Below are 55,374 nucleotides of genomic sequence, written 5' to 3' on the forward strand. Positions count from 1 at the left end.
CCCCCCCCCCCCCCCCCGGCTCCCCCACGCCCCGGCCGTCGCCCCCCACCCCGCCCTCCCCCCCCCCGGCGCCCCCGCCGGCGGAGGGAATGCCGGGGTCGACGGCATCGGCCGCGGCATGGGCAAAACGCCTTGCGGCGCGGCGGCGATGATCGAACCCACGATCGTTCCGTGCGCATCACAATCCGACAGGCCGTCCTCGCCCATGATGTAGTCACCGCCAGGCACGGCCGGCAGCCGGGGGTTGGGCGAGATGCCGGTGTCGATGACGGCCACCGGCACACCGTTGCCGGTGCTGTACTGCCACGCCTTGCTGATGTTGAGCAGATTGAAGCCCGGCGCGAGCTGTGCCACGTCGGGGTTTCGCACCGTGATGGGCGTCGAACAGCTGTTGGCGCGCCGCATCGGTTGCTCGGATCGGGGTGGGCCGTCCGGTGGCACCATTCCCGGGTCGACCTGCGGTGGCGTGATCGCTTGGGCGGCAGGGATATTCGCGGACAGCGCGACCAGGGTGACGGCGGCAGCCGCCGCCGCGGCCCTCTTCAGTGGCGAATCCACGTAAACAGCCCTCCCAGGGCCGCCGCCGCCGGCAGCAGGACGATGAACGCCAGCACTTCCACCCACTCCACGGTCAGCCGGATGAACGGCCGGAAGCGCACCGTGGGCACCAACAGCGCCGCCGCCAGGCCGCACGCCGCGAAGGCGGCCACCGCCACTGCGGGCCAAAGCAATCCGCTCACAACGTCTTTCGGCTCGGCGACGGCGTACTTGACCACGCCGGCACACACCGCGGCGGCCGCCCCGCAGGCGAGCGCGACGGCCTGGTACTTCGCGGCGAACCCGCGGCCCTGGGTGATGAAGATGCCCACCACCAGGCCGGCGACCACCAGCGCCAGCCATGCCCACGGCCGCCCCGGTGTGAGCACCCCCCACACGGCCGCGGGCAGGACGGTCGACACCCCCACGCAGACACCGACCTGGACGGCGTTGACCAACCGGGCCGAGGCCGCGATCGCGGCGCCGCGCGCGGTGATGTCGGTCAATTCGTTGTCCTCGTCCTCGGAGTCGTCCTCACTGACCGGGGCGACCGTGTCGACGGGCATGCCCTCGCGACGCGCGAACAGGTCACGCCCGGTGATCGACCCGAAGTGCGGCGGGCGCACCCGCGCCACCCACAGCGCGATCAGCGGGGCCATCCGGACCAGGATCAGCAATCCGACCAGCACGCAGATGGCCAGCACCTGCGCCGAGGCGGGCCGGAACATCCGGACCGCGGCAACCGCGGCGAGGATCCCGCCCACCGTCACCACCGCGGTCACGACCGCGGTCTGCCACCGCTTCCGCGTCATCACCCCGATGGCGATGGCGCCGAGGATCACGATCACGAGGCCGATCAGCCCGTGGGCCGCTCCCAGGGTGCCGGGCGGCGCGCATGCGCCCGCGACGGCCAGCAACACCACGGCCAGCCAACCGAACCCACTGAACAGGTCGCGCCGCTCGCGCCAGCCCCACCAGACGACGGAGGTCGCGACCACCAGCAGGACGCCGACCGCGCCCGCCACCGCGGCCGGGACGGGATTGTCGGTGAACGTCCGCGCCCGCAGCGTCAGGGCCACCACGACCCCGGCCGCCATCGCAATGATCGCGACGGCGGTGTGCGCGGCCGTCAGCGGCGTCACCGGCGCGAACATCCGGTCTCCGCCTTCGCGGCCCAGCCATTTGCCCATGGCCGCGAGGCCGCTCGACAGCGACTCGTACTGCGGTTCAAAGGATTCGCCGGCCACCCGCGGCACCAGCACCAGGGTGTCGCCGTCCTGCACGCCGAGCTCGTCCAGGCTCTTGTTGATGTCGAGCCGAACCCCATTGATCTTGTGCAGTTCGTAGCTGCCCGCCGGCAGCGTAATGCCTTCAAAGCCTTTGCGTTTGAGATCCGCGTCGAACAGTTCGACCATTCCCTCAAAGAATCCCTCCACCGGAATTCCGGCGGGGAACACTTGGGAGCAAAGATGCTTCTCGTAGGAAATGTTGACCGCACAGCGCGCCGGGAAAGCGACCTTATGCGCTGACGTCACGGTGCCGTCCGCTCCGCATCCGGAATGTATTTGTCGGCCAAGCCGGCGGTAATTTCAAAAAGCCGCAACCGCGTCTTCTTCTTCAATTCATGAACAGTGTCGATCAGCCCGCCCTTGGCCAGGTGGGGATCGAACGGCATCTCTTCGACGGTCGCGCCCACCTTGCTGAACCGCTCGGTGAGGTAAGCCAGCGCATCCTTGTCGGTGATCTGGTCTGTGTGGTTGATGATCACGGTGCTGCGCGAGACCAGCTCGTGGTAACCCTGCGATCGCAGGTAGTCCACCGCCCGCAGCACCGGGCGGGACCGGTCCGCGGTGATGCCGGAGACGAACACCAGGGTGTCGGTGTTCTCCAGGACCGGCTTCATCACCTCGTGTTCCAAATCCGGAGAGGTGTCGACGATCATCACCGTGTGGGTTCGCCGCAGCCGCGACAGGACACCGGAGAACATCGCCGGCACCAGCGGCCGGGGCTGGTCTGACGTCCGGTTTCCGGCCAGGACGTCGAGGCCGATCGGGTTCTGTCCCAAGTGTTCACGGATGTCCGCGTAGCCCTGGACGTCGGTGTCGTTGATGATCGCGGTGTAGTCACCCGGCGGGGACTCGTCGATGCGGTCGGCCAGCGTGCCGAAGCCCGGGACCGCGTCGATCGCAATCACGTTCTGCGGGCGGCATTCTCGGAACACGCCACCGATGCACGCGACCATCGTCGAGACCCCGACGCCGCCCTTGCCGGAGACCACCGTGATGACGTACTGCCTCCGGATGTGCCGCCGGATACGGTTCTGCAAATCCCGGTAGTGTCGCTCGGCCGGCGATTCGCCGGGGTTTATTTTTTTAAATGAGATGACGTAGATGAATTTCCGCCAACCCGAGCCCGGAGGAATCTTTCGCGGCGCGGCCAGATCGGTAATGCGCATGGTGTCCGACACCGAATCCGGGAAGTTGCGGCCCCCTGACGGATCCCCCCGTCTGAGCGCCCCGTCGTCCGACATATTCGGGTCATTCCAAGGGCTCGTCACGTCGCGATGCTAACACGCTCGGCGATACCGCGTTTACCGATCAAGAAACCCCTTCAAGTGCGTAAGGCATTGCTATTCCACGGCATTGGTTAACCGACTTATCTTGCGTCAGTTGAGAAGCCGGTCGCTCAGACCACCCGTCGATACGAATACCAGTCCTCGCCCGCAGGCAGCCGGCGGATCAGTCGCTGCACCGCCCCACTGATGTCGCTGCGTGAGCCGGGCGACAGGATCTGGTAGCGGCGCTGGCCCGAGATGACGTTCTCCACGCAGACGCGGCCCGCCGGGGTGTCGATGAGGGAGACGGTCGAATCCCCGACGGCGATCCGCGCCATCTCGTCCGGCCCGACCCCGGCCTGCAACCCGACGATTGCCGCGTGCGCCGACCGCGCGGGGTCGGCGGCCATCGTGACGATCTGCAGCTGGTCGACGTCGAGGTTCTGGCTGAGCAGGAAGGTCCTCAGGCTGGCGGCGTCGCGCACCGAGGCGAGCAACTGTTCGGTATCGAGAGTGACCGGCTTGAGCGGCGCCACCTCCGCCACCCCGCACAGCCGCTCGACCTGACCCACCACCAGGTCGCTGGCCCCGCTCTCGTTGCTGGCGGTGCCGGCGGGATAGAGGCGTACCAGGTCACCGTGGCGCTCCAGAACGACCCACCAGGAAGCGAATCGGGAGATGGCCGCGCGGGTCGCCTCGCGGCCGGGGACGGTGATGGTCACCAGCAGCCCCAGGTCGCGCCGCAACAGCACCGTGAGCCACTCGCGGATCATCGGGTCGACGTTGCCGGCGTCGTCCAGCGCACCCGCCGCCTTCAGCTCCGCCACCACCGGGTGGCGCAGCGCGCGCTCGGGGGTGTCCAGGCGCGGCAGCAGCGGGCGCAAGCCAAGCTCGGGGCAGGTCTGCTCCACCCCGGTCACCGCCTGCAGCACCCACAGGCCGTCGACCGTCGTTGTCAGCATTTTGTTTTCCTCAGCGGGCAAGACACCAGAGGTGGGGCACACACGCCCGGCGCGCCTGCCCCACCTTCACCTGCCTGGGTCAGAACAAGCCGGCGATGTGCTGGTCGGTGCTGAGGGCGCCGTCGAGCACGTGCGACGTGGTCTGCCCGTGCTGGCGGATGGTGTCGATGAGCCCCTGCAGCCCCGACAGCATCTGCGCCTGCGCCTCGAAGAATCCCGACGCGCCATGGCCGGCGAAGAATTCCTGCAGCGCGTTCGTCCGGTTCGAGGTGTCATCGAAAATGCCCTGCAGCTGACCGGCGCGAGATGCGACATCCGTGGCGAAGTCGGCCACGGCTCCCGGGTTGTAAGTGATCGGATCCGACATTGTTATTTCCTTTCAGAAAACTGTTTATGGATTGAGGAATGAGTGGGCGGGAGTTAGGATCCGCCGTGGCCGAACAGGGCGCTGAAAGCGTGCGACGAGTCCGCCTCGTGACCTTCCATCAGGGCGGCCGCCTGCTTGAGGCCCTCGGCCAGCCGGGTGCCGCCGTTGAGCACCTTGTTCAGGTCGTTTTGGACCTCGATGGCGGTCGCGTGCGACGCGACCACCGCGTCACCGGACCAGGTCGACGGGTTCATCACGTTTTCCTGATTTGCGACATACCCCTGGCCGATCCCAATCGCGTGTTCCATGTTCGCCTGTATCGCATTGGAAGTGTCCCGAAGCATTTGCGGTGTCACTTTGATCGTCACTGAATTTTCCTCCTCCGGTTGGCCGCCCCCCGTAATGCCTGGGGCATGGAGCGAAGTGTATGGCGGCTATTTATAACTGTCGATTCACCCTCAGCCGGGCCGGCTTCACACTCGATCGTCGACGACCCGCACCGTCGCGGGCTGTTCGGATTTGTCTCGGGATCCGCGCTCTCCTCCCGCCCCATGCCCCACCGGCATGCCGCCCATCGGTGTACCGCCGCCGACCGTGGTGGTCTGCGGTCGGATGGCCTCAGCGCCCAACGCACCGCTCGGGCGCAGCCCCACCGGCCGGCCACTGCCGCCCGGTTCGAAGGCGCTGACCGGGCGGGTGAAGCTGGTCGCGGGCATGCCCGCACCGCCCAGGGACGCCGCCCCGCCGCCGCCCGACGCGCCGACGGCCGATACCTCGGTCGCGGAGACCGCCGAGACCCCGGGCGCCGCCCCGCCCATGGCGCCGGGGTTGGCGAACATGCCCATCATCGACTGCAGTGGCTGCATCATCTGCATCGGCGCCTGCATCATCTGCATCGGCGCCTGCATCGCCTGCGGCACCGCCCCCATCATCGACTGCACCGGCTCCATGAACGAGCCGGCCTGACTCATGAAGTCCTGTCCGCCCGAGGCGGCCTGGCCGGCGCTCGATGTCCCCTGCTGCACCCCTTGAAAAGCGGAGCGCATGCCGTCGCCGGCACCGACCTGCGCGGCCGCCTCGCCCACCGCGGAAGCCGCCTGCGCCGGTGCCGCCGGCGACGCGCCCAGGCCCGCGACCGGTGGCGGGATAGCGAGGCTTTGGGTCAGCGACGTGAGAATCGCCCCGTAACTTGCCCCGACGGCGGAGTTGTTGGGCCACATCACCCCGAAATACTGGACGTCGAGTGACACGATCCGAGGGGTCAGCGCCCCGAGCACCAAGGGATTGATGCCGTTGTCGACTCCCCATTCGTCCCTGTTGGCGATGCATTCGGGCGCGGGACGCATCGCGCCGTTCGCCGTCTGATACGCGGAGATCGCAGTGGCAACTACCGGCCCCTTGACGTCCACCCACCCGGCCAGCCCGTGCAGCGAGGCGTTGAGCATGGTGACATTCGCGACGGAGGCCACCGAACCGGCACCCAGCCAACTCGCCGACGTTGTGGCGGTGTTGATCGCCGAGGCGACGCCTGAGGCGTGGTGGGTGGCTGCCAGAGCCATCCAGGCGGCCTGGTTGGCCAGGTGAGTGCCCACCCCGACGCCGCCCTTGAGCAGCAGATCGTTTTCCTCAGGCGTACGCGCAGCCCAACCCGGATCGGCCATGCGTACTTCCCCCTTTAGACGATCGGGCCCCTGTTAGACGATCGAGCTCAGCAGCATCGCGGCCTGGCGAGCGGCTTCCGTCGCGGCGGTCGTGCCCGCCGCGAGCCCTTGGGCCCCGGCGAACAACCCGCGCTGCGCGGAGTGCTCGGACACCACGCCCAGATAGCTGGCGCCGCAGGCGTTCAGCGCCGCGGCGAACATCGCCGAGTCGGGGTCGCTGCCCATCGGCAGCGTCCCCAGCAGGGCCGGCGCCGCGGCCGAGGCGGCAGCCTGGGTCTCAGCGCTGATGGCCGATTCCGCGCCTGACGATGCCAGGACCGCCTCTGGCTGCATCGACATAGTCATGGTGTTCCCTCCGATTGCTCAACGTCCTAAGACGGGCCTTGGCGCATCAGTCTAGTGCGGTTGGACCATTCGTGTATTCACTCGCTTTCCTCCCGGTCCGCCGGCGGAAATTATGCGATTGGATCTGCCCGGCCGTATTCCCGTTATGAGTCATCCGTCAAACAACCTCGTATGTCACTGCAGGCCCAATGGTCACGGCGGCGGCGCCGAAACCCCCGGTCCGGCTTTGTCATGCAAATGGATGGCGGCAATGAGAGGAAGTCAGCCCCTGATTGTTTCGCGGCCCTTAACGGCGAATTGCCCTGGCGCCGCAGAAGTTTTTCGCGCCCGCGATCAAAAGCGGCCGACGTTACGCGGGACCGCGCCCGTCGCCGGCGAGGTTCAGCAGCAGCCGGGTGCCGCCGAGCGGGCTGGTCTGCAAGGCCGCGGTGCCACCGTGCAGTTCGGCCTGTTGGGCGACCACCGCCAACCCCAACCCGGATCCCGACCGCGACGCGGTCGATCCCCGCGCGAAGCGCTCGAAGACGGTGGCGCGCTCGGATTCCGGGACCCCGGTGCCGTCGTCGTCGATCGCGATCTGGACGCCCTCGCTGGAGCTGCCCACGGTGAGCAGGATCTTGCCGGCGTTGCCGTGCTTGACGGCGTTGGCGATCGCGTTGTCGATCACCAGCCGCAGCCCGGTGGGCAACCCCACCATCAACACGGTCGGCGATGGCACCAGCGACACCTCCACCTCGGGATAGATCCGCAGCGCGTCGTGCGCGGCGCGGTCCAGGAGTTCGGTGATGTCGAACGGGACGAAGTCGTCGACGGTGGTCAGCTCGCCCTGCGCCAGCCGTTCCAGCGCCGTCAGCGTCCCCTCGATGCGGCTCTGGGTGCGGATCACGTCGCCGATGACCTCCTGGCGCTGCTCGCGCGGCAGGTCCAGGGTGGACAGCACCTCGAGGTTGGTGCGCATCGCGGTCAACGGGGTGCGCAGCTCGTGCGAAGCGACCGCGGCGAAGTCGCGGGCCGACTCGAGAGCGGCCTTGGTGCGCTGCTGCTCCTTGCCGATGCGCGCGAGCATGCCCTCGACGGCTTCGGCGATCTCCACGGCCTCCCGCACCCCGCGCACCTGGACCTCGTCGGGGCTGGACTGCGCGTTGATGGCGCGGGCCTGCTGGGCGAGCAGCAGGAACGGGTTCACCATGATCAACGAAATCACCCAGCCGACGACCACCGTGCCGCCGATGACGCTGGCGCAGATCAACAGCACCCGCAGGTGCAGTTCGTTGATGCGGTGTTGGGCCTCGGCCAGCGGGGCGGCCAGCGCGATCGAGGCGGGCCCCGCCGAGAAGGTGCGGACGCGGTATTGCACCCCGTCGATGGTGGTGTTGGCGTATCCGTTGGGCAGCTTGGGCAGCTTGATATTGCTGGGCACCGACACCGTCACGTCGCCGATCCGCGCGGTGCGCACCAGGTTGCCGTCGGGCATGGGCTGGTCGGGGCTGGCATGCTCCACGTTGTTGAGCAATGAGTTGATGTCGCCCAGGCTGCTCACCGAATCGAGCCGGCGGTCGAGCTGGCTGTATTGATCGTTGGTGACACCCACCCACACCCAGGTCCCCAGCAGCACGACGAGGGTGATCACCGACAGCGCCGCGACGACGACGATGGTGCGCAGCGACAACACCCGCATCGGCAGCTGGACGTGCGGTAACACGGGAATGTCAGGCTCCTCTGTACGGCTCGCGGCGCCGGGCGGGCGACGGCGTCGACCAGTCATCACAACCCTCACACCGATGCCGATTCGCCGCGTTCAGGCGTCATGGCGTTTCGCAGAGAATCTAACGCGGATCTTCGGCCCGGCGTCCCGCGCCGGTGATCTACGGTCAACATTTTGCCGGCAGTCCGGTGAGTGAGTACTCTCTCACCATGCTCGCCTCCGGACGCGACCGGCTGCTGGCCGCGGCGCTGAAGCTCTTCGCCGAGAAGGGCTACGCGGCGACGTCGGTGGCCGACATCCAGCGGGCATCGGGTCTGGCACCGGGATCGGGCGCGCTCTACAAGCACTTCGGCTCCAAGCGCGAGCTGCTCGAGGCCGCGGTCGCGTACCGGATCGACAGCATCGTGGCGGCGCGCGAGCAATACGACGCGGGGCAGCCCGGCAGCGTCGAGCAGGCGGTGCGCACCGCCGGCCAGCTGATCTGGAGCAACCTCAAACAGAGCGAGGACCTGCTCAAGGTCATGCTGCGGGAGCCCGACGAACTCGGCGACCTCGACGAGAAGACGTGGCAGGTCATCACCGACAACGCCTACCAACGGTTCGCCGACGAGCTCACCGCGTCGAATCGTTCCGGCCGCACCCGGATTCCCGATCCGGAGGCGGCCGCCGCCGTCGCGATCGGCTCGCTGTCCTACGCCGCGACGCTGCAGGCGCTCACCGGCCGGCTGCCCGGCAACATCGACGAAGAGCGGTACTTCGAGGCGTGGGTCAGCCAGACCGTCAGCGTCCTCGCCCAATTCGGAACCCAAAAACCGTTGAACAACACAACATCTCAGGAGTAGAGCCGTGACTTTCTCACTGCAACTGACCGACGACGTGATCGAGGTGCGCGACTGGGTGCACAAGTTCGCGGCCGACGTCATCCGGCCCGCCGCGTCCGAGTGGGACGAGCGGGAGGAGACCCCGTGGCCGGTGATCGCCGAGGCCGCGAAGGTGGGGCTGTACTCCCCCGACTTCTTCGCGCAGCAGGCGGCCGAGCCCACCGGCCTGGGCATGCTCACCGCGTTCGAGGAGATGTTCTGGGGCGACGCGGGCATCGCGCTGTCCATCATGGGCACCGGACTGGCCGCGGCGGCCCTGGCGGGCAACGGAACTCCCGAACAACTGGGCCGCTGGCTGCCCGAGATGTTCGGCACGGCCGACGAGCCGAAGCTGGGCGCGTTCTGCTCGTCGGAGCCCGACGCCGGCTCCGACGTCGGAGCGATCCGCACCCGGGCGCGCTACGACGAGGCCTCCAACGAGTGGGTCCTCAACGGCACCAAGACCTGGGCGACCAACGGCGGCATCGCCAACGTGCACATCGTGGTGGCGTCGGTCTACCCCGAGCTCGGGACCCGCGGCCAGGCCACCTTCGTCGTCCCGGCGGGCGTCGCCGGGTTGGCCCAGGGGCAGAAGTTCAAGAAGCACGGGATCCGCGCGTCACACACCGCCGAGGTGGTGCTGGACAACGTCCGGCTGCCCGAAGACCACATCCTCGGCGGGCGGGAGAAGTTCGAGGCGCGGATCGCCCGGGTGAAGTCGGGCGCCTCGGCGCGCAGTCAGGCGGCGATGAAGACGTTCGAGCGCACCCGGCCGACGGTCGGGGCGATGGCCGTCGGCGTGGCCCGGGCCGCCTACGAGTACGCCCTCGACTACGCCTGCCAGCGTGAGCAATTCGGCCGCAAGATCGGCGAATTCCAGGCGGTCGCGTTCAAGCTGGCGGACATGAAGAGCCGCATCGACGCCGCCCGCCTGCTGGTGTGGCGTGCCGGCTGGATGGCCCGCAACAACCAGTCCTTCGACGCCGCCGAGGGGTCGATGGCCAAACTGGTGGCCAGCGAAACGGCCGTCTACGTCACCGACGAGGCGATCCAGATCCTCGGCGGCAACGGCTACACCCGCGACTACCCGGTGGAGCGGATGCACCGCGACGCCAAGATCTTCACCATCTTCGAGGGGACCAGCGAGATCCAGCGCCTGGTGATCTCGCGGGCGCTGACCGGCTTGCAGATCCGTTGAGCGCGGGGGTCAGCCGCCGCGCAGCGCGCCGATCCCTTCGTCCAGGGCGGCCTCCAGGAAGGACAGGTCGCCGGTTGCCAGCATGATGCCGACGCCGCCCTGGATGCCGGCGAGCAGCGCCGCGCCGGCCCGCTCGGCATCGATCGCCGCGGTGGTCTTCCCTTGCTGCTGCATTGAGCGGATGCCGGCCGCAATCGCACTCCATCCTGAGCGTCGACGGAGGCTGGTCGGCGGTGTGACTACGCGCTGACGGCGCCCTGGAGACGGTAGACATGATGGCGGTATGAGCACCGAGATCCGCGTTCTCGACAGCGAGGACGACCTGCTGGCGGCGGCCAACGTCTTCCGCGCCGCCATGGTCGGCTTCCCGCCCCTGACCGGGCTGGCACCCGGCCAGATCACCGAGCTGCTCGAACCGGGCCGCACCATCGGGGCCTTCGTCGGGGGGCAGCTCGTGGGCACCGCCGACGCCGTGACGAGCCGGCTGACGCTCCCCGGCGGGACGCTGGTGGGCCACGCCGCCGTCACGCACATCGGGGTGTTGCCGTCTTACACCCGAAAAGGCCTCGCCACCAGCCTGATTCGCCACCAGTTGGACGACGTCGCCGCGCGCGGCGAGGTGGTGGCGTCGTTGCGGGCGTCGGAGGCGACGATCTACGAACGCTACGGGTACGGGGTGGCCAGCTCCTCGCAGACGGTCGAGGTGCGGACCGCCCGGGCTGCGCTGCGCCGCGACGTGGGCGACGGGGGTTTCGTTCGGCTCCTCGACACCGCGGCGGCGTGGGACGTGCTGCCCCGCATCTACGACGCGCATCGCCCTTCGCGCCCGGGAACCCTTGACAGGCCAGCGGTTTGGTGGCAGGGCGTGCGGATGCGCAGCGAGTCGTCCCAGGGCGCCTCCTACGTCGCGGTGCACGGCGAACCCGGATCCGAGTCGGGCTTCGCCCGCTACCGGCCCGTCGACACCGAGCGCTGGTTCGTCGCCGACGAGCGGACCATCGTCGTGGAGGACTTCTTCGCGCCCACCACCGAGGCCTATCTCGGGCTGATGCGCTTCCTGCTGGGCCTCGACCTGGTCGATCGGGTGGTGTTCTGGATGCTGCCGATGGACGACCCGCTGCCCTGGCTGCTGGCCGATCGGCGGGCCGCTCGCGTCACCGCGGTGCACGACGAAACATGGCTGCGCGTGATCGACGTGCCGCGTGCGCTCGGGGCGCGCCGCTACGCCGGCGACGCTGCCGTGACGCTCGAAGTCAACGACTCTGTGTTGCAGGAGAATTCGGCGCGCTTCGTGGTGACCGGGGACGGCGCCGAACGCACCGGGCGGCGGGCGCAACTCTCGGTCGGCGTCGAGGGGCTGGCCGCCGTCCTGCTCGGGGGCACGACCTGGCGTGACCTCGCGGTCGCGGGGCTGGTGCGGGCCGACGACCCGTCGGCGATTGCCGTGGCCGACCGGCTGTTCGCGGTGCCGCAGGCACCACACGCCGGATTCTTCTTCTAGCCGCGCGGGTATGCGGTCCGCGTGATCGTCATCGTCGGCGCCGGGGTGTGTGGGTTGGCCGCGGCCTACGAGCTGGCGCGGCGCGGCGAGCCCGCGATCGTGCTCGAACGTGGGCGGCCATTCGGCGAGCAGTCCGCCGGGTCGGCCCGTATCTTCCGGACCGCGCACCGCCGGCCGGCGTTGTGCCACCTCGCGCTGCGGGCCCGCGCCGGCTGGCTGCGTTGGGAGGGCGAGCTGGGCGCGGGCCGGCTGCTGGGTCCGGAGGGGTTCATCACGGCCGGCGCCTGCGACGAGACCGCGGCGGCCATGACGGCGGCCGGCGCGGAGTTTCGCTGGGTGGATCGGGCAGAGATCGCCGCCCGGATCCCGTTCGCCGCGCCGCCGTGGGAGGCGGGTGTGCTGGACCCGCTCGGCGGCAGCCTGCGCATCCGCCGGGCGCTGTCAGCGCTGGCGCGGCGGGTCGATGTCCGGCGCGGCGATGTTGTGACGGTCGCCGACCACGGCGAGGCGACGCTCGCCGACGGCACCGTGCTGCGGGGCGACCGCGTGCTGATCTGCGCCGGGGTGCGAACGCCTGCGCTCTTCGGTTCGCTCGGCGCCGAATTCGCCCCGCACACCCGGTTCGCGTACGCGGGCGCCGACGCGACGGGCGCGGCCTGCCTGTCGGCACCGGAGGGTTACGGGCTGCCCCTCGGCAGCACGGGCCGGTGGGCGTTCGGGCAGGAGGTGCCGAACCCCGCGACGGTGCGCGCGCTCTTCCCGGCGCTCTCGCCGGTGGGGCGGGTGGACTGCGTGACGATCCGCGCGCCGTGGCTCGACCCGGGGGGTGACGGCTGGACCGTGGCGCGCCGCGGCCGCGTGGTCGCGTTCGTCGGCAGCAACCTGATGAAGTTCGGTCCGTTGCTGGGCGAACTCCTCGCGCGGGCGGCGCTCGAAGACGAGCCGCCCCGCGAGCTGGTCATCGCTTGAGTCGGCCGGAGTTCACCTCAGCGAGTAGCGGATTGGCAGGTGCTTGAGGCCGCCGACGAAGGTCGTGGCCATCAGCTCCGGCGCACCGGCCGGCTCGATCGACTTGATCCGCGGGACGAGCTCGGAGAAGAAGCTGTTGATCTCCATTCGGGCCAGCGCGGCGCCCAGGCAAAAGTGCACCCCGTAGCCGAACGACAGGTGCTTGTTGGGATCGCGCCCGACGTCGAAGCGGAACGGGTCGGTGAACACGTCCTCGTCGCGGTTGGCCGAAACATAGGACAGCAACACCGATTCGCCCTTGGCGATCGGCACCCCCCGCACCTCGGTGTCGGCCTGCGCGGTGCGCATGAACTCCTTGACCGGCACCACCCAGCGGATCATCTCCTCCACCGCGGTACCCATCAGTCCCACGTCGTCCTGCAGCCGCGCCAACTCTCCGGGGTTTTCCAGCAACGCCAGCATGCCACCCGCGATGCCCGCGCTGGTGGTGTCGTGGCCCGCGCTGGCCACGATCACGTAGTACGACGCGGTGTCCATGTCCGACAACGGCTCACCGTCGATCGTGGCGTTGGCGATCGCGGAGGCCAGGTCCTCGGTCGGGTGTTCGCGGCGTGACGCGGTGAGCGCGGCGAAGTAGTTGAAGAAGTCAAGCAGCACGGCGAGCATGTCCTCGGTGGTGGCGCCGCGTCGAAACTCGGTGTCATCGCCACCGAACATCTCCTGCGTGAGCTTGAGCATGCGCGGGAAGTCGGACTCCGGCAGCCCCAGCAGCGACAGGATCACGTACAACGGGTAGTTCACGGCGACCTCCTGGACGAAGTCGCACTCGGGTCCCTTCTCCACCATCTTGTCGACGTAGATCTTGGCCAGCTCGTCGACGCGAGACTTCAAGTCACGCATGACCTTCGGCCGGAACCAGTCGGCGCCGATCTTTCGCATCTCGCGGTGGTGCGGGTCGTCCATGTGGATCAGCGTGCGCAGGCCGATGCCGGCCTCCATCTGGGCGTGCAGCACGTCTTCGCCTTCGGAGACCATCAACAGCGGGCGCGGACTGTTGGTGAACAGGTCGTTCTGCCGTTCGATGTCCATGACGTCGGCGTGCTTGGTGACCGCCCAGAATGGTTTGTAGCCCTCGACTTCGACCCAGGAGACCGGCGCGTGGGCCCGCAGGTAAGTCAGCGCATCGTGCAACCGCTTCTCGTCGGCGTAGGCCGATGGGTCGGCCAGAACCCGCGCGGCCTCGTCCATGATCCGGGTACCCATATGGTTCTCCTCAGGTGCGGTTGCCGATCAGGGCTTCCGCCCCTCCTGGGCCGGCGGTGATCGCCGCGTCGGGTCGATGTTCGTCGCTCGACAGTCACCGGTCAACACCACATTTCACGATCGCGCGAATTCGGCCGCCGGCATTGGAAAGGCTTTCCTTCCTACGGGCACATCGCTTCACGATTCGCCTGGATTTAGGGACGTTCGGCCCTAGGTCGGTGCGACGTCGTCTCGGAATACTTGGGCGGCTTGATGATTACCGGTCCGGCATCCGGACGTGTGGAGGTTACGCATGACCGCTGAGGCGCCGCCCACCCCCGCCCTCGAGGCCCGTCGGCCGTTTCCCGATCGGATCGGACCCAAGGGCAACCTGATCTACAAAGTCATCAGCACGACCGACCACAAGATGATCGGCATCATGTACATGGTCGCGTGCTTCGTCTTCTTCTTCATCGGCGGCCTGATGGCGTTACTGCTGCGCCTCGAGCTGGCCCGGCCCGGGCTGCAGTTCTTGTCGAACGAGCAGTACAACCAGCTGTTCACCATGCACGGCACGGCGATGTTGCTGTTCTATGCGACGCCGGTCGTCTTCGGGTTTGCCAACCTCGTGCTGCCCCTGCAGATCGGCGCACCCGACGTGGCATTTCCACGACTCAATGCGTTGTCGTTCTGGCTGTTCGTCTGCGGAGCGTTGATCGCGTTGGGCGGCTTCATCATTCCCGGCGGCGCGGCCGATTTCGGGTGGACCGCCTATACGCCGCTGTCCGATGCGGTGCACAGCCCCGGCGCGGGCGGGGACCTGTGGATTCTCGGGGTGGGCGTCGGGGGCCTGGGCACCATCCTGGGTGCGGTCAACATGATCACCACCGTGGTGTGCCTGCGCGCGCCGGGCATGACCATGTTCCGGATGCCCATCTTCACCTGGAACATCCTGGTCACCAGTGTGCTGGTCCTGATCGTCTTCCCGCTACTGACCGCCGCGTTGTTCGCCCTGGAGGCCGACCGGCGCCTCGGCGCGCACATCTACGACCCGGCCAACGGCGGGGTGATGCTCTTCCAGCATTTGTTCTGGTTCTTCGGGCACCCCGAGGTGTACGTCATCGCGCTGCCCTTCTTCGGCATCATCTCCGAGATCGTCCCGGTGTTCTCCCGCAAGCCGCTGTTCGGTTACACCACGCTGGTGTATGCGACGCTGGCGATCGCCGCGCTGTCCATAGCCGTTTGGGCCCACCACATGTACGCCACCGGAGCCGTACTGCTGCCGTTCTTTTCGTTCATGACGTTCCTGATCGCAGTGCCGACCGGCATCAAATTCTTCAACTGGATCGGCACCATGTGGAAGGGGCAGTTGACGTTCGAGACGCCGATGCTGTTCGCGATCGGCTTCCTGCTGACGTTTCTGATCGGCGGGCTGACGGGCGTGCTGCTCGCCAGCCCACCGCTCGACTTCCACATCACCGACACCTATTTCGTGGTGGCGCACTTCCACTACACGCTGTTCGGCACGATCGTGTTCGCCACCTATGCGGGCATTTATTTCTGGTTTCCGAAGATGACCGGGCGCCTGCTCGACGAGCGGCTGGGCAAGCTGCACTTCTGGCTGACCTTCGTCGGCTTCCACACCACCTTCCTGGTCCAGCACTGGCTGGGCAACTCCGGGATGCCGCGCCGCTACGCCGACTACCTACCTACCGACGGTTTCCAGACCCTCAACCTCGTCTCCACCATCGGAGCCTTCATCCTCGCCGCCTCCGTGCTGCCGTTCGTGTGGAACGTGTTCAAGAGCTGGCGCTACGGCGAACCCGTCTTGGTGGACGACCCGTGGGGTCACGGCAACTCGCTGGAGTGGGCAACGAGTTGCCCGCCGCCGCGGCACAACTTCACCGAGCTGCCCCGAATCCGTTCGGAGCGCCCGGCATTCGAGTTGCACTACCCGCACATGGTGGAGCGGCTGCGAGCCGAGGCCTACGTCGGCCGCCGTCAAGTCGCGAGCGGGACACCCGACTCGGGCGCAGTCGCACCGCACGCGCGGCGATGAGCTCGCCAGTCCGGTCCATCGGAGACGTGCGCCCGACGCACCGGTCGAGGACCGTCAGCCGTGCGGCGCCTCGGAGATCTTGGTATCGGGCTTGCCCAGTGTCTGGCAGTACGTCAGCGCCGACAGTCGGGTGGCCGAGATCTCGGCATTGGACGGGTCCGTGCCGTTCTTGTCCTTCAACATCTTGCTGACTTCGTCGTTCTGCTTCTTCTCGTCCTGCGAGGTGAAGTCCTTGCACTTGGTGTCGCCGCCGGTGTTGATGACCTGTGAGGCCGAACACGCGCTGGACAGCAGCACGGCGATCGCGAACGTGGCGGCCGCGATTTGCTTCATCGTTTGCCTTCCTGGAGCTTCAGTAGTGGTATCAGTACACCAAATCGGCCGAATTGAAACCCCCCGGCCCGGTTGCCCCCGGCGAACGGGAATAACTGCCCGGTCCGCACGGTCTTCTAGGGGTCGTCGCTCCGAACGCAGCCGAACCCGAAGGGGGAAACGCCGGTGTCCTGGTCCAACGGGTCCACTCAGCCGTCGCCGGTGGCCGCCCGGGACTCGGGTGACCGCCCGGATCCGGACCGGCGCGTGTTCGCCGGTGTGCTGGTGCTGTTGCTGTCGATCGGCTGGGTCGCCAACCACTTCGTCGCGTTGATGCCCTTGCTGAGCGTTCGGCAACATCTCAGCCCGGCCACCCTCGAGGCGATCTTCGGCGTCTACGCGCTCGGACTGCTGCCGGGTCTGCTCGCCGGCGGTCGCGCGTCGGATGCGTTCGGACGCCGCTCGGTGGCGCTGACCGGTTCGGCGACCGCCGTGGTAGGGACGGTGGCCATGCTGTGCTCGCAGCACTACGACGTCCTGCTGCTGGGCCGCCTGATCGTCGGTCTCGGAGTGGGGTTGGCCATGAGTGCCTGCACCGCGTGGGCCTCAGACTTGAAAGGTCCCGCCGGCGCGGCCACCGCCGGGGCCGTGCTGATGGGGGGCTTCGCAATCGGCCCGTTCGCGGGCGGGTTGATCGCCGGCGCCGGCCCATCCGGCATTCGCTTGTCGTTCGGCATCGCGGCCGCCGTCGGGCTGGCGGCGATGGCGGCCGCGGTCGTCGTGGCACGGCGGGTGGCACCCGGAACGCCGGCAACCGCACGGGTTTGGGAGCCGCCGACGGCCGCGGGCCGCGGCGCGGGGCGCGCGTTGACCTGGGCGATGCCGCTGGCGCCGTGGGTGTTCGCCTCGGCGACGCTCGGGTTCATCACGATCCCCGGGCGGGTGCACACCGGGCTGGCGGCTCCGATGGCCGCGGGCGTGGCCACGCTGCTGGTCAACGGCGTCAGCGGGCTGATCCAAGTGCTCGCCCGCGCGCGCCGGTGGGGCCCGCAAGCCGGCACGGCGGGCGCGGTGCTGGCCGCGATCGGCTATGGGGTCACCGCGCTGGCGCCGCCGACCATCTCACCGGCGCTGGGTGTGCCGTTGTTCCTGGTGCTGGGGTGCGCGTCCGGACTGTGTTTGCGTGAGGGCCTGATCGACCTGGAGGCCGCCGCGCCGAAGCGCTTGCGCGGTGCGCTCGTTGGCGCGTTCTACGTGGTGACCTATGTCGGCTTCGGCCTGCCCCTGATCTTGACGACGGTCGGGCCGGCGGTGTCGACGGGCATCCTCGCCGCGCTGGCCGTGATGGCGTTGCTGACGGCCCTCAATCGAGCGGTTCGCCTCCGGGGCGACGCCCACCGCCGCGGCTGACCGTCGCCGACGCGCGCGGGGACGGCGGCGACGGAGGCGTAACCGCCCGGCGCTCAGACCAGTTCGCGCAGGACCTCGATCAGTTTGACGCGCTCGGCGGGCGTGGAGGCGATGGGCGACACGTTGAGGGTGGTGACGCCGGCCTCCCGGAACGCGGCCAGGCGATCCTTGACGAACTCGCGGCTGCCGATCAAGTTCACGTCGCGAACCAGGTCGTCGGGCACCACCTTCGCGGCGCCGTCCTTGTCGCCGGCCAGGTACAGTTCCTGAATCCGGTCGGCCTGCGGGCCGTAGCCGTACTTGGTGGCCAGCGCGTGGTAGAAGTTCTTTCCCTTGGCGCCCATTCCGCCGATGTAGAGGGCCAGGTGGGGTTTGACGAAATCCCTTAGCGGTTCCACGTTTTCGCCGATAGCCAGCACCGGTCCGGCGTAGATGTCGAGCGCACCCAGGGCGGGATCGCGCTTGGCCCGACCGGTGGCCAGCGCCTCGCCCCACACCTGCTGCGCCTTCTCGGGCAGGTAGAAGATGGGCTGCCAGCCCTCGGCGACCTCGGCCGCCAGCTCGACATTTTTGGGGCCCAGTGCTGCCACCAATATCGGGATGCGTTCCCGGACAGGCTTATTGATGAGCTTGAGCGGCTTGCCCAGTCCGGTGCCCCGCCCGGCGGGCAGCGGGATGGTGTAGTACTTGCCCTGGTGTTTGACCGGTTCGCGCCGCCACACCTGGCGGCAGATATCGATCACTTCGCGGGTCCGGGCGATCGGTGCGTCGTAGGGGACGCCATGGAAGCCCTCGATGACCTGCGGACCGGAAGCGCCCAGGCCGAGGGTGAACCGGCCGTCGGAGACGTAGTCGAGGCCGGCGGCGGTCATCGCGGTCAGCGTGGGCGTCCTGGTGTAGAGCTGCAGGATCCCCGAGGCCAGTTCGACCCGGTCGGTGCTGGCGGCCAGGTAGCCCAGCGCGCTCACCGCGTCGAACGAATACGCCTCGGGGACAAAGACGATGTCGAGTCCCGCGCGCTCGAGGTCCGCCACTTCGGCGGCCACGTCCTTGAAGCCGCCCGCGTAGTTGATGCCCAGTCCGATTCGCATGGTCGTCCGCCCCTACGCGGTGGTGAACTCGTCGGCCAGTTCGAGCGCCTCCCGCTGGATGCGGTCGAACTGGGCGCCCATCGCCTCGGACAGCGCCTTGGCGCCCGATAGCGGCCGCACCATCACCATGAAGTCGTCGATGAGACCGTCCTCGTCGAAGTGCAGGAAATCGCACCCGGTGATCTTGAGCCCCGGTGCCCCGGCGATCCCGGTCTCGAACACGAACGCGTGGTCGCGACCGCTGCCGTCGTGGATCTCGCGGACGTAGCGAAAGTCCTCGAAGACGCGCATGACGCCGCGCAGGATCGCCGCGGTGATCGGCTTGCCGACGTAGGGCTTGAACGCCACCGGGCTGGTGAACACCACGCCGTCGGCCAGGAGCGCCTGGATGCCCTTCTCGTCGCGTTCTTCGACCGCCTTGCGGAACGGATGCATCCGACACCTCACCTCGTGGATTCGTTTCAGCAGCGCCGTTGACGCTATGCCGCCAACCCTTGCGTGTCCATAGTGTGATTAATCACTTTGTTGAATACTCACCATGTTGTAGCCTTTTCCGATGTCGCTGCGCGATGCGGTGTTGGCCGCGCTCCTCGAGGGCGAGTCGTCCGGATACGACCTGGCCAAGGAATTCGACGCCTCGGTGGCCAATTTCTGGATGGCCACCCCGCAGCAGCTCTACCGCGAACTCGACCGGCTCGCCGAGCAGGGTCTCATCTCCGCGCGGATCGTGCACCAGCAACGCCGGCCCAACAAGCGCCTGTTCGCGCTGACCGAGGCCGGCCGCGACGCGGTTCGGGAGTTCACCGCACGGGCGCCGAAGCCGTCGGCGATCCGCGACGAACTGCTGGTGAAGGTCCAGGCCGCGGACGCCGGCGACGCGGGCGCCGTGCGCGAGTTCGTCGCCGAGCGCCTGCGCTGGGCGACGGCGAAACTGCAACGCTACGAACGGTTGCGGGCGAGGCTCCTCGACGGACGCGACGAGCAGGACTTTCTGCTGCACGCCGAGCGGATCGGTCCGTACCTGACGCTGCTGCGCGGAATTTTGTTCGAGGAAGAGAACATTCGATGGGCCGAGCGTGCGCTGGCCGTCGTCGACCACCGGCTGTCCGCGCATGTTGAGGAGTAGGCCGGTCATCGCCAGGCGAAGACAGGTTGCTCCAGTTCGTCGACCGGGTCGTGGCGCCCTTCCAGGCACCACCACCGCAGCTGCAGCAGCACGGCGCCGGTGGGTGCGTGAATCAGGTCGTTCCCCAACGGAATCTGCACGACCGGGCGTGGGCTCTCCGGGATGGTGATGAATCGCGGCGAATCGTCGCGCTGCAATTGGTGCAACCCCACTCGGTACACCGCCACCACCTCGTCGGGTGCCGGATGGGGGTCGAGGCGTCCGCCGCCCCAGATGACGACGGGGGTGATGACGTACCCGGACCGGGTCGGGTAGTCGTCCAGGAGGCCGAGCACGGTCGAGCCGGGCAGGGCGATGCCGACCTCTTCGTGCAACTCCCGCAGCGCGGCGTCGACGGCGGTCTCGCCCGGGTCGAGCCGGCCGCCGGGCAACGCCCACTGCGCCGCGTGGGAGCTGAGACGGGATGCTCTGCGGCACAACAGGAAAGCAGCGCCACCGGACACGCCGATCATCCGGCCGTCCAGGCCGGGCTCGGGCATCGGGCGGTCACCGATCCACTCGTCCACCGGCACCGGGTCGACGCGGTCCTCGCCGAGGACCGAATCGACCAGCACCACGGCGACCGCCGCGTGCCGCTTCGTCGGGTCGGTCGCCTCGCGGCGGTCATGGGCCGCCAGATGGTCCCGGATCCGCTCGCGCAGCGCCTCGTCGTACGGCATGGTCACGGGTCGAGACTATGCGGACGCCGCCCGCGCGCCACGATTCGGCGTCCAAAACGGCGCGGCCCGCCGGCAGGGGGTACCCCGGTTGAACGCCCTGCGCGCCGGCCTCGTGGCTGTCCACGGATGGAAGGAGACGGATGAAGGTCATCGGCATCGAAGAGCACTACAAACTTCCGGCCATCGGCGAAGAACACCATAAAGAGGGGCAGGACTCGGCGACCGCGCTGCTGAAGGCGGCCGGTTATGGGTCCCCCGGCGCCGAAGGGGAATGGCCGCCCGGCATCAACGACCTGGGCGAGGGCCGGATCGCTGCGATGGACGCCGCGGGCGTCGACATGCAGATCCTCTCGCACTCGGTCCCGGGCCCCGAGACGCTGGATCCCGCGGCCGCGGTCGAGTTGGCGCGGCGGGCCAACGACGCGGTCGCCGCCGCGATCGGCCAATATCCCGACCGGTTCCGCGGCTTCGCCACCCTCCCGATGCGCGACCCCGCCGCGGCGGCCGCCGAGCTCGAACGCACAGTGCGCGACCACGGCTTCGTGGGCGCCCTGATCAACGGCCACGTCAACGGCCGCTACCTCGATGACACCTTTTTCTGGCCGGTCTTCGAGTCCGCCGAAACACTCGGCGTGCCAATCTTTTTGCATCCCACCATTCCGCCGCGGCCCGTGATCGACGCCTACTACGCCGGCTTCGACCCGAAGGTCTCGGCGCGGTTGGCGGGCGCCGGGGTCGGCTGGCACATCGACACCGGCGTGCACTGCCTGCGGCTGATCCTGGGCGGGGTGTTCGACCGTTTCCCGCGGCTGCAAGTCATCGTGGGCCACCACTTCGAGGCGCTGAGTTGGATGGGCTGGCGGACCGACTACTCGTTTCCAACCGAGCAGACCGGGCTCAAACGCACGGTCAAGGAGTACCTGCGGGAGAACTTCTACGGCGGCATCCTCGCCGGCGACTTCTTCACCCAGGAGCCCGGCACGATGGACCCCAGCTGGAGCCTGTCCTTCAACGCCTACCTGGCGATGGTCAACGTCATCGGCATCGACCGCGTCGTGTTCACCGCCGACTATCCCTATGGCAACATCGGGGCCTGCCGGCAGTTCCTCGATCGGATGCCCATCGGCGAGGACGATCGGGAGAAGATCGCCCACCGCAACGCCGAGCGTCTGCTGAGGCTTTGAGTCGCCTGGTGATTCGTTTGTTCCCGCGGATAGGTGGGTAAATGGGCCGGATGATCGGTGCGCGGCTGCAGCGCCGCGAGGACGCGCGACTCGTGCGCGGCGCCGGCTCGTATGTCGGCGATCTGCGTCTCCCCGGCTGCCTGGACGCCGTCTTCGTCCGCAGCGAGGTCGCGCACGGTGAACTACGCGGCGCCGATTTGGCGTCGGCGCGGGCGCTGCCGGGCGTGGCCGGCGTCTGGTCACACGACCACCTTCCGTCTCTTCCGGACGCTCCCCCGATGCTGGACCCGGACTCCGTTCGGGGCCGGCCCTGGCCGGCCCTGGCCGCGGGACGGGTGCGCTACGTCGGGGAGCCGGTGGCCGTCGTCGTCGCGACCGACCGCTATCTGGCCGAGGACGCCCGTGACGCGGTGCGGGTCGACATCGCGCCGCTGCCCGTCGTGCTGGACCCCACCGAGGCCGCCGCCAGCGCGGTGCAACTGTTCCCGGGCATGACGAATGTGGCCACCGACAAGGAGTTTGGTGATCCCATCGACGACTCGGTGTGGCGAGAAGCGGCCGTGGTGGTCGAGGCCGCATACCGTCAGCAGCGGATCTCGCACATGTTCCTGGAAGCCAGGGCCATTCTGGTGCGGCCGGAGCCGGACGCCGGTCTGACCGTGTGGGTTTCGCACCAGGCACCGCACCGGCTCCGCCGAGACCTGGCCGCTGCGTTCGGGCTGCCGCCCGAGCGAGTCCGCGTCATCGTGCCCGACGTGGGCGGGGCCTTCGGCGGCAAGAGTGAGACCTGGCCCGAGTATCTCGCGGTGGTGGCGGCGGCCCGCCGCCTGAACCGGCCGGTGCGCTGGCTGGAGGACCGCGCCGAGGCGCTGACCGGCCCGCCGCACGGCCGGGGCCAGAACCAGCGCGTGCGCATGGCCGCGACAGCCGACGGGCGCATCCTCGCCTACGAGCTGCACGTCGACGCCGACGTCGGCGGCTACCCGCACACCGGGTCGTTCGTGCCGACGGCGACGTCGCTGATGGCGACCGGCGCATATGCGATTCCACACGTGCATGTGCGCGCCAGGGCCGTGGTCACCAACACCGCGCCGACCAGCCCGTACCGCGGCGCCGGGCGTCCCGAGGCGGCCTCGGCGATCGAGCGGACCGTCGACTCGCTGGCCCGTCGGCTCGGAATGGACCCGATAGCCCTGCGCCTCCTCAATTTCGTTGCACCCGAAGCATTTCCGTATCCCGCTCCGACCGGTTACACCTACGACAGCGGCGACTATGCGGGCGCCTTGCGGGTGGCCGTGCGTGAGGCCGACTATGCGGGGTGGCGAGCCGAGCAGGCGGGCCGGCGCGCATCCGGCGAGCCGCCGATTGGCGTCGGGCTGTGCACCTACGTCGAGCGCTCCGGCGCGGGCGAGGAGTTCGGTGCGGTCGAGGCTTGCCCGGACGGCACGTTCCTGGCGCTGTCCGGGTGCTGCTCGACGGGGCAGGGGCACGAGACGTCGTTCCCTCAGGTGGTGGCCGCCGTGCTGGAGGTGGATGTGGAACGGGTGCAGCTGGTCGAGCGGGACACGGCCGTGATCCCGCAGGGCATCGGCTCCTTCGCCAGCCGGTCGATGCAGACCGGCGGCGCGGCGTTGCAGCGGGCGGCCGGCAGGTTGATCGACGCCGCCCGGCGGCGCATGGCGGAGGTGTGCGCGGTGCCGGTCGCCGACGTCGAATACCGCAAGGGCCAGGTGCACGCCGGCGGCCGCGCGATGAGCCTGGCCGACCTGGCCGCGGCCGGGCAGCTACGGGCCGACGATATCTTCGCGCCGCCGGAGGCGTTCCCGTTCGGCGCGTATGTTGCCGTGGTCGAGGTCGACACCGAGCTGGGCGAGGTGACCGTGCTCAAGCTCGTCGCCGTGGATGACTATGGCGTCGTGGTGAATCCGTTGATCGTCGACGGACAGGGGTACGGATCCACGGTGCAAGGCATCGGGCAGGCGTTGTATGAGCAGGTGCACTACGACGCCGACGGTCACCCGGCCGCGCTCAGCCTGCTGGACTACCTGATCCCGACCATCTCCGAGCTGCCGCCGCTGCGCTTCGCGGAAACCTGCACGCCCAACCCGAACACCGCGTTGGGCGCGAAAGGGGCCGGCGAGGCCGGCTGCATCGGCGCCCCGGCCGCGATCGTCAACGCCGTCGTCGACGCGCTCGGCATCGACGACCCCACCCGGTTGCAGATGCCGCTGACCCCCTACACCTGCTGGCGGGCGGCTCGATGAAGCCGGCGCCGTTTCACTACGTCGCGGCGCGCGGCGTCGACGAGGCGGTGGCCGCGCTGGCCGACGGCGACGCTCGCGTGCTGGCCGGCGGTCAAAGCCTGGTGCTGGAGATGAACTTCCGCGCCGCCCGGCCGCGCCGGCTGGTCGACATCAACGGCGTGGCGGGCTTCGATCGCCTGGCCTGCGACGGTACCGCGCTGCGGGTCGGGCCGCTGGTCAGGCACCGCGCGTTCGAATCCCGTTTCACGCCAGGCCCGCTCGGGGAGCTGTTGCGCCGCGTCGCCCACCACATCGCCCACCCCCCGATCCGCGCCCGGGGCACCATGCTCGGCAGTCTCGCGTACGCCCACCCCGCCGCGGAATGGCCGACGATCGCCGTCGCGTTGGGAGCCGAACTCGAGCTCGCCGGCTCGCGGGGTCGCCGCACGGTCAGCGCGGCGGATTTCTTCACCGGCCCGTTCGCCACCATCCGGAGCCCGGACGAATTGCTCGCCGAGGTGCGCCTGCCGCTGCTCCCGCCCGGCACGGCCGTCGGGTTCGTCGAACATCGGCGCACCCACGCCAGTTTCGCCGAACTCGCCGTGGCCGTGGCCGTCACCATCGCTGACGGCCAGGTCGCGTCCGCCCGCGTCGGACTGGTCAACGCGGCGGACCGCCCGGTGCGTGCCGGGGCGGCCGAGGCGGCGTTGATCGGGCGACCGTTCGACGACGCCAGCATCGCCGCGGCGGGGCGTGCCGCTGCCGAACGCGACGCCGACCCGCTCCCCCGCCCGTATGCCGACGTCGCCTACCAGCGGCACGCGGTGGGTGTGCTCACCCGCCGCGCCCTCGGCCAGGCCAGGGCCCATGGATGACGGCGTGCGCGTCGCGTTGACCGTCAACGCGAGCCGGTACGTCATCGACGTGCCGGCGCGGCGCACCCTGGCCGACGCGCTGCGCGAAGAATGCGGACTGACCGGCACCCATCTCGGCTGCGAACACGGTGTGTGCGGGGCGTGCACGGTTCTGGTGGACGGCGAAGCGGTGCGTTCCTGCCTGATGTTCGCCGTTCAATGCGACGGGCGGCAGATCCGCACAGTGGAAGGGCTCGCCGCGCCGGACGGCACCGATCATCCACTGCAGCAAGCGTTTACCGCCGAGCACGCGTTGCAGTGCGGCTTCTGCACACCCGGTTTCCTGATGTTGGCGGCGGGCGCGCTGGCCACCGACCCCGGCATCGTCGACGACGCGGAGCGGCTGCGGGAACTGCTGACCTCCAACCTGTGCCGCTGCACGGGGTACGAGGCGATCCGTCGTGCCGTCATCAGGGCCGCCCGGCCGGACGGGTGTGGTTAACTGCGACCGTGCAGAGGAAACCGGAGCTGGCGCGGCGCTTCTTCGATCGCTTCGAGCCGGTGCATGCGGTGACGTATTTCGCGCCGGAGGCGCGGGCGGCGTTGGACGGGCTGGGTTACCGGGGTTTCTGGATGGGTTACTTCGCGGCCCGTTCCGCGCCGCTGGGCATGGTGCCGCGCGAAGTGGTGGCCGCGATCTTCTACAACTTCGCGCCCGAGCGGGTCGCCAAGGCGCTGCCCGCGGCGTGGGAGGTCGCCGGCCCCGGCGCGGCGTTACGCGCCCGGCAGGAGTCCGCGGTCGCGGCGCTGCGTCGCTACGGTGTCGATGAAAACGTCGTAACCGCAGCGGAATTGGTTGGCAAGGCGGCGCGGCATGCACCGCTCGACGCCAGGCCGCTGTTCGCCGCGAACCTCGCGCTGCCGTGGCCCGACGATCCGCTGGCCGCGCTGTGGCACGCGACGACGCTGCTGCGCGAACATCGCGGCGACGGGCACGTGGCGGTGCTGGCCGCCGCGGGCATCTCGGGGCGGGAATCCAACGTCCTGCATGCCGCCGCCGGCGGCGTTCCGCGCGAGTACATCGCGCGCACCCGTGATTACGACGAGGCGGCGTGGCGGCACCACGAGCACCGGTTGGCCGCTCGGGGCCTGCTTGGCGAGGACGGCTCACTCACCGCCGCCGGCCGGGAACTGAAGGACCACATCGAACGGTCGACCGATGCCCTCGCCCTGTCGGCCCTCGACGCGCTCGGCGACGACGAGGTGGAGGCGCTTTTCCGGGCGCTCACGCCGATCACCCGTGCCGTGGTCGCCGGCGGCGATGTGCCGGCTCTCACACCGATGACCCTGCGCCGGAACGAATTGCATGACGACAGCGCGCATTTGCCTTCTTAGCCACGCGGCGCGTCGGGGACTGCGCGCAGCTGCGCGTCATCAGCGGCGGGTTAGCCTGAGCCCATGAGCAGCCAGCGGATACCCGGCGGTGTGGTGCACAAGCTTCCCGAGGACCTGCGCGATTCGCTGGTCGGCAACGCCGCCGCACTCGCAGCGTGGAAGGACATCACGCCGTTGGCGCGCAACGAGTTCATCTGCTGGGTCGAGGACGCCAAGCAGGAGGCGACCCGCCGGCGCCGCATTCGCCGGACGCAGGAGGAACTGGAGGAAGGCAAGCGCCGTCCGTGCTGCTGGCCCGGGTGCAGGCACCGCGAGCGCACCGGCAAATAGCGCCTGTCAGCGGGCGAGCGGCTGGTAGAAGACCAGGCCGTTGCCCTTGTTGTCGTAAACGACGGCGCGGCGTTCGTGGGCGTCGTCATAGGGCCCCTTGACGATGCCGCCGCCGCTGGCCTCCACCGCCTTCGCCGCGGCGTCGACGTCGGCGGTCTTGATGCCGACGACGACCTGACCGGGGATGGGATGGTCCACGGCGGTCGCCAGCGCGAGGGTGACCGGCCCGCCGTCGAGGGCGGCAAAGTGCGCCCCGTCGCGGAATTTCAGCGACATCCCGAGGGTCTCGCTGTAGAACCGGATCGACTCGTCGAGGTCATCGGTCGACAGAATGACCATCTTCACTTCGTGCTCGCTCATCGGCCTCCTCTGGCTGGATGGCATAGAGACTAGGCCGGAGAGGGCGGGTTCGAAAGGCGGGATGGGGCGCAGGGACGCAGCGGAGTCCGCGCGATGCGGGTTTTTCGCGTCGCCGGGCTGTCAGCCGCGGCCGGCCGGAACTATCTGCCCGTCAAGGTAATCCATCGGCGGCCCATCCCCCCGGCCGGCGTCACGGTCGGCCACCGCGGTGGCCATGGCCGTCCCGTCCTGAATGGTCCCGACGATGTCCACGTGGTCGTTGACCGCGAAATGCTTTGCGCTGCCGGCGGGTTGACCGCCGTGTCCGATGAGGGCCGTGTCGGGGGTGACCAGGTAGGTCTGCGTGTACCCGTTGGTGCTGCGCGCGGTGACCGAGCCCGCCGACACCGCGATCACGGTGCCCTCTTGGCGCACGGGCTGGGCGGCGGCCGGCGGCTCCTGGCTCGCCTCGACCATGCGCCTTTCGCTGTGCGGCGCGTTGAGCACCAGGGCCGCACACGCCGCGGCGCACAGCACCGAGCCGGAAAACATCTCGCATGCCGCCGCAACGCCCGACCCGCGGCCCGCGCGTCGATCCACCGTCCTTCTTTGCTCAGCGGTCGCGCTCATTCGATGCCTGGCACTCACGATCAATCCTTCCCTGCGGTTTTGCGCCGACGAAGGTCGGCGCACACCGAGACAGGTTGTTGCTCGTGGTTTTACCCCGGCCGCACGGCTGATAAACCGATCCGGCGACGGGTCACCGGGCGGCCGGATCGGTGGCGGGGTGGGTCAGCCCTTGGCGAGGGTGAATTGCGCGACGTCGGTGTAGCCCTCGCGGAACAGGTCGGCGCAACCGGTCAGGTACTTCATGTACCGGTCGTAGACCTCCTGCGACTGGATCGCGATGGCCTCGTCGCGGCGCGCCTCGAGCGCGCCGGCCCAGGTGTCGAGCGTGCGGGCGTAATGCAGGCGCAGCGGCTGGACGAGCTTGACGCCGAAGCCGACGCGCTCGGCGTGCGCCACGACGGTCTCGGCGGCGGGCAGGTCCCCACCCGGGAAGATCTCGTCCATGATGAACTTCATGAACCGCAGCTTGGTCATGGTGATGGGCAGCCCGCGCTCGGCGAACTCCTCGCGGCTGGGCTGGATGATGGTGTGCAGCATCATCACGCCGTCGGCGGGCAGCGCCTCGTAGGCCATCTTGAAGAAGTCCGGGTAGCGGTCGCGCCCGAAGTGCTCGAAGGCGCCGATGGACACGATGCGGTCCACCTTCTCGTCGAATTGCTCCCAGCCCTGCAACAGCACCCGCTTGCTGCGCGGGCTCGGATGCTGGTCCAGACGTTGCTGCACGTGCGCCTGCTGGTTGCGGCTCAGCGTCAGGCCGACGACATTGACGTCGTAACGCTCGAGCGCCCTGACGATCGTGGTGCCCCAGCCGCAGCCGATGTCGAGCAGCGTCTGACCGGCCTGCAGCCCGAGCTTGCCGAGCGACAGGTCGACCTTCGCGAGCTGCGCCTCTTCGAGGGTCATGTCGTCGCGTTCGAAGTAGGCGCAGCTGTAGGTCCGCGTCGGATCCAGGAAGAGCGCGAAGAATTCGTCGGACAGGTCGTAGTGCGCCTGCACGTCCTCGAAGTGCGGCTCTAGGCTTGCGGGCTCGCTGCGGTTTTCCGGCACAAACAACCTCTGACGTCGGTGGGGTTCAGCGGCATGCGAGCGAGTTCGATCGACATGCCGGTGCCCTAGTGTATCCGCCCGGTGTACGCCGCCCCGATGGCGCATTCCCGGCCGGTTGACTGGTCCGCCACCATGGGACACCATGGCCGCGGACCGTAGCGGTGAGGGAGGCGGGGCGTCGGTATGACTGACATCACGATGCTGATCCTGGCCGACCACGAGTGGTTCCGCGAACAGTTCGCCGCGCTGGACTATCTGCAGGCGCGGACGCCGACCGACGAAACCGCGCTGGCCCGGGTCTGGCGTCCCCTCGCCGACAAGCTCGACGTGCACGCTTACATCGAAGAGAAGATCTTCTACCCGCAACTGCTGCAGCGGGGCTCGGACGACGCCGAGGGCGAGACGCTCGACGCGATCGGGGATCACAACGACATTCGCGATGGGGTGCGCGACGCCAACGCGGCCCGCGTCGGCACCGAGCAGTGGTGGGCGGCGGTGGGCCGCACCCGCGAGGCCAACGACGACCACATGAGCGAGGAGGAGCGGGAAGGGTTGTCCGATTTCCGGCGGACCGCCCCCATCGGCCTTCGCGAAGCGCTGGGGCAGCAGTACAGCGATTTCATGGCCGAACATCCGACCACCGAGGGGCTGCCGATCGTCGACCGCGACCCGCAGCGCTATGTCGAGGAGATCGGGGCCGGCAACCCGTCGGTACCTCGGGGGCGGTCCGGGCCCCCGGACTTTTCGCTCCGCATCGGCAGCCTCAAAGGTCAGTGAGTTCCCGTCGACCTGGCCCGGTCGCTACGATCGGCCACCGGCCGATGGAGACGATAGAGCCGGTTGGGAGTGCGCTTTGTTCCGCCCACGAGACTTCTGGGTACGCAATCTGTCGATGACTGCACGGGGCCGCCGGAAGAAGTGGGCACGCGACGACATCCGAGTCGCCGACCCGGCCATGCGCCGAACCATCATGGGGACCGCGATCGGCAACTTCATGGAGTGGTACGACTTCGGGGTCTACGGCTACATCGCCACCACCATCGCCCAGGTCTTCTATCCCGGTAAGAGCGTCAGCGGCGTCCACCTCATCGCGACGTTCGGCACGCTGGCGGCGGCTTTCGTGGTGCGCCCGCTGGGCGGGTTCATCTTCGGTCCGCTCGGGGACCGCATCGGACGACATCGGGTTCTCGTCGTCACCATCCTGATGATGACGGTGAGCACGACCGTGACGGGTTTGCTGCCCGGCTACAGCGCCATCGGGATCTGGGCGCCGATCCTGCTTGTGATCGCCCGCGTCTTCCAGGGCCTGTCGACCGGCGGTGAATACGTCGGCGCCATGACCTATTTGGTCGAGCAGGCGCCCGACCACAAGCGCGGCATGATGGTCGGCTTCCTGCCGATGGGCAACCTGGTCGGGTTCGTCCTCGCCGGGATGATGGTGACCGGGTTGCAAACCTGGCTGCCGGACGACGCCATGCTGGCCTACGGCTGGCGGATCCCGCTGCTCCTTGGCGCGCCCTTTGGCCTGTTCGCGCTTTTTCTGCGGCTGCGACTCAAGGAGTCGTCCGCGTACCAGGACGCGACCCAGGACGCGCAGCCGTCGGGCGGGCGCCGGCAGCAATTCCGGCGCACGGTCGTCGACCAGTGGCGGGGCCTGCTGATCTGCGCGGCTCTGGTGCTCACCTCTCAGGTCGCCGACTTCATGCTGACCGGCTACCTGCCGACATATCTCAAGCTGTTCGTGCGCGTTGGCCACACCGCCGGTCTGGTCATGATCGTGGTGACCTTGGCGATCCTGATGGCCACCGTTGTGCTCGTCGCGGCGCTGTCCGATCGCATCGGGGTCAAACCGATCATGTGGACGGGCTGCGCACTGCTGGTCGTGGGGTCCATTCCGGCGTTCCTGCTCATCCGCTTCGGCAGCATCTATCCGGTGATCTTCATCGGCGTGCTGCTGATCGGATTGATGGAGTTGTGCTTCGACAGCACCGCGCCCGCCATGCTCCCCGCCCTGTTCCCCACCAAGGTGCGCTACGGATCGCTGGCGATCTCCTACAACATCTCGATATCGGCTGTAGGAGGGACCACACCGCTGATCGCCCAGGCGTTGGTCTCCGGCACCGGCAATGTCATGGCGCCCGCTTACATGCTGATCTTCGGTGGCCTGGTGGGCGCCGTCACGCTGCTGTTCACCCCCGAGGTGGCCGGGAAGCCGCTGCCGGGGTCGGGGCCCGCGGTGGAAAGTGAGCGGGAGGCGCGCGCGCTGGCCGACGACGTGAGGTAGTGCCGGCGTCAACGAAACACGTTGACCAGGGCGCGCATTCGGGTGGCCTTTCGCGAAACGGCCAATCAGCACTTCGTCACGTTTATTTTGCGTGTCCCGGCCAATCTCTAAGGGCATGAGGAGCGCTTTTCACCAGCGGTTGGGGACCCTCACCCAGCAGCTGGGGGTGATGTGCGCGATGGCCGGGGAGGCTGTCGCGCACGGCACGGAGGCGCTGCTGAACGCCGACTTGGTGCGGGCCGAACGCGTCATCGCGGGCCAGGCGGACATGGTCGCCGTCAACGCCCGCGTCGAGGAGACCGCGTTCGCGCTGCTGGCGTTACAGGCACCGGTGGCCACCGACCTGCGGGCGGTGGTCAGCGCGATTCGGATCGCCGCGGACGCGCAGCGGATGGGCGCGCTGGCCGTGCACGTGGCCGAGATCGCGCGCATGCGCCATCCGCGTCCCGCCGTGCCCGACGACGTGCGTCGGCAGATCGCCGAGATGGGCGCGGCGGCCGGGCAATTGGCCGGCGGTGCGCGAGAAGTGTTGCTGTCCCAGGATCCTCGCCGGGCGGCTCAGATTCGCCGAGACGACGACGCGATGGACCAATTGCACCACGGATTGCTGGCGGAGCTGATGGATCCCGGGTGGACCCATGGCGTCGCCGCGGCGGTCGACGTCACCCTGTTGGGCCGGTTCTACGAGCGCTTCGCCGACCATGCCGTGCAGATCGCTCGGCGGGTCATTTTCCAGGCCACCGGTCGTTGAGCGAAACCTGCTGACCTGGAACGTTTTTCGGAATTCCGTGTGAGAATCGGCGCGGTGGGTATATATGCGTTGTGCTTGTCCGTCGTCGTCATCCCGTCGCCCCCGTCGGCCCGGCGCGCTGATGGCGCGGCCCAAGCCGGTTCCCGATGACCTGCGCCGGCTGGCGGCGGCACACGGGGTGGCGACGTCCTACCGCAACGAGCGGCGCGAGCCCGTCGAGGTCGACGCGGACGTGGTGATCCGGGTGCTGGCGCTGTTCGACGTCGACGCCGCCGGCGAAGCCGACCGGCGCCGCGAGCTGGCCAGGCTCGCCGAGCGCGACCGTGCGGGTGCCCTGGCGCCCACCATCGCCGTGCGCGTCGCTGGGCGCCCCCGGCCCCTGCCCGGCGCCGCCCTCTTGGTGAGCGAGGACGGCGACCGGACCGAGCTGCGCGATGAGCTGCCCACCGACCTGACCCCGGGCTGGTACCGGCTGCACCTGCGCGACGGGCAAGAGGCCACCGTGGTGGCCGCCCCGCCGCGGGTGCCGCCGACACCGGCGACCTGGGGCTGGATGCTGCAGCTGTATGCGTTGCGCTCGTCGCGGTCCTGGGGCGTCGGCGATCTGGGTGACCTCAAGGAGTTCCTCAACTGGACCGCGTCCGAACACGCGGCGGGGGCGGTGCTGCTCAACCCGCTGCACGCGCCCGGCCCGACGCATCCCGTCCAGCCGTCGCCCTACACCCCTTCCAGCCGGCGGTTCGCCAATCCGCTGGCGCTGCGCGTCGAGGATCTCGACGCCTATCGCCGAGCCGACTCCGACACCCGCGCCGAGGTGGACGCGCTGCGGGTCTCGTCGGCCACCGACCCCATCGACTACGACCTCGTGTGGGCGGCCAAGCGGTCGGCGCTGGAGCTGCTGTGGCGCGCCGAGGGCCGGCCCAGCCCGCTGGACGGCCCGGCCCCCGGCGCGGGGTTGCGCGACTGGGCCACCTACTGCGCACTGGCCGAGCGGCACGGTGGCCGGTGGACCCGCTGGCCCACCCCGCTGCGTGACGTCGCGGGGACGGCGGTGACGGCGGCCCGGCGAGAACTCGCGCCGCGGGTGGCGTTCCACGCCTGGGTACAGCACCGCTGCGAGGAGCAGCTGATTGCGGTGCGCGACGCGGCCCGCGATGCGGGCATGGCGCTCGGCGTGCTGCACGACCTGCCGGTCGGGGTGGACGCGGACGGCGCGGACGCGTGGGCGCTGGCCGACGTGCTCGCCACCGGCGTGAGCATCGGGGCGCCGCCGGACAACTTCACGCCGCGCGGACAGGATTGGGGCCTGCCGCCGTTTCGGCCCGACCGGCTCGCCGCGACCGGTTACGCCGCGTTGCGGGACATGCTGCGTGCCGTGCTCGGGCACGCCGACGGGCTGCGGATCGACCACGTCGCCGGGTTGTGGCGGCTGTGGTGGATTCCCCCGGGGGACGGCCCGGATCGCGGCACCTACGTGCACTACGACGCCGACGTCATGCTCGCTGTCCTGGCGCTGGAAGCGCACCGGGCGGGAGCCGCCGTCGTCGGCGAGGATCTGGGCACCGTCGAACCGGAGGTGACCCGGGCGCTGGCCGACAACGAGATGCTGGGGTGCGCGGTGTCCTGGTTCACCCGCGATGAATCCGCGGCGGGCGAGCCGCTGCTCCCGCCGGCTAAGTGGCCGTCACGGGCGGCAGCCAGCCTGTCCACCCACGACCTGCCGACGGCGGCGGGTTTCCTGCGCGGCGAACACGTGCGCGTCCGCGCCGACCTCGGCCTGCTCGACGACGTGCCGGGCGAGCAGTCGGTGGCCGACAAGGAGCGCGCCGAGTGGGTGGAGCTGCTGCGTTCCGAGGGGCTGCTGTCGGGCCCGGACCCGGACGAAGCGGCGATCATCACCGCGATGCACCGCTTGCTGGCCGCGACACCGAGCCGCCTCAAGTTGATTTCGCCCTACGACGTGCTGGGCGAACCCCGCCAACCCAACCTTCCGGGCACGGTCGACGAGTACCCGAACTGGCGGCTGCCGCTGCCGAAGACGCTGGAGGAGCTGCGCGCCGACCCGAGGGTCGCCGAGATCACCGCCGCGTTCCGCGAGGCGCCATAACCGATGTCGCCGTTCAGGCGGACCGCAGCACCAACAGCTCGCTCGTCAGCGTCCCGTCGTCGAGCAGCCGCCCGATCTGCGCGCTCTGCCGTTCGGCCAGCTGCCAGGCCTCGGTGTCCCCGTACCGGTCGCTCAGGGCCTGCGTCACGGTGTCGATCCGCTGGTTCCACGTATCGGAGATCGCCGGAAGCTCCGCGGTGCCGAGCCGGCTCTCGACGCGCAGCGCGGCTTCGGCCACCAGCTCGAGCAGCCCCTCGGGCCTCGGAAAATGGTTGCCCTCCAGTACCTCGTCCGCGATGTCGGCGTGGGCGAGGAAGACCAGCAAGCCGATGCGCCCGCCCGGCCGCACGATGCGCCGCAACTCCTCGAGCACCGCGAGCTGATCCGGGGTGGTGCTCAGCACGCCCAGCGCCCACGCCGCGTCGAAACTCGATTCCGCGATGGGCAGGGCCGCCCCCTCCGCGCACACCACCGGAAAGCCGAACAGTTTCCTCGCCGCGCGGCAGGCACCGGCTTCGGGCTCGACCAGGACCGGCACCACCGACCTGGCGCGCGCCGCGTAGGCGGCGGGCCCGCCGACGCCCGCCCCCGAGTCGAGCAATGTGGCGCCGGACGCCAGCCCCATCCGCTCGATCAGCCAGTCCAGGGCGTTCGGACTGCCGCTCCCACGGCAGCCGGCGGGCACGTGGTATTCCGGCCCCAGGTCGGCGGCCACCCGCGCCGTCCACTCCGCGACGGTGTCGAACTCCGCCTCCATCGCTTCTGTCATCGGTACTCCTCCCGTATCCGCCGCCCGATCTCGGCCTTGATCTCCGCGCCGATGCGCGGGCCCGACGCGGACCCCGGGCCGGACACGTTGACGCCCTCGACGCCGTCGATCGACAGCAGCGCCCGGGCCTCGTCCACCGCCGCGGCGATCCCGGCGCCCACCGGATCCGCCGCGCTCAATACCCGATCCGTCACGGCCTGATCGAGTTCCAGCCCGGGCAAGCCCTGCAGCACCGCCGCTGAGACGGTGTCGGTGAACGCCGCGACCGCCGCGATCACGGGGATCGTCAGCCCCGCCGCGCGCGCCGTCGTCATGAAACCGGCGACCATGTCGGGAAAGGGCACATGGTTGAGCACCGCCAGGCTCGCCCCGGCCCGTTGCTTCTCGACCAGCCGGGCCGGCCGGGCATGAACGGGCGGGGCGGTCGGTGTTTCGGGCACCGCGGCGACAACTCCGGTCGACGCGGCCAGCGACACGAGCCGGGGGCCGTCGAGGTCGAAGGTCTGCGTGACGTCCGGGCGCACGTCATAGCCGCGCCCGTCGCCGGTCACGCACAGCACCGTCTCGACGCCGACGCTGCGCAACCCGCGCAGTTCCTGCTCGAGGACCACGCGGTTGCGATCGCGGCACGACAACGTGATCCACGGCGTCACGCCGGCGTCGAGCAGCAGCGACCCCAGCAGGGTGGGCGGGAAGTCGGGTTTGTTCTGGTGCTCGCCGACCAGGACCGCGTCGCATCCCGGCGCCAGAACGGCGGCGGTCGCCGCGAGGTCGTCGCGATCGAACGGGGTGCAGCTGAAGTCGGTCAGCACCATCGGTGCGCGCACACGACGCGGCGCGGGCTGGTGGCCCGACCAAGCCACCACGTGGTCGAACGCGCACGCGCCCGGCCGCATTTCGCACTGGCCGTCGGGGCGCACCCCGCCGCACGGCCCGAACTCCATCCGCTTCGGACACTCCGGACCCGCCGACATCTTCACTCCTCGAGCGCCAGTGTTCGCATGCATGTACCCAAACGATCGCGGCCGCAAGCGCTTCGGTCGGCACCGTCTTTTCGGATTAGCAAACGCTCACTTCGGCTACTACGAGATGGGCGTGTGCCGCCAGGACGGCGCAGCGAAGGATTGGGGTTGACCATGGAACCGATATCGCCGACGGACGCGCTGTTCCTCATCGGGGAGTCCCGCGAACATCCGATGCATGTGGGATCGCTGCAGCTCTTCGAACCGCCCGAGGACGCCGGGCCCCATTTCGTCCGCGAGTCCTACCAGGCCATGCTCGAGTGCACGGACGTGCAGCCGCTGTTCCGCAAGCACCCGGCCTTCTTCGGTGGTCTGACCAACTTTGCGTGGTCGTTCGACAACGACGTCGAGCTCGACTATCACCTGCGCCGTTCGGCACTGCCCGAGCCGGGGCAGGTGCGTGATCTGCTGGAGCTGGCGTCCCGGCTGCACGGCAGCCTGCTCGACCGCCACCGGCCGATGTGGGAGGCCCACCTCGTCGAGGGGCTGCAAGACGGCCGGTACGCCGTGTACACGAAGTACCACCACTCGCTCATGGACGGCGTGTCCGCGATGCGGTTGGTGCAGCGCGCCTTCACCCCTGACCCGGACGACGACGAGGTGCGCGTCCCGTGGAGCCTTGGGCCCCGCAAGCGCGGCGGAGAACAGAAACGCCAGTCGCTGCTGGAGCGGGCCGGCCGCACGGCGGGGTCCGCGCTCGCCCTCGCGCCGTCCACGCTGAAGCTGGCCCGCGCCGCGCTGCTCGAACAGCAGCTCACGATGCCGTTCCGGGCGCCGCGCAGCATGTTCAACGTCAGGATCGGCGGTGCCCGGCGGGTGGCCGCGCAGTCGTGGTCGCTGGACCGGATCAAGGCGGTCAAGTCGGCGGCCGGGGTGACGGTCAACGACGTCGTGCTCGCCATGTGCTCCGGCGCCCTGCGGGCCTACCTCCTCGAGCAGAACGCCCTGCCCGACGCCCCGCTGACGGCGATGGTGCCGGTCAATCTCCGCAAGTCCGACGACGACCGCGGCGGCAACCTGGTGGGTACGTTCCTGTGCAACCTGGCGACCGACCTGGACGACCCGGCTCGGCGGCTCGAGATCGTCGGCAGCTCCATCCGCGACACCAAAGCGGTGTTCCAACAACTGCCGCCCGTTCAGCAGCTGGCGCTGTCGGCGTTCAACATCGGCGGCCTGTTCTTCGGGCTGATCCCCGGCTACCTGTCGGCGGCGTCACCGCCCTTCAACATCGTCATCTCCAACGTTTCGGCCGGCCCGTCCGAACCGCTGTACTGGCGTGGCGCACGGCTGGACGGGAACTATCCGCTGTCCATCCCGCTCGACGGCCAGGCGGTCAACATCACCCTGACCAACAACGCCGGCAATCTCGACTTCGGGCTCGTGGGCTGTCGCCGCAGCGTCCCGCACCTGCAACGGCTGCTCGGCCATCTGGAGACGTCACTGAAGGACCTCGAGCGCGCGGTCGGGGTGTAGGCGGGCCGCCGTCAGGGCCTCGTCGTGTAGTCCAGGCACACCGTCGTGCCGGTCGGGCGGGCGTTGATGGTGCAGTGGTCGGCGAGCGCATGCATCAGCGCAATGCCGCGCGACCGCCGCGGATCGCTGAGCCGCTGCACCGGCGGGTGATGCCACGATCCGCGGTCGCTGACGCACACGCTGATCGCCTGCGCGGCGAGATCATGGCTGGCCTGCAGTTTCATGGTGCCGACGGTCCGGTGGGCCCGATACGCGTGCTCGACGCAGTTGGCCAGCGCCTCGTTGACGCCCAGAATGATGTCGTCGCGAACCTCCGCGGGGGCCTCAGTCGCCTCTTGAAGCCACCGGCGCAGGACGCGGCGCCATTCCGCCGCCGTGACGGCGTCGGCGGCACCGGCGCAGGTCAATCGCGCGGGCGTCACGACCGTGGGTGGAAGAAGTGAGGTCATGCTAAGCGCATACCCAGTTACGGGCCGGGTGCTAACCCGTTCGCCGTCTCGCTTTGGCCACAGGCGGGTACAGGCTCGGAATCAGTTGCCGTACAACGAGATAGCGAGGGATCGATCCTATGGACTTCCGTGCATTCGTCGAGCCGCAGCAGGGCGCCAGTTACGCCGAACAGGTCGCCGTTGCCCAAACCGCCGAGCAACTGGGCTTTTCCGCATTCTTCCGGTCCGACCACTACCTGGCGATGAGCGGCGACGGGCTGCCGGGCCCGACCGATTCGTGGGTGACCCTGGGCGCGATCGCGCGCGAGACGTCGAGCATCCGATTGGGCACGTTGGTGACGTCTGCCACATTTCGCCACCCGGGCCCGCTGGCCATCGCCGTCGCGCAAGTGGACGACATGAGCGGCGGGCGCGTCGAATTCGGCCTGGGCAGCGGCTGGTTCGAGAAGGAACACCTGGCGTACGGCATTCCCTTTCCGCCGTTGCGGGAGCGGTTCGACCGGCTCGGTGAGCAGTTGGCGATTGTCACCGGGTTGTGGACGACAAAGCCCGGTGAGGCGTACGACTACGTCGGCAGGTACTACACCATCGCCGGATCGCCCGCACTGCCCAAACCGGCGCAGAGCCCGCATCCGCCGATCGTCATCGGCGGCCTCGGTGCCCACCGCAAGCCGCGGCTGGCGGCGAAGTACGCGGCCGAGTTCAACGTTCCGTTCGCGCCCCTGGACGCGACCGAGAAGCAGTACCAGCGGGTGGCGCAGGCGGTCGACGAGGCCGGCCGACCGCCCGAATCCATGGTCTATTCGAGCGCTTTCGTGCTCTGCGCCGGCCGGGACGACAGCGAGCTGGCCCGCCGCGCCGCCGCTATCGGCCGCGACCTCGGCGAGCTGCGCTCGAATAGCCCGCTGGTCGGCACCCCCGCAGAGATCGTCGACAACCTGGGGGCGTGGAGGGGGATCGGCGTGCAGCGGATCTACACCCAGCTCCTGGACATCACCGACCTTGCTCACCTCGAACTCGTCGCGAACGAGATTATGCCGCAACTCCGTTGAGGCTCACGACGACTCGGCGTCGGCGCGTTCCTCCTCGAGCCGGTCCTTGCTGCGCAGCAGCCGCAACAGCGTGACGAACAGCAGCCCGCCGATCATGTTGCCCACCACGGTGTAACCGAACCAGCCCAGCCAGGTCAGGTATCCGAACGGGGCTTTGCCGGTGATCAACGCGCCGAAGATCAGCAGCGAGTCCAGGATCGAGTGGAACAACCGCAACCCGGCGAGCAGGAACGCGGCGGCGACCGCGGCGGCGATCTTCGCGGGCACCGAATCGGTGCCGTGTTGCATCCGGGTCATCAGCGTGATGACCATGCCGCCGAGAACGGCCAGCGCCATGCTCTGCCCCGACAACGGCGCGGTGGCGAAGTGCGTGCCGGATTCGATGGTCTGCGCATGCAGTTCCGGGAAGCCGGTCATGATCAGCCCCATGATCACCCAGCCGCCGACAAGGTTGGCGAACATGGTGCCACCCCACAGCTTGAGCAGCTGCGGGAGGCTGGCGCGCTTGGCGGCGACGGTCACGACGGGGATGATGAAGCCCTCGGTGAACAGCTCGCTGCGGCCCAGCAGCAGGGCCAGAAAGCCGATGGAGAACGCCAACCCGGCCAGCAGCGGGCGGTGGGTGGCGTCCAGCACCGACAGGTAGGCGAGCACCCCGATCCCCACCTCGGTGCCGCCGAAAAAGCCGGTGACCAGCACGCCACGCCAGGTGCGGTGCAGGCGCTGGGTGCCCTCGCTCAACATCCTGCTGAAGGCGTCCTCGAGTTCGTCCTCGATCGGACTGTCGGTCTGCCCGAGCTGACGCCGGGTCGTATCACTCATAGTGGAAGGCCTGATACCCGTAATTCGGCAGGCGGACCATGCGGTGTGAGGCATCTGACATGAGCTGATCCTGCCGTCAGCGCCGCGGTTTCAACACGGGTGTCACCAGTTCGCCGGTTTCGAGATAACTATCGAGGTTGCGGATCGCCAGCAGCGCCATCGCCCGGCGGGTCCGGGCCGTGGCACTGCCGATGTGCGGGAACAGCACCACGTTGTCCAGCTCGGACAGCTCGGCCGGCACGTGGGGTTCGTCGACGAAGACGTCCAGACCCGCCCCGGCCAGGCCGCCGCCGGCCAGCAACTCCACCAGCGCGTCCTGGTCGACGACGCTGCCGCGGGCGATGTTGATGAGGTAACCCTCGGGCCCCAACGCCTCGAGGACGGCGCGGTCGACCAGGTGGCGCGCGTTGGGGTCGCCGGTGGTGGCCACGACCAGGACGTCGACCGACTCGGCCAGCTCCACCGGGGATTCGGCGTAGCGGAACGGCGATCCGTCGACGCGGCGGCGGTTGTGGTACGCGACGGCGCAGTCGAACCCCAGCAGCCGGGTCGCGATGGCAGAACCGATGCGGCCCAGCCCCAGGATCCCGACCTGCAGCCCGCTGACGTCACGGGCGTACGGGAACGGGCCGTCGCGCACCCATCTGCCCGCCCGCACGTAGCGGTCGGCGGCGCCGAACCGGCGCAGGGTCATCAGGATCAGCCCCAGGGCGGTGTCGGCCACTGTGTCCGACAGCACGTCGGGCGTGTTGCTCACGCCGATGCCGCGGTGCTGCGCCGCCCGCAGGTCGATCAGGTCCACCCCGGCGCCGTTGTTGACGATCACCTCGAGGTTGGGCAGCGCCGCAATGGTCTCGGCGTCGACGCCGGGCGAACCGGACGTGAGCACCACCCGAACGTCGGCCCCGTGCTCGGCCAGGAACTCCGCCCGTCCCGAACCCTCGGGGAGCCGCGGAATCTCGTAGCGCGCGGCCAGCTCCGCTTCGAACGTCCGCTCGAAGTCGCCGACCCGCAGCGCGCCGCTGATCTTTTTCGTCGTCACCCGTCCATCATCGCGGCCGGATGAAATACCCGGGCGGGCGGCGGCGTTGTCAGACGCGACGGTGTCGGACATTCCCCCGGGTACCACCTCAAAACCGTCGCTTCGAGCGACCACCTGCCGAGAGGCGCGAAGACGGCACCGTCGGAAAACTTTTTCCGCTTGCGCGGGAAGCAATACCGCCGCGGCGCGGTTGCACCGCCGGTGCGCATTGGAGTTGTGTTCCCCCAGACCGAACTCGGCGGCGACCCGGCGGTCGTGCGCGCGTACGGCGAGGGCGTCGAGGGACTCGGATTCACCCACATCCTCGCCTACGACCACGTCGTGGGCGCCGATCCGACCGTGCACCGCGGCTGGGACGGACCCTACGACATCGACTCGACCTTCCACGAGCCGTTCGTCGTGTTCGGTTATCTGGCCGCGATCACGTCGCTGGAACTCGTCACCGGGGTCATCATCCTGCCGCAACGACAGACGGCGCTGGTGGCCAAGCAGGCCGCCGAGGTCGACCTGTTGACCGGCGGCAGGTTCCGACTCGGCGTCGGATTGGGCTGGAACGCCGTCGAATACGAGGCGCTCGGCGAGAAGTTCGGCAATCGCGGCAAGCGCTCCGAGGAGCAGATCGAACTGATGCGCCGGCTGTGGACCGAACGATCGGTCACCTTCGACGGGCGGTACCACACCGTGACGGCTGCGGGCCTGGCCCCGCCGCCCGTCCAGCGCCCGATCCCGGTATGGATCGGCGCGGCCTCCGACCGCGGGTTGGAACGCGCGGGGCGGCTCGCGGACGGCTGGTTCCCGATGACGGCTCCCGGACCCGGCCTCGAGCACGCCCGCGAACAGGTGCGGCGGGCAGCCGCGGCCGTCGGCCGGGACCCCGCGAGCCTCGGGATGGAGGGCCGCGTCAGCTGGACCGGCGACCCCGACAAGACCGCCGCCGGCATCGCCGCCTGGCGGGCGGCGGGCGCCACCCACCTGTCGGTCAACACGATGAACGCCGGGCTCGCGACAGTCGACGACCACCTCGCCGCGCTGGAGCGGGTCGCCGCCGACCTGAAGTAGCGGCCCCGTGGCTAGCCGGCGTTCGCCTCGACCAAGCTGAGGTGCACTGCGCGACGGTGGGCTTTCGGCGGCTGCTCGGTCCGTCCGTCGGAATCGCGGTGGAGCTTGACCGTTCCGCCCGTGGCGCAGTGCCGACGTTGCCAGTCGCTGATCGCTTGGTGCGCGGCGTGATCGAGATAGTTCGCCAACATGTGGACGGTCACCGTGGTGCGCTCGGGGATCGACGCCAGCACGCCCGTCAGCCGGGGCAGGGCGAGGAAGGTGCACGCGCCTTCGATGACGACGTGCCATTCGTCGCCAACGGGCTTCGCTTCCACCTTGGCCCGAACCACCCGCCATCCGGTCACGACGACCGCCACCGCGAGCCCGATCATGACGCCGTGCAGCAGATTGAGAAAGACGACGCCGACGATGGTCACCAGGTAGACGGCGAGATCGCCGTTGCGCAGGGCGGTCTCGATGTGTGCGGGCTTGAGCAGTTCGATTCCGATGACGATGAGCAAGCCGGCGAGCGCGGCGGTGGGGATCTGTTCGACCAGTCCCGCGAAGGGCACGGCAAACACCAGGATCCAGATCCCGTGCATGATCGTCGAGGCGCGAGTTTTGGCGCCCGCATTGACGTTAGCCGCGCTGCGCACGATGACACCTGCGATCGGAAGCCCACCGATGGCCCCCGACGCCATGTTCGCCGCGCCCTGCCCGATCAGCTCGCGGTTGAAGTCTGTGCGGGGGCCGTTGTGCATGCGGTCGATGGAAACCGCCGTGAGCAGGCTTTGCACACTGGTGATCAGCGTGACGGTGATGACCGCGACCGCGACCGCGCTCCAGTCGCCGTGCGGGAGCTGCGGCAACTGCAGCGCCTCGAGCACCGAGCCCTCCAGCCTGATGCGGGAGACGTTGAACGGCGCAACGACCGAGACGACCGTGACGACCACGATCGCGACCAGCGGACCCGGGATCTTGGCGACCCGGGCCGGCGCCCAGCGCCACGCGACCAAGATGGCGATGACCAGCAGGCCAAGGACGAGGCCCGGGCGGTGCGCGCCGACGATCTGCGCGGGCAGACCGATGACGTTTGTCCAGGCCGAGCTTTGCGATTTGCCGCCCAGCAGGACGTGCACCTGCTGCAAGGCGATGGTGATTCCGATGCCGGCCAGCATGGCGTGCACGACAACCGGAGAGATCGCCAAGGCGGCCCGCGCGATTCGGCTGATCCCCAACATGACTTGCAGGGCTCCGGCAATGACGGTGATCAAACACGTTACGCCCCAGCCGAACTGGGAGACCACGTCGGCGACGACCACCGTGAGCCCGGCCGCCGGACCGCTGACCTGCAATGGCGACCCACCGATACATCCGGCGACGATGCCGCCGACGATCGCCGCGATCAAGCCGGAAAGTACGGGGGCGTCCGAGGCGATCGCGATTCCGAGTGACAGCGGAAGCGCCACCAGGAAAACCACCAAGGAGGCCGGCAGGTCGTACGGGAGGGCCGCCCGCAACCGGTCGATCCGCGTCGGTTCGCCCTTCCCTGCGGCGCGTTCAGCTACCCGCTCGGCGTGTTGCATCGACCCTCCCTGGGGTTACGCACAAACAGCGCGTCGGATATCGCCCGCAACGCGCCGAGTATTGCGATGGAAAAACCTGCGGCACAAGCGATCACAAATTGCCGAAAACGTCATTGTTCCGCTGGCGCGTCTCGCCTATGGATACCGAAGGTATGGGCCGGTCAGAAGGGTCGCAACCCGACGGGCCGGGCGCATATCGAATGCAAATCTTCTGGCGCGTACCGGCGTTGAGGCCGCGGGAATCCCGAGCCGCGCGTGGATCAGCGGAATGGATTGGCGCGTAGCCGATTTACTCCAGGACAAACACCGGTATCTGCCTCGATGTCTTGGTCTGGTATTCCGCATAGGGAGGGTAGGCGTCGACGGCCCGCTGCCACCATTGCGCGCGCTCGGCCCCTTCCAGTTCGCGCGCCCTCAGCGTGACGACCTTGGCGCCGTCTTGCAGGGTCACCTCCGGGTTCGCCTTCAGGTTGAAGTACCACACGGGATGCTCGGGGGCCCCGCCCTTCGACGCGACTATGGCGTAACGGCCGCCGTCTTCGACGCGCATCAGCGGTACATAGCGCTTCTTGCCTGACTTCGCTCCGGTCATGGTCAGGAGAACGACCGGCCGATCGAAGATCTCGACCCCGTCGGTGGTGCCTTGTTGCAGGATCCGCTCGGTCTGCTCGCGCACCCAGTCCGTCGGGCTCAGTTCGGTGTTTTCGGCCATACCCGATCTCAGCACGTCGCCGCGTCGTCGTCACCCCCCGGGCCCGTTATCGGACGGGACGGTCCGCGCCAGGCGCGTAGAGTGGGCGTCGTCGCTTAAACGAGCTAACTAATGAGGGAGAGGGGCCGGCAGTGGGCCGCACCGAGAACGACACCTGGGATTTGGCCTCCAGCGTGGGAGCGACCGCAACGGCGGTGGCCGCCCAACGGGCGATCGCCTCGCAAGGGCCCAACCCGCTGCTCAACGACCCATTTGCCGATCCGCTCGTGCGCGCGGTGGGCAGCGACGTCTTCGTCAAACTCCTCGACAACCAGATCGACCGGTCAGACGATCCCCTGCTGAATCGCCGGGCCGTCAACGAGCAGATCACGGTGCGCACCCGATACTTCGACGACTTCTTCGTGCAGGCAACCGAATCCGGTGTCCGTCAGGCGGTGATCCTGGCGTCCGGCCTGGACACGCGGGCCTATCGGCTGGCCTGGCCGGCCGGCACGGTGGTCTACGAGATCGATCAGCCGGAGGTGATCGAGTTCAAGACGCGGGTACTTGCCGGTCTTGGCGCCCAGCCCACCGCCGAGCGGCGCACGGTGGCGATCGACCTGCGCGACGACTGGCCGGCCGCCCTGCGCGAGGCGGGTTTCGATGCGCACGCGCCCACGGCCTGGAGCGCCGAAGGCCTGCTCGTCTACCTGCCGCCGGAGGCGCAGGACCGGTTGTTCGACAACATCGTCGCGTTGTCGGCTCCGGGCAGCCGGATCGCGACCGAGCACATGGACCTGCGCAACATCCCGTCGGACTGGGCGCAGAAGCTCACGCAGCGATCGCAACGCCTGGGTTCCGACATCAATCTCGCCGAATTGTTCTACACCGGTGACCGCAACACCGCCGCCGAATACCTGGCGGCACATGGCTGGGCGGTCGACATCCGCACGACCGACGATGCCTTCGCCGTCCACGGGTTCGAAGTGCCCAAGGATGAGTTGGCCTCCTTCGGCGAAGACTCCGGCTACCTGACCGCCACCCTTCGCTAGGCCGCCTCCAGCTGCAGTATCAACCCCGTTGACATATATCAGTTGCATTGATATAACGGATGGTATGTCTCAGCCAACTCAAGAAATGTTCGAATCCGCCTACCGGGGCGAGGCCCCCGAGATGGGTGAGGGCAATCGGCCGCCGTGGAGCATCGGCGAGCCGCAGCCTGAGATTGCGGCCCTTATCGAGGCCGGGAAGTTCCATGGCGACGTCCTCGATGCCGGGTGCGGGGAAGCCGCGGTGTCGTTGTTCCTGGCCGAGCGCGGCTTCACCACGGTGGGCCTGGACCAGTCGCCCACGGCCATCAAGCTGGCGAGCGAAAAGGCCGCCAGGCGGGGCCTGACGAATGCCACCTTCGATGTCGCCGACATCAGCGCGTTCGCCGGCTACGACCGCCGCTTCGGCACCATCGTCGACAGCACCCTGTTCCACTCGATGCCCGTCGAGCTGCGTGAGGGCTACCAGCAGTCGATCGTGCGGGCCGCAGCGCCGGGTGCCTCCTACTTCGTCCTCGTCTTCGACCGCGCGGGCATGCCCGTCGACGGCCCGGTCAATGCGGTCACCGAGGAGGAACTGCGCGACGTGGTCTCCAAGTACTGGGTGATCGACGAGATCCGGCCGGCCCGCATCCACGCCAACGTTCCCGACAGCGCCGTGGAAGGCTTCCAGGCCTTCGCCGGCGCCGACATCCGCGATGAGGGCAACGGCCGCAAGTCGATAGGGGCCTGGTTGCTGTCCGCTCACCTGGGCTGACCGCAGCGTTCGGCGGAAGTCGCGCCGGCCACGTTTCGCCGCGCGGCATTCGGGAGACCCTGACGGGAGCAGCGCAGACGGTCAGAGGAGATCACGTGGATCCGCAAGCCAATATCGACCCGCCACCGGCACCCGAAGACGCCCGGCAGGCGACCGAGGAACAGCGCAGGTTGCAGGAAAAACTGGAACATCAGGACGTTGACCCGGACGCGCCGGGATTGCACCAGTCCCGGCGGGACCTACCGGACGAGAGCACGCGCTAGGCAGCGCCCCCGCCACCAGCGACCGCGCCGGATCGCCGGCGGCCACGATGGCCGCAGATCACCGGTAGAGTTGGTCGGCGCCGCGCCGAAATGAAACCGCCGGTCTCGCGGCCTTACTCGGAAAGCATTGGTAAATGCTGGCCACCGGGATCCCGACGGCGGCGGCGATGTCCTCCAGATGCGATCCCCGCCGCCGACTGGGGCCGGCCGTCGTCCAGCGCCTCCCAATACCGTTGTTCGCGCTCAGTCAGGTCATTCGAAGTGATGGCACCGAACCGCGCAGCCTCTCGCGCGAACCGCTCCGGCGCGTCAGGCAGCGCGTCGGGTCCCTCCAGCCGAAAACAGCTCGGCGCCAGCGGGCCGAACAACAACGCCCGGCGCAGGTTCGGCCAGTTGTCCAGTCGCGGCTCCACGCCCGCGGCTCGCGCGAAGGCGATGGCGACGAGGTTCAACCTCGACTTCTGCGCCAAGCCCCGACGGGCGCGGTAGGCATCGATCGCCAGCCGCTGGTCGCTGTCGCTCACGGGCGGGATGGCGCCGCCCCATGCGTAGGCGATCCATCTGGCCTGGAGCTCGAGCGGCACGAAGTAACCGCCCGCCTGGTCCCACATCCCCACGAAGGCCAGCCCTGGGAGGTCCGGATGAAAGGTGTACCGGTCCGCGTCCAGATGCACCGCGTCGAGGTCCAGAATCTTCTGGACCTCTTCGCTCAGGAACGGTAGACGCAAATTGAACCCGGTCCCGAACAATATCCCGTCGAACTCCTCCGCGCGGCCGTCGGCGAAGCCCACCTTGGCACCCGACACACCTGTCATCCACGGCCGCACCGCTATTCGGCCTTCGGCCACCAACGGGAGATAGTTCTGACTGAGGGTTACGCCGGCCGCGAAGAGCGAGGGGTCAGGCGCCGGGGCACCGTACTGCTCGGGGCTTCCCGCCGCCCTGAGCACAACCTCCTTCAACTGCCCCTCGACGTCCTCGACCGGGAGCGTTGCTTCCGCCAGGGCGCCGTAGCGCGTGTAGAGCAGATGGTCGGTCGGGACGCCGGACACGAATTTGGGGACGACGTATCGTTGTCGCCGCTGCGTCACAACCACTCGCGCCGCTCCGAGTTGCGCTATCTCCGAGGCGATCTCGAGCGCGCTGATCGCACAGCCGGCAACCAAGATGCGTTTGCCGCGATACGCGGTGCCGTCCCGGTAGCCGAACGTGGCCGTCGCACCGGCGCAGCCGGAGAACGTCTCCAAGCCCGCGATGGCCGGCACCGCCGGCGCATTGAACCTGCCGCTGGCCACCACCACGCGCTCGAAACGGTCGATACCGTCGGCGTGCGACACCAGCCAGCCGGGTTTGTCGTCTCGGCTGACCAGTTTTACCCGGTTGCGTAGCCGGATGCGCGCCGTCAGACCGAATTTGGCGGCGTACCGATGCAGATAGTCGAGAATGTCGCGATTCGGTTGGTAGACGAGGTCACCGTCGTGATCGAGGTCGCTGAAGGCGGTCATGGTGCGGCTGCTGTTGGTGTACATGCCCGCCCAGACGCCGCTACACTGCTCCGACACCGCCCACTGCCCGCCCAGCGTCGAACCCTGCTCGAAGAGCGTGGGCTCGAACCCTTGCGACAACAGCCAGCGCGCCGCCACCAACCCGCCCGGTCCGGCGCCGACCACGGCGACGTTTGTCATCCGGCAACTGTCGCACGGCGCGTGTCGGACACGGTCCGTGTCCCGAGATGCGATGCCGCTTTCGCCCATTTCGTCAACTCCCGGAACGACGCTGTCTATCATCGGCGGCGAAGCGCCCCGATCCGACGGGGCAAGCAGAGGAGGTATCGGCATGACCGATCCCGTCGCCCCGCTCGCCGGCAAAGTTGCCTACGTGACGGGGGCCGCCCGCGGTCAGGGCCGCTCGCACTGTGTCCGGCTGGCGCGTGCGGGCGCCGACATCGTCGCGATAGACGCCTGCGCGCCGGTCGCCGAACACAACGGTTATCCCCCCGCACTCCCGGACGACCTGGCCGAGACCGTCAACCTGGTCGAGGGCGAGGGCCGCAAGATCCTCGCCGACGAGGTCGACGTCCGCGATCTGTCCGCCCAGCAGCGGGTGGTGGCGAACGCGATCGAGCAGTTCGGCCGGCTCGACATCGTGGTGGCCAACGCCGGCGTGCTGAATTGGGGGCGGCTGTGGGAGATTTCGGCTCAGCAGTGGCAGGAGACCATCGACACAAATTTGACCGGGTTGTGGAACACGATCAAAGCGGTGGTGCCGCCGATGATCGCGGCCGGTAACGGCGGATCGATCATCAACATCAGCTCCGCGGCGGGGATCAAAGCCGTTCCGGGCTGCGGGCATTACTGCGCAAGCAAATTCGGCGTCGTCGGGCTCACCAACTCGCTGGCGGTCGAGCTCGGCGAATTCGGCATCCGGGTCAACTCGGTGCACCCGTACGGCACCGACACCCCGATGGGCAACGACCTGTCGATGTACCAGACGTTCCAAGACCATCCGCGTTACATCCACAGCTTCTCGCCGGGCGCGCTGCCCACCGAATCGCTGGCGGCACCCGACCTGGTCTCCGACATCGTGGTCTGGCTTGCCGGCGACGCTTCGTCTTTGATCACCGCAGCCCAAATCCCTGCCGACAAGGGCTATTTGAAGATCTGACCGTCTTGCCCGGCGCCCTCAGGGATTGATATCGACGAATATCGTAATCCGCAAATCAAGGTCGGCCCGCCACGCTCACCGATTCAGCACGGGCCTGAGATCGTCGAGACGGTCGAACAGGTGCCAGATGTATTTCGACGACCCGTTCTCGCGGTGCGGATGCAGATCGGCTAGTTCCGGGTCGTTGCAGTAGCCGTCGAAGGCCTCGCGCGATTCCCACTCCACGAGGATCAGCACCTGCCGCGGCTCGATGTCGCCGACAATCGCATCCTGGAAACTGCCGAGTGCCACGACACGACCACCATGCTTGGCCACCTCAGCGGGTGATCGTCGTGAGTAGGCGCGGTACTCGTCGGCATCGGCGACATCGAACAGATTCAAGGCATAAACAGTCATGGTCATCGACACTAGGTGGCCGATGCGCGTCGGCGGACCCGTGCCTTCACCTCGGCAGCAACGCGCCGACCGCCCGCCTCAACGGTCGCGGATATCCGCGCGTTAGGGTGCCCTGGTCGGCCGCAGCGAACCTGCCGATAGAAATGTTGAGCAATTGATGACCGCACCAGTCGAGACGCCCACGCTCGAATCCCGCGTGGGCCACTACTACCAGGTCGACGAACCGTACCGGGTCTCCGGCGAAAAGGTGCGGGAGTACGCGCGAGCGGTGCAGGACTACCACCCCGCGCACTGGGACGTCGCCGCCGCCGCGGAGCTGGGATATTCGGGCCTGGTGGCGCCGCTGACGTTCACGTCAATTCCCGGCATGGTTGCCAATCGCCGGCTGTTCGAATCGGTCGTCGTCGGTTATGACATGTATCTGCAGACCGAGGAAGTCTTCGAGCAGCACCGACCGATCGTGGCGGGCGACGAATTGCACACCGACGTCGAACTTTCATCGGTCCGCAGAGTCGCGGGCCGCGACCTGATCACCGTGACCAACACGTTCACCGACGCCGCCGGCGAGCGGGTTCATACCATGCACACCACCGTCGTCGGCGTCACCGCGGACGACGTCGATCCGGCGATGCTGGTGGCCGCGAAGAACGTGGTGATGCACGACGTGAACCTCGCCGGAATCGACACCTCAGAAGCGGCCTACCGAAAGACTGTGCGCCCGGCGAGTGACGTCCGGATAGCCCGCGGTGCTGCGGACCGCATCCCTGGCACTCCGTGCTTCGACGACCTGGAAGTCGGCGACGAGCTACCGGTGCACCACGCCCGCCTGTCGCGCGGCGACCTGGTGAACTATTCCGGCGTCGCCGGCGACGCTAATCCGTTGCACTGGGACGAGAACGTCGCCAAGCTGGCGGGCCAGCCCGACGTGATCGCCCACGGCATGCTCACCATGGGTTTGGGCGCCGCGTTCGTCTCGAAGTGGTCGGGCGACCCCGGCGCGGTGAGCCGGTACGCGGTACGACTGGCCCAGCCCGCGATCGTGTCGGCCACCGACGGTGCGGACATCGAATACAGCGGCCGGATCAAGTCGCTGGACCCGGCTACCCGCGCGGGGATGGTCATTGTCGTCGCAAAGTGCGCTGGTAGGAAGATCTTTGGGCTGGCGACGGCGGAGATCCGCTTCCGTTGAATCGCGGCGGCGTCCCTATCGCAGACTGACCAGTCGCTCGACCGAGTCCTTGGGTAGCTCACCGTCGACGACCGCCGTGACCGACATGTTCTGCATGGTGATGGCGCCCCCGTGGTTGTCGAGGAACGCGGTGTCGGCGGCGTCGCGGCCGGTGGCGATGCGGAGCATGGATTGCCGGGGCGCCAGGCAGGTGGCGTCGACCACTCGCCAGACGCCGTCTATCAGCGCCTCGGCGACGGCGTGAAAATCCATCGGCTGGCATCCGGGTGCGTACACCGCCGCCAGTCGGGCCGGGACGTTCACCGCGCGCAACAGCGCGATCACCAGGTGGGCGTAGTCGCGGCACACCCCTGCACCGGCGAGCAATGTGTCGGTGGCCCCGTCGATCGGATCGCTTGATCCCGGGACGTAGCTGAGCCGAGTTCCCACCCACGACGAGACATTCTCCAGCAATGCGGCCGACTTGGCGTACTGCTCGAATTCGGTTGCGGCGAAACCGAAGAATTTGTCGGCTTCGGCGTATCTGCTAGGCCGCAGATACGTGATGGCATCGATGTCGTTCACCGGCGTAGGGTCCGCTTGACCCCCGACCGTCGCCGAGTACGACAGGGTGACCGTCCCTTTGTCGGCCGCCACGACATGGATGCGCGAATCGTGCGGGCCGACGATCTCGCGCGGTTCGACAGCCGTGCCGTTTCGCTCGATCGTGAGGGATTCATCCACCTCGATGCCCGGCTGTTGACTGACCGCGATCTGGAAATCCAACACCGTCGGTTCGGTGACCTCGACTTCGATTTCGACGCCGACGCTGCGGCCGGCGTCGATCGTGCTGCCGTCGGCTTCAGCGCTGCGGCGTTTCCCTGCGGGCATAACTCGAGCCCTCTCGTCGAAGCCAGTCGAATCCCGCTCGCTGCTTGGCAGGGCTTTCGTGTACGCACTTTCTACACCACAACCCCTGCGAGCGCTCGCCGGAATCAGGCTGCGCGATGCTCCGCAGCCCCGGGCTACTGGCCCGCCCTCTGGGCCAAGTCGATCGCATACTGGCTCACGAAGGTGCCCGCCGCCGGGTCGCCCTTGCCGCACGTCCCGTCGGATTCGCCGGGACGTTTGATCCACAGGTAGGCATCGGCGTGCGCGCCAGCGGTCGCCGCGGTGGGCGCAGTGCCCAGTGCCCGGCCGCTCGGGTTGCACCAGTTGAGCTCGGAGTCGGGCGCCGGCCCGGCACCGTTGCGTGACGTGTCGATCACGTAGTGCGACCCATTCGTCAGCCCCGAAATCGCTTCCCCGTAACCGATTTCGTCCTCGGTGGTAAAGAAGTTCGCCGTATTCACGCTGAAGCCGCGCGCATGGTCCACACCGGCTTGCTTGAGCCGCGCGGCCATGTCCTCGGCGCTGTGCCAGCGCAGGTGCCCGGCATCGACGTAGACGGCCGCGTTCGGATCCCGGGTCAGCGTGTCGACGGCGTAGCGGACCAGGTCGTAGCGTTCCTGACGCTGATCACCCGAGAGGCAGTCGGCCATCGCGAGCGCATCGGGTTCGACCACGATCGCCACCCGCGAGGCGCCCACGTCCGAAGCGATGCCGTCGATCCAGCCTCGGTAGTCGGCACCCGACCCGAAGCCGCCCGCGGCGAAGCTGCCGCAGTCGCGATGCGGGATGCCGTAGAGCGCCAGCACCGGGATGGCGCCGGCGGCATTCGCGTCGCCGACGTACTTGCCGACCGTCGACGCCGACGACCCCGGAACGATCCAGTACGCCTGCGGCGTGTTGGCGATCGCGGTCAATTCTGCGCTCGGCGGATCGGCTTTCTGCGCGGCGCGCATGGCCGCCGAATTCGGGTTGACGTAGAACGGCGCGCCGGCCAACGGGTTGCCGCTATCGACCAGGCGCACCGCCGGGGCGCGACCGGCCTGCGGCGGATCGGCGGATAGACCCAGCCACGCGACGGCCGTGGCAGCCAGGAAGGGAGCAATACACCGCGCGAAGGCACTCGTCGCTGACGCAATCACGATAGGAAAACTAGTGCGTCGCGGTATCGGGCGCGAATCCGCGTCCGCGAAGCGGCGCCGTCGAGGATGCGGCGAAGAAGCGCCTTCGGGCAACGTGGCCGCGGCCGCTCGTCATAAACTGGGGAATCCGTATCGAGATGAAACGCCACAAGCCGATGGGGGCGCCGGCGGCGACGGGCCGGTCGCCGAACCTCGTGCTGGCGGCGCTCCTCCTCCTGTTGACCCTGGCGTGTGCGGTGCCAGTCGCTACCAGTGGCGCCGCGCCGGGGCCTGCGCAGGGCTGCGAGTCGCAGCAGCAGGCGCTCGATTCGATCAACGCCGAGATCGCCCGCCACAATGCCCAACCGCACGACTTCATCGTGCCGAGGCAGCAGGCCGCGGCCGACGCCTATGACGCCGAAGCCGCCCAGCTCAACGCCCGTGGCACTCAGGCGCAAGCGAATCTCAACAGCTGCGCGGCCGTCGTCGCCAAATTGGCCGATCACGGAACGCTGCCTAAACCGTCGCAAGACAGGATCGACAAGATCAACGCGGCGAAGGCCCGGCTGCCGTCGGGGTACGCGCCGCCTGCGCCACCGCCCCGGAATTCGCTGGGCGGGGTGGCGGTCGCGCCCCCGATGCAGCCGGTCTTCAAGCAGCTGCGTCAGAAAGGGCCGTGGTCAGACGACCTGATACTGCAGGGGCAGGCCAAGCCGGGCGTCGGCGATCCCGACCCGGCGCGCAACGGCGCTCCGATACCGGGCATGGCCAGCGATCCCTCGCGGCCCGCGGTCGTCGTCGATCACATCGTTCCGATCGCTGCGCTGATGTATGTGCCGGGGTTTCTCAACCTGCCCGCCGAGTACATGTATATCGTGGCCAACTCGCCGCGCAACCTGCAATGGATGTCGGCCTACGCCAATGGCATGAAGAACTCCGATAGCGTCGCCCGGATCGGCAATGCCGATCCCAAGTGGGTCCAGGAGCAGGTGCAACTGGAAAACGACACCCGCGCGACGCTACAAGACCTGATCAACCAGTTACTCACCACGATCCCGCCCAGCTGATGACCGTCGAAAACATCCATATCGAACGGGTTCTCGGCCGTTTCGCGCATTCCGAGCCGGTCGTCCTCGCCGCGACCGGATCCGGCGCCGACGTGCCCGAATCCTGGCAGCCGATCGCGCGCTCCGACGCGGCGGAAGCCCGGCGCATGGCGGCCTTGTCGCTGTGGAACAGCGACTTTTTGCAACTGGTGCCCGACTTCGCCCAAGCGCTCGAGACCGAACTCGCCGACGTCCGGATCGGCCACCTGGCCGGAGAGGCCGTCCTGGTCTATGCCCTCGAGCATTACGACGACGAGCGGCACGTGGTCTGTTGGATCGGCTGGGATCCGGTCCTCGCCGCCGACACCGAATTGCGGTTCGCCGAAGCAATTCCCGATGCCGTGCGCCGCTTCTACCGGGAGACGCACGCCGGCTTCGTCGCGCCCGACTGGATGTCCAACGGCCCCATCCAGCCTCGACACCTGCAGACTTATGCCGAATACCTGGGCTGCCCGGAAGGACTGCCGGAAGGCAACTGGCCGCCCGACGCGGTGGACGCCACGCGGCTGCTGCTGCTGGCCACCACCGCGGACGCGCACCTGTGCGTGTCACCCGACCTTCCCCCGGGACAGGCCTTGACCGTGTACGGAGGAGTACCCGAGGCCCCGGAGGACTTCGGCGCCCTGCTTGACGAGACGATGACCGCCCAACTCGATGAATTTGCCTGAGCCGCAATATGACAACGCCCTATCCCGGTAACCCGTATGGACGGCCCTGGCCGCCGCAGCAGCCCTATGGCCCCCCGCCGGTGCCGCCGCCGTATGCCGCACCCCCACCGCAGCCCGGCCCGTGGATGCCGCCGGCGGGCGCCTGGTGGGGACCACCACCACCGGTGCCGCCGCGCCGCCGCAAGCAGGGCTGGCTGTACGCCGTGCTGGCGGTCATCGTGATCACCGTCGCCAGCGCCGTCGCGGCGATCGCCGCCTACGACCACTACCAGAACAGCGACCCCGTCAAGATCAAGGCGTTGATCGGCGCCTTCTCCGACTCGGTCAGCCGGGGAAACCCGCAAGAAATCGCCACCCTCATGTGCCGCGAGGAAGCCGAACCGTATCTCGATGCGGCCGCGGACCCCGGGGGCGAACTTGCCAACGCGCCAAAACCGAAATTCAGGATCGGTGACGTCGTCGTGCACGGCGACGCGGCGTCGGCCACTCTGACATTCCAAGACAACCAAACGCAGACGATGTACTTTCGCAAAAATGCCGGCAAGTGGACCGTCTGTGCGCCCGCGAAGGATCAGATGTAGCGGAGCCGAGGCCTAGGTGGCCGCCGCCCCCGGAGCTGCCGTGAGAGACCGCGTTTACTGGCGTTGGGGAGCGAGGCGCTTCAACGCGAGTCCGCCTTCGAAGGGGCGGTAGCCGAATGCGGCTGGGGCGCGGTACCCGGTGTCGTCAAGGGGCGTATGCACTTCGGCCACGGTCGGCCCGATCTCGGCTGCGATCGGTGCCAGCGCGTCGAGGTCGAATCGGTACAGCCGGGCCGCGTTCTCCGCCAGGATTTTTCGGCACTCGCTTTCCGATCTGTTGTGTAGCGCCCACCGGATGGCCAGCCTGGATTGCGGAGCGAAGCCCTCCTCGTGCGGGTAGTCGCTTCCCCACAGAATGTGGTCTGCACCCATGAAATCGATCATGGCTGATTCGAAGGGCGCCAATTCGCTGGCCAGGTAGCAGTTCCGCTGGGCGTACTGACTCGGCGTAAGGGTAAGCCCATCGACCGAGGAACCACCGAACATGCCGTACGTGCGGTTGCCGGCTTCGGATTTCATCGTCGGCACCATCGCATCGAGCATCATCAGTTGCTGCTGTACCCACAGTGTGCCCTGCTCGGTCGGGGCGAACCGTAGCGTGGGGTGACGCTCGAAAACCCCGGCCAGGATGAGATGTCCCAGGGTGCGCTGGGCCCACAGCGCCATTTCCGTGATGAGCACGGCGTTGGATGCCGGCTGGTCCATGGGCATTGCCGGACTTCCCGGCCCGCCGTGCTGCACGATCGTCAGATCCAGTTCGCTGCACAGCTGCCAAATCGGCTCATATCGAGTGTGGAACAGCGGGGCGACATTGGGGTCGCCCGGCGATACCGGGGGCAGCAGCACCCCACCGAAGCAGCCTTGCTCGTTGCCCCAACGAATCTCGTCCAGCGCGGCGTCGACGTCGTTGGGGAATACCTGGATCAGTCCTCGTCGGCGTGCGGGTGCGCGCGAACAAAAATCGACCTGCCATCGGTTGTGCGC

General features: G+C 68.6%; 54 protein-coding genes and 5 pseudogenes (1 of these 59 only partly in view). 28 read left to right on the forward strand and 31 right to left on the reverse strand.

The annotated features are described in order from the left end of the window. The 9 genes and pseudogenes from BST44_RS19340 to BST44_RS19380 form a co-directional block, all read right to left on the reverse strand. Positions 1-558 (reverse strand): annotated as a pseudogene (locus tag BST44_RS19340) (hypothetical protein); the annotation flags it as partial. Continuing rightward, complete coding sequence (eccD, locus tag BST44_RS19345; RefSeq protein WP_083178721.1) at positions 543-2,072, reverse strand: type VII secretion integral membrane protein EccD; 1,530 nt, start codon at positions 2,070-2,072, stop codon at positions 543-545. The gene eccD and the pseudogene BST44_RS19340, both read right to left, overlap by 16 nt. Beyond that, entirely contained in the window at positions 2,069-3,094 is a 1,026-nt protein-coding gene (locus tag BST44_RS19350) for a MinD/ParA family ATP-binding protein (protein ID WP_142274578.1), read from the reverse strand. The genes eccD and BST44_RS19350 overlap by 4 nt, the downstream gene beginning before the upstream one ends. Before the next feature lie 128 nt (positions 3,095-3,222). Further along, a complete protein-coding gene (locus BST44_RS19355; protein ID WP_083178722.1) occupies positions 3,223-4,053 on the reverse strand; it encodes an ESX secretion-associated protein EspG in 831 nt (276 codons plus the stop codon). Between the two features lie 79 nt (positions 4,054-4,132). Further along, the gene (locus BST44_RS19360; protein WP_007166892.1) at positions 4,133-4,420 is read right to left on the reverse strand and encodes a WXG100 family type VII secretion target; all 288 of its coding nucleotides are present in this window, start codon (positions 4,418-4,420) and stop codon (positions 4,133-4,135) included. A 53-nt stretch (positions 4,421-4,473) separates the two neighbouring features. Next, on the reverse strand, positions 4,474-4,788 hold the full coding sequence (locus BST44_RS19365) for a WXG100 family type VII secretion target (protein ID WP_007166893.1): 315 nt from the start codon (positions 4,786-4,788) through the stop codon (positions 4,474-4,476). A gap of 105 nt (positions 4,789-4,893) precedes the next feature. After that, entirely contained in the window at positions 4,894-6,081 is a 1,188-nt protein-coding gene (locus BST44_RS19370; protein WP_083178723.1) for a PPE family protein, read from the reverse strand. Positions 6,082-6,195: 114 nt separating this feature from the next. After that, positions 6,196-6,426 (reverse strand): annotated as a pseudogene (locus BST44_RS19375) (PE domain-containing protein); the annotation flags it as partial. A gap of 349 nt (positions 6,427-6,775) precedes the next feature. Next, entirely contained in the window at positions 6,776-8,104 is a 1,329-nt protein-coding gene (locus BST44_RS19380; RefSeq protein ID WP_083178725.1) for a sensor histidine kinase, read from the reverse strand. Between the two features lie 236 nt (positions 8,105-8,340). Here BST44_RS19380 and BST44_RS19385 point away from each other — a divergent pair, with 236 nt between their 5' ends. Together BST44_RS19385 and BST44_RS19390 are read left to right on the forward strand one after the other, a co-directional pair. Then, positions 8,341-8,973, forward strand: coding sequence for a TetR/AcrR family transcriptional regulator (locus BST44_RS19385; RefSeq protein ID WP_083178774.1), 633 nt, complete (start codon positions 8,341-8,343; stop codon positions 8,971-8,973). A 4-nt stretch (positions 8,974-8,977) separates the two neighbouring features. Next, on the forward strand, positions 8,978-10,189 hold the full coding sequence (locus tag BST44_RS19390; RefSeq protein WP_083178726.1) for an acyl-CoA dehydrogenase family protein: 1,212 nt from the start codon (positions 8,978-8,980) through the stop codon (positions 10,187-10,189). Between the two features lie 9 nt (positions 10,190-10,198). On the opposite strand, the pseudogene BST44_RS19395 reads toward BST44_RS19390, so the two are convergent. Then, positions 10,199-10,384, reverse strand: a pseudogene (locus BST44_RS19395) (TetR/AcrR family transcriptional regulator); the annotation flags it as partial. Between the two features lie 88 nt (positions 10,385-10,472). Here BST44_RS19395 and BST44_RS19400 point away from each other — a divergent pair. Then, positions 10,473-11,690, forward strand: coding sequence for a GNAT family N-acetyltransferase (locus tag BST44_RS19400; RefSeq protein ID WP_083178727.1), 1,218 nt, complete (start codon positions 10,473-10,475; stop codon positions 11,688-11,690). A 21-nt stretch (positions 11,691-11,711) separates the two neighbouring features. Beyond that, positions 11,712-12,659: an NAD(P)/FAD-dependent oxidoreductase gene (locus BST44_RS19405; RefSeq protein ID WP_083178728.1), complete on the forward strand. Its 948-nt coding sequence runs from the start codon at positions 11,712-11,714 to the stop codon at positions 12,657-12,659. Between the two features lie 12 nt (positions 12,660-12,671). On the opposite strand, the gene BST44_RS19410 is transcribed toward BST44_RS19405, so the two are convergent. After that, positions 12,672-13,922 carry a cytochrome P450 gene (locus tag BST44_RS19410; protein WP_083178729.1) on the reverse strand — a complete coding sequence of 417 codons (1,251 nt, stop codon included), beginning with the start codon at positions 13,920-13,922 and terminating at the stop codon, positions 12,672-12,674. Between the two features lie 292 nt (positions 13,923-14,214). Between BST44_RS19410 and ctaD the strand changes: the two genes are divergently transcribed. Continuing rightward, positions 14,215-15,960 (forward strand): aa3-type cytochrome oxidase subunit I, encoded by a 1,746-nt coding sequence (gene ctaD, locus BST44_RS19415; protein ID WP_083178730.1) that lies wholly within the window; start codon positions 14,215-14,217, stop codon positions 15,958-15,960. A 54-nt stretch (positions 15,961-16,014) separates the two neighbouring features. Here the strand turns inward: ctaD and BST44_RS19420 are convergent, their stop codons facing one another. Continuing rightward, positions 16,015-16,293: a hypothetical protein gene (locus tag BST44_RS19420; protein WP_065442929.1), complete on the reverse strand. Its 279-nt coding sequence runs from the start codon at positions 16,291-16,293 to the stop codon at positions 16,015-16,017. 201 nt (positions 16,294-16,494) lie between these two features. Between BST44_RS19420 and BST44_RS19425 the strand changes: the two genes are divergently transcribed. Then, entirely contained in the window at positions 16,495-17,682 is a 1,188-nt protein-coding gene (locus BST44_RS19425; protein ID WP_439330741.1) for an MFS transporter, read from the forward strand. A gap of 53 nt (positions 17,683-17,735) precedes the next feature. On the opposite strand, the gene BST44_RS19430 is transcribed toward BST44_RS19425, so the two are convergent. Next, entirely contained in the window at positions 17,736-18,773 is a 1,038-nt protein-coding gene (locus tag BST44_RS19430; RefSeq protein WP_083178731.1) for an LLM class F420-dependent oxidoreductase, read from the reverse strand. 12 nt (positions 18,774-18,785) lie between these two features. Next, on the reverse strand, positions 18,786-19,208 hold the full coding sequence (locus tag BST44_RS19435) for a nuclear transport factor 2 family protein (RefSeq protein ID WP_083178732.1): 423 nt from the start codon (positions 19,206-19,208) through the stop codon (positions 18,786-18,788). A gap of 121 nt (positions 19,209-19,329) precedes the next feature. On the opposite strand from BST44_RS19435, the gene BST44_RS19440 reads away from it, so the two are divergent. Next, entirely contained in the window at positions 19,330-19,899 is a 570-nt protein-coding gene (locus BST44_RS19440) for a PadR family transcriptional regulator (protein ID WP_083178733.1), read from the forward strand. Between the two features lie 5 nt (positions 19,900-19,904). Here BST44_RS19440 and BST44_RS19445 read toward each other — a convergent pair whose 3' ends face one another. Continuing rightward, complete coding sequence (locus BST44_RS19445; protein WP_083178734.1) at positions 19,905-20,624, reverse strand: NUDIX hydrolase; 720 nt, start codon at positions 20,622-20,624, stop codon at positions 19,905-19,907. Positions 20,625-20,758: 134 nt separating this feature from the next. On the opposite strand from BST44_RS19445, the gene BST44_RS19450 reads away from it, so the two are divergent. From BST44_RS19450 to BST44_RS19475, 6 genes are all read left to right on the forward strand, one after another. After that, on the forward strand, positions 20,759-21,802 hold the full coding sequence (locus BST44_RS19450; protein ID WP_083178735.1) for an amidohydrolase family protein: 1,044 nt from the start codon (positions 20,759-20,761) through the stop codon (positions 21,800-21,802). A gap of 41 nt (positions 21,803-21,843) precedes the next feature. Continuing rightward, positions 21,844-24,066: a xanthine dehydrogenase family protein molybdopterin-binding subunit gene (locus BST44_RS19455; RefSeq protein WP_208619838.1), complete on the forward strand. Its 2,223-nt coding sequence runs from the start codon at positions 21,844-21,846 to the stop codon at positions 24,064-24,066. Beyond that, positions 24,063-24,920, forward strand: a complete 858-nt coding sequence (locus BST44_RS19460) for an FAD binding domain-containing protein (protein WP_083178737.1) — start codon at positions 24,063-24,065, stop codon at positions 24,918-24,920. The genes BST44_RS19455 and BST44_RS19460 overlap by 4 nt, the downstream gene beginning before the upstream one ends. Then, a complete protein-coding gene (locus BST44_RS19465; protein ID WP_208619839.1) occupies positions 24,913-25,401 on the forward strand; it encodes a (2Fe-2S)-binding protein in 489 nt (162 codons plus the stop codon). Before BST44_RS19460 ends, BST44_RS19465 begins: the two co-directional genes overlap by 8 nt. A gap of 8 nt (positions 25,402-25,409) precedes the next feature. Beyond that, positions 25,410-26,294 carry an SCO6745 family protein gene (locus BST44_RS19470; protein ID WP_083178738.1) on the forward strand — a complete coding sequence of 295 codons (885 nt, stop codon included), beginning with the start codon at positions 25,410-25,412 and terminating at the stop codon, positions 26,292-26,294. A gap of 63 nt (positions 26,295-26,357) precedes the next feature. Next, positions 26,358-26,624, forward strand: coding sequence for a YdeI/OmpD-associated family protein (locus BST44_RS19475; protein ID WP_083178739.1), 267 nt, complete (start codon positions 26,358-26,360; stop codon positions 26,622-26,624). A gap of 6 nt (positions 26,625-26,630) precedes the next feature. Here BST44_RS19475 and BST44_RS19480 read toward each other — a convergent pair whose 3' ends face one another. The 3 genes from BST44_RS19480 to BST44_RS19490 form a co-directional block, all read right to left on the reverse strand. Beyond that, on the reverse strand, positions 26,631-26,984 hold the full coding sequence (locus BST44_RS19480) for a VOC family protein (RefSeq protein WP_083178740.1): 354 nt from the start codon (positions 26,982-26,984) through the stop codon (positions 26,631-26,633). 120 nt (positions 26,985-27,104) lie between these two features. Beyond that, positions 27,105-27,563: a hypothetical protein gene (locus BST44_RS19485; protein WP_244184874.1), complete on the reverse strand. Its 459-nt coding sequence runs from the start codon at positions 27,561-27,563 to the stop codon at positions 27,105-27,107. Between the two features lie 192 nt (positions 27,564-27,755). Next, the gene (locus BST44_RS19490) at positions 27,756-28,640 is read right to left on the reverse strand and encodes a cyclopropane mycolic acid synthase family methyltransferase (protein WP_083178742.1); all 885 of its coding nucleotides are present in this window, start codon (positions 28,638-28,640) and stop codon (positions 27,756-27,758) included. Between the two features lie 183 nt (positions 28,641-28,823). Between BST44_RS19490 and BST44_RS19495 the strand changes: the two genes are divergently transcribed. From BST44_RS19495 to malQ, 4 genes are all read left to right on the forward strand, one after another. Further along, complete coding sequence (locus BST44_RS19495; protein ID WP_083178743.1) at positions 28,824-29,417, forward strand: hemerythrin domain-containing protein; 594 nt, start codon at positions 28,824-28,826, stop codon at positions 29,415-29,417. A 178-nt stretch (positions 29,418-29,595) separates the two neighbouring features. Continuing rightward, entirely contained in the window at positions 29,596-30,924 is a 1,329-nt protein-coding gene (locus BST44_RS19500; RefSeq protein WP_083178777.1) for an MFS transporter, read from the forward strand. 115 nt (positions 30,925-31,039) lie between these two features. Continuing rightward, positions 31,040-31,675, forward strand: a complete 636-nt coding sequence (phoU, locus tag BST44_RS19505; protein ID WP_083178744.1) for a phosphate signaling complex protein PhoU — start codon at positions 31,040-31,042, stop codon at positions 31,673-31,675. 121 nt (positions 31,676-31,796) lie between these two features. Beyond that, positions 31,797-33,782 (forward strand): 4-alpha-glucanotransferase, encoded by a 1,986-nt coding sequence (malQ, locus tag BST44_RS19510; RefSeq protein WP_083178745.1) that lies wholly within the window; start codon positions 31,797-31,799, stop codon positions 33,780-33,782. A gap of 13 nt (positions 33,783-33,795) precedes the next feature. On the opposite strand, the gene BST44_RS19515 is transcribed toward malQ, so the two are convergent. Together BST44_RS19515 and BST44_RS19520 are read right to left on the reverse strand one after the other, a co-directional pair. Next, entirely contained in the window at positions 33,796-34,551 is a 756-nt protein-coding gene (locus BST44_RS19515) for a class I SAM-dependent methyltransferase (protein WP_083178746.1), read from the reverse strand. After that, positions 34,548-35,525: a methylenetetrahydrofolate reductase C-terminal domain-containing protein gene (locus BST44_RS19520; protein ID WP_083178778.1), complete on the reverse strand. Its 978-nt coding sequence runs from the start codon at positions 35,523-35,525 to the stop codon at positions 34,548-34,550. The genes BST44_RS19515 and BST44_RS19520 overlap by 4 nt, the downstream gene beginning before the upstream one ends. A gap of 162 nt (positions 35,526-35,687) precedes the next feature. Here BST44_RS19520 and BST44_RS19525 point away from each other — a divergent pair, with 162 nt between their 5' ends. Then, positions 35,688-37,046 carry a WS/DGAT/MGAT family O-acyltransferase gene (locus tag BST44_RS19525; RefSeq protein WP_083178747.1) on the forward strand — a complete coding sequence of 453 codons (1,359 nt, stop codon included), beginning with the start codon at positions 35,688-35,690 and terminating at the stop codon, positions 37,044-37,046. An 11-nt stretch (positions 37,047-37,057) separates the two neighbouring features. Here the strand turns inward: BST44_RS19525 and BST44_RS19530 are convergent, their stop codons facing one another. Then, on the reverse strand, positions 37,058-37,495 hold the full coding sequence (locus BST44_RS19530; RefSeq protein ID WP_083178748.1) for an ATP-binding protein: 438 nt from the start codon (positions 37,493-37,495) through the stop codon (positions 37,058-37,060). 119 nt (positions 37,496-37,614) lie between these two features. Here BST44_RS19530 and BST44_RS19535 point away from each other — a divergent pair, with 119 nt between their 5' ends. Continuing rightward, positions 37,615-38,547 carry an LLM class F420-dependent oxidoreductase gene (locus BST44_RS19535; protein WP_083178749.1) on the forward strand — a complete coding sequence of 311 codons (933 nt, stop codon included), beginning with the start codon at positions 37,615-37,617 and terminating at the stop codon, positions 38,545-38,547. 3 nt (positions 38,548-38,550) lie between these two features. Here the strand turns inward: BST44_RS19535 and BST44_RS19540 are convergent, their stop codons facing one another. Next, positions 38,551-39,369, reverse strand: a complete 819-nt coding sequence (locus BST44_RS19540; RefSeq protein ID WP_083178750.1) for a formate/nitrite transporter family protein — start codon at positions 39,367-39,369, stop codon at positions 38,551-38,553. A 76-nt stretch (positions 39,370-39,445) separates the two neighbouring features. Continuing rightward, positions 39,446-40,411 carry a 2-hydroxyacid dehydrogenase gene (locus BST44_RS19545; protein WP_083178779.1) on the reverse strand — a complete coding sequence of 322 codons (966 nt, stop codon included), beginning with the start codon at positions 40,409-40,411 and terminating at the stop codon, positions 39,446-39,448. Positions 40,412-40,612: 201 nt separating this feature from the next. Here BST44_RS19545 and BST44_RS19550 point away from each other — a divergent pair, with 201 nt between their 5' ends. Then, positions 40,613-41,470 carry an LLM class F420-dependent oxidoreductase gene (locus BST44_RS19550; protein WP_083178751.1) on the forward strand — a complete coding sequence of 286 codons (858 nt, stop codon included), beginning with the start codon at positions 40,613-40,615 and terminating at the stop codon, positions 41,468-41,470. 11 nt (positions 41,471-41,481) lie between these two features. Here the strand turns inward: BST44_RS19550 and BST44_RS19555 are convergent, their stop codons facing one another. Further along, a complete protein-coding gene (locus BST44_RS19555) occupies positions 41,482-43,038 on the reverse strand; it encodes a SulP family inorganic anion transporter (RefSeq protein WP_083178752.1) in 1,557 nt (518 codons plus the stop codon). A gap of 289 nt (positions 43,039-43,327) precedes the next feature. After that, positions 43,328-43,750 carry a nitroreductase family deazaflavin-dependent oxidoreductase gene (locus BST44_RS19560; RefSeq protein WP_083178753.1) on the reverse strand — a complete coding sequence of 141 codons (423 nt, stop codon included), beginning with the start codon at positions 43,748-43,750 and terminating at the stop codon, positions 43,328-43,330. 131 nt (positions 43,751-43,881) lie between these two features. On the opposite strand from BST44_RS19560, the gene BST44_RS19565 reads away from it, so the two are divergent. The 3 genes from BST44_RS19565 to BST44_RS30475 all read left to right on the forward strand — a co-directional run bounded on the left by BST44_RS19565 (position 43,882) and on the right by BST44_RS30475 (position 45,798). Further along, on the forward strand, positions 43,882-44,781 hold the full coding sequence (locus tag BST44_RS19565; protein ID WP_083178754.1) for a class I SAM-dependent methyltransferase: 900 nt from the start codon (positions 43,882-43,884) through the stop codon (positions 44,779-44,781). A gap of 64 nt (positions 44,782-44,845) precedes the next feature. After that, positions 44,846-45,535: a class I SAM-dependent methyltransferase gene (locus BST44_RS19570; protein WP_083178755.1), complete on the forward strand. Its 690-nt coding sequence runs from the start codon at positions 44,846-44,848 to the stop codon at positions 45,533-45,535. Positions 45,536-45,630: 95 nt separating this feature from the next. Then, positions 45,631-45,798, forward strand: a complete 168-nt coding sequence (locus tag BST44_RS30475) for a hypothetical protein (RefSeq protein WP_167380230.1) — start codon at positions 45,631-45,633, stop codon at positions 45,796-45,798. 67 nt (positions 45,799-45,865) lie between these two features. On the opposite strand, the pseudogene BST44_RS31705 reads toward BST44_RS30475, so the two are convergent. Both BST44_RS31705 and BST44_RS19575 read right to left on the reverse strand, forming a co-directional pair. Further along, positions 45,866-45,988: pseudogene (locus tag BST44_RS31705) on the reverse strand (TetR/AcrR family transcriptional regulator); the annotation flags it as partial. Between the two features lie 181 nt (positions 45,989-46,169). Continuing rightward, a pseudogene (locus tag BST44_RS19575) lies at positions 46,170-47,636 on the reverse strand (flavin-containing monooxygenase); the annotation flags it as partial. Here BST44_RS19575 and BST44_RS19580 point away from each other — a divergent pair. Then, entirely contained in the window at positions 47,635-48,462 is an 828-nt protein-coding gene (locus tag BST44_RS19580; RefSeq protein ID WP_083178757.1) for a mycofactocin-coupled SDR family oxidoreductase, read from the forward strand. The pseudogene BST44_RS19575 and the gene BST44_RS19580 overlap by 2 nt on opposite strands. A gap of 75 nt (positions 48,463-48,537) precedes the next feature. Here BST44_RS19580 and BST44_RS19585 read toward each other — a convergent pair whose 3' ends face one another. Further along, positions 48,538-48,858 (reverse strand): DUF1330 domain-containing protein, encoded by a 321-nt coding sequence (locus BST44_RS19585; protein WP_083178780.1) that lies wholly within the window; start codon positions 48,856-48,858, stop codon positions 48,538-48,540. A 157-nt stretch (positions 48,859-49,015) separates the two neighbouring features. Here BST44_RS19585 and BST44_RS19590 point away from each other — a divergent pair, with 157 nt between their 5' ends. Then, positions 49,016-50,047, forward strand: coding sequence for a fused (3R)-hydroxyacyl-ACP dehydratase subunits HadA/HadB (locus BST44_RS19590; RefSeq protein WP_083178758.1), 1,032 nt, complete (start codon positions 49,016-49,018; stop codon positions 50,045-50,047). A gap of 15 nt (positions 50,048-50,062) precedes the next feature. Here BST44_RS19590 and BST44_RS19595 read toward each other — a convergent pair whose 3' ends face one another. Both BST44_RS19595 and BST44_RS19600 read right to left on the reverse strand, forming a co-directional pair. After that, the gene (locus tag BST44_RS19595; RefSeq protein WP_083178759.1) at positions 50,063-50,917 is read right to left on the reverse strand and encodes a transglutaminase-like domain-containing protein; all 855 of its coding nucleotides are present in this window, start codon (positions 50,915-50,917) and stop codon (positions 50,063-50,065) included. Between the two features lie 134 nt (positions 50,918-51,051). Next, complete coding sequence (locus tag BST44_RS19600; protein WP_439330742.1) at positions 51,052-52,083, reverse strand: glycoside hydrolase family 6 protein; 1,032 nt, start codon at positions 52,081-52,083, stop codon at positions 51,052-51,054. Between the two features lie 128 nt (positions 52,084-52,211). Between BST44_RS19600 and BST44_RS19605 the strand changes: the two genes are divergently transcribed. From BST44_RS19605 to BST44_RS19615, 3 genes are read left to right on the forward strand one after another with little or no spacing between them, the layout of a single operon-like run. Beyond that, positions 52,212-53,102: a hypothetical protein gene (locus tag BST44_RS19605; protein WP_142274579.1), complete on the forward strand. Its 891-nt coding sequence runs from the start codon at positions 52,212-52,214 to the stop codon at positions 53,100-53,102. Then, positions 53,102-53,809, forward strand: coding sequence for a hypothetical protein (locus tag BST44_RS19610; RefSeq protein ID WP_083178762.1), 708 nt, complete (start codon positions 53,102-53,104; stop codon positions 53,807-53,809). Before BST44_RS19605 ends, BST44_RS19610 begins: the two co-directional genes overlap by 1 nt. An 8-nt stretch (positions 53,810-53,817) precedes the next feature. Beyond that, complete coding sequence (locus tag BST44_RS19615) at positions 53,818-54,390, forward strand: Rv0361 family membrane protein (protein ID WP_142274580.1); 573 nt, start codon at positions 53,818-53,820, stop codon at positions 54,388-54,390. 54 nt (positions 54,391-54,444) lie between these two features. On the opposite strand, the gene BST44_RS19620 is transcribed toward BST44_RS19615, so the two are convergent. Further along, on the reverse strand, positions 54,445-55,374 hold the 3' portion of the coding sequence (locus tag BST44_RS19620; protein WP_208619840.1) for an amidohydrolase family protein. 342 nt of this gene lie beyond the right edge of the window; only the last 930 of its 1,272 coding nucleotides appear in the window; its start codon lies off the right edge, out of view; the stop codon is at positions 54,445-54,447.

Source organism: Mycobacterium scrofulaceum, assembly GCF_002086735.1.
Lineage (GTDB): Bacteria > Actinomycetota > Actinomycetes > Mycobacteriales > Mycobacteriaceae > Mycobacterium > Mycobacterium scrofulaceum.

Excerpts from the sequence above, each read along its gene's own strand:
- BST44_RS19440 (WP_083178733.1), top strand. The coding sequence starts at position 19,330 with ATGTCGCTGCGCGATGCGGTGTTGGCCGCGCTCCTCGAGGGCGAGTCG.
- BST44_RS19435 (WP_083178732.1), bottom strand. The coding sequence starts at position 19,208 with ATGCATCCGTTCCGCAAGGCGGTCGAAGAACGCGACGAGAAGGGCATC.
- BST44_RS19515 (WP_083178746.1), bottom strand. The coding sequence starts at position 34,551 with ATGACAGAAGCGATGGAGGCGGAGTTCGACACCGTCGCGGAGTGGACG.
- BST44_RS19535 (WP_083178749.1), top strand. The coding sequence starts at position 37,615 with ATGGACTTCCGTGCATTCGTCGAGCCGCAGCAGGGCGCCAGTTACGCC.
- BST44_RS19560 (WP_083178753.1), bottom strand. The coding sequence starts at position 43,750 with ATGGCCGAAAACACCGAACTGAGCCCGACGGACTGGGTGCGCGAGCAG.
- BST44_RS19590 (WP_083178758.1), top strand. The coding sequence starts at position 49,016 with ATGACCGCACCAGTCGAGACGCCCACGCTCGAATCCCGCGTGGGCCAC.
- BST44_RS19585 (WP_083178780.1), bottom strand. The coding sequence starts at position 48,858 with ATGACTGTTTATGCCTTGAATCTGTTCGATGTCGCCGATGCCGACGAG.
- BST44_RS19465 (WP_208619839.1), top strand. The coding sequence starts at position 24,913 with ATGGATGACGGCGTGCGCGTCGCGTTGACCGTCAACGCGAGCCGGTAC.
- BST44_RS19400 (WP_083178727.1), top strand. The coding sequence starts at position 10,473 with ATGAGCACCGAGATCCGCGTTCTCGACAGCGAGGACGACCTGCTGGCG.
- BST44_RS19610 (WP_083178762.1), top strand. The coding sequence starts at position 53,102 with ATGACCGTCGAAAACATCCATATCGAACGGGTTCTCGGCCGTTTCGCG.
- BST44_RS19450 (WP_083178735.1), top strand. The coding sequence starts at position 20,759 with ATGAAGGTCATCGGCATCGAAGAGCACTACAAACTTCCGGCCATCGGC.
- BST44_RS19460 (WP_083178737.1), top strand. The coding sequence starts at position 24,063 with ATGAAGCCGGCGCCGTTTCACTACGTCGCGGCGCGCGGCGTCGACGAG.
- BST44_RS19570 (WP_083178755.1), top strand. The coding sequence starts at position 44,846 with ATGTCTCAGCCAACTCAAGAAATGTTCGAATCCGCCTACCGGGGCGAG.
- BST44_RS19360 (WP_007166892.1), bottom strand. The coding sequence starts at position 4,420 with ATGTCGGATCCGATCACTTACAACCCGGGAGCCGTGGCCGACTTCGCC.
- BST44_RS19595 (WP_083178759.1), bottom strand. The coding sequence starts at position 50,917 with ATGCCCGCAGGGAAACGCCGCAGCGCTGAAGCCGACGGCAGCACGATC.
- BST44_RS19500 (WP_083178777.1), top strand. The coding sequence starts at position 29,596 with ATGCGCCGAACCATCATGGGGACCGCGATCGGCAACTTCATGGAGTGG.
- BST44_RS19475 (WP_083178739.1), top strand. The coding sequence starts at position 26,358 with ATGAGCAGCCAGCGGATACCCGGCGGTGTGGTGCACAAGCTTCCCGAG.
- malQ (WP_083178745.1), top strand. The coding sequence starts at position 31,797 with ATGGCGCGGCCCAAGCCGGTTCCCGATGACCTGCGCCGGCTGGCGGCG.
- BST44_RS19370 (WP_083178723.1), bottom strand. The coding sequence starts at position 6,081 with ATGGCCGATCCGGGTTGGGCTGCGCGTACGCCTGAGGAAAACGATCTG.
- BST44_RS19540 (WP_083178750.1), bottom strand. The coding sequence starts at position 39,369 with ATGAGTGATACGACCCGGCGTCAGCTCGGGCAGACCGACAGTCCGATC.
- BST44_RS19530 (WP_083178748.1), bottom strand. The coding sequence starts at position 37,495 with ATGACCTCACTTCTTCCACCCACGGTCGTGACGCCCGCGCGATTGACC.
- BST44_RS19495 (WP_083178743.1), top strand. The coding sequence starts at position 28,824 with ATGACTGACATCACGATGCTGATCCTGGCCGACCACGAGTGGTTCCGC.
- BST44_RS19480 (WP_083178740.1), bottom strand. The coding sequence starts at position 26,984 with ATGAGCGAGCACGAAGTGAAGATGGTCATTCTGTCGACCGATGACCTC.
- BST44_RS19430 (WP_083178731.1), bottom strand. The coding sequence starts at position 18,773 with ATGCGAATCGGACTGGGCATCAACTACGCGGGCGGCTTCAAGGACGTG.
- BST44_RS19380 (WP_083178725.1), bottom strand. The coding sequence starts at position 8,104 with ATGCGGGTGTTGTCGCTGCGCACCATCGTCGTCGTCGCGGCGCTGTCG.
- BST44_RS19355 (WP_083178722.1), bottom strand. The coding sequence starts at position 4,053 with ATGCTGACAACGACGGTCGACGGCCTGTGGGTGCTGCAGGCGGTGACC.
- BST44_RS19455 (WP_208619838.1), top strand. The coding sequence starts at position 21,844 with ATGGGCCGGATGATCGGTGCGCGGCTGCAGCGCCGCGAGGACGCGCGA.
- BST44_RS19420 (WP_065442929.1), bottom strand. The coding sequence starts at position 16,293 with ATGAAGCAAATCGCGGCCGCCACGTTCGCGATCGCCGTGCTGCTGTCC.
- BST44_RS19580 (WP_083178757.1), top strand. The coding sequence starts at position 47,635 with ATGACCGATCCCGTCGCCCCGCTCGCCGGCAAAGTTGCCTACGTGACG.
- BST44_RS19615 (WP_142274580.1), top strand. The coding sequence starts at position 53,818 with ATGACAACGCCCTATCCCGGTAACCCGTATGGACGGCCCTGGCCGCCG.
- BST44_RS19385 (WP_083178774.1), top strand. The coding sequence starts at position 8,341 with ATGCTCGCCTCCGGACGCGACCGGCTGCTGGCCGCGGCGCTGAAGCTC.
- BST44_RS19410 (WP_083178729.1), bottom strand. The coding sequence starts at position 13,922 with ATGGGTACCCGGATCATGGACGAGGCCGCGCGGGTTCTGGCCGACCCA.
- phoU (WP_083178744.1), top strand. The coding sequence starts at position 31,040 with ATGAGGAGCGCTTTTCACCAGCGGTTGGGGACCCTCACCCAGCAGCTG.
- BST44_RS19555 (WP_083178752.1), bottom strand. The coding sequence starts at position 43,038 with ATGCAACACGCCGAGCGGGTAGCTGAACGCGCCGCAGGGAAGGGCGAA.
- BST44_RS19520 (WP_083178778.1), bottom strand. The coding sequence starts at position 35,525 with ATGTCGGCGGGTCCGGAGTGTCCGAAGCGGATGGAGTTCGGGCCGTGC.
- BST44_RS19605 (WP_142274579.1), top strand. The coding sequence starts at position 52,212 with ATGGGGGCGCCGGCGGCGACGGGCCGGTCGCCGAACCTCGTGCTGGCG.
- BST44_RS19525 (WP_083178747.1), top strand. The coding sequence starts at position 35,688 with ATGGAACCGATATCGCCGACGGACGCGCTGTTCCTCATCGGGGAGTCC.
- ctaD (WP_083178730.1), top strand. The coding sequence starts at position 14,215 with ATGACCGCTGAGGCGCCGCCCACCCCCGCCCTCGAGGCCCGTCGGCCG.